This is a genomic window from Nocardia sp. NPDC005366 (assembly GCF_040606855.1).
In the GTDB taxonomy this organism is placed as follows: domain Bacteria; phylum Actinomycetota; class Actinomycetes; order Mycobacteriales; family Mycobacteriaceae; genus Nocardia.
The window spans coordinates 57,672-115,342 of the sequence record NZ_JBEXFQ010000017.1 but is presented as its reverse complement, the minus strand read 5'-3'; the positions used below and the strand labels follow the sequence as shown (position 1 = coordinate 115,342).

The 57,671-nt window shown below is 67.5% G+C and carries 55 protein-coding genes (2 of these 55 cut by a window edge); 33 read left to right on the top strand and 22 right to left on the bottom strand.

What is annotated here, in order from left to right; genetic code table 11:
- The 9 genes from ABZS43_RS20645 to ABZS43_RS20605 all read left to right on the top strand — a co-directional run.
- Positions 1-979, top strand: partial view of a TIGR03842 family LLM class F420-dependent oxidoreductase gene (locus tag ABZS43_RS20645; RefSeq protein ID WP_355037531.1) — the 3' portion only. 59 nt of this gene lie to the left of the window's left edge; 979 of the gene's 1,038 nt are visible here — the last part of the coding sequence; its start codon lies off the left edge, out of view; it ends in the stop codon at positions 977-979.
- A gap of 6 nt (positions 980-985) precedes the next feature.
- Complete coding sequence (locus tag ABZS43_RS20640) at positions 986-1,873, top strand: ABC transporter permease subunit (RefSeq protein ID WP_355037530.1); 888 nt, start codon at positions 986-988, stop codon at positions 1,871-1,873.
- Between the two features lie 100 nt (positions 1,874-1,973).
- Entirely contained in the window at positions 1,974-2,894 is a 921-nt protein-coding gene (locus ABZS43_RS20635) for an ABC transporter ATP-binding protein (RefSeq protein ID WP_355037529.1), read from the top strand.
- Positions 2,891-3,667: an ABC transporter permease subunit gene (locus tag ABZS43_RS20630; RefSeq protein WP_355037528.1), complete on the top strand. Its 777-nt coding sequence runs from the start codon at positions 2,891-2,893 to the stop codon at positions 3,665-3,667. Before ABZS43_RS20635 ends, ABZS43_RS20630 begins: the two co-directional genes overlap by 4 nt.
- Positions 3,664-4,806 (top strand): ABC transporter substrate-binding protein, encoded by a 1,143-nt coding sequence (locus ABZS43_RS20625; RefSeq protein ID WP_355037527.1) that lies wholly within the window; start codon positions 3,664-3,666, stop codon positions 4,804-4,806. The genes ABZS43_RS20630 and ABZS43_RS20625 overlap by 4 nt, the downstream gene beginning before the upstream one ends.
- Positions 4,807-6,126, top strand: a complete 1,320-nt coding sequence (locus ABZS43_RS20620; RefSeq protein WP_355037526.1) for an aspartate aminotransferase family protein — start codon at positions 4,807-4,809, stop codon at positions 6,124-6,126.
- A 124-nt stretch (positions 6,127-6,250) separates the two neighbouring features.
- Entirely contained in the window at positions 6,251-6,619 is a 369-nt protein-coding gene (locus tag ABZS43_RS20615; RefSeq protein WP_355037525.1) for an arsenate reductase family protein, read from the top strand.
- Positions 6,620-6,774: 155 nt separating this feature from the next.
- Complete coding sequence (locus ABZS43_RS20610) at positions 6,775-7,455, top strand: TIGR00266 family protein (protein ID WP_355037524.1); 681 nt, start codon at positions 6,775-6,777, stop codon at positions 7,453-7,455.
- 536 nt (positions 7,456-7,991) lie between these two features.
- Positions 7,992-8,372, top strand: a complete 381-nt coding sequence (locus ABZS43_RS20605; RefSeq protein WP_355037523.1) for a hypothetical protein — start codon at positions 7,992-7,994, stop codon at positions 8,370-8,372.
- Here ABZS43_RS20605 and ABZS43_RS20600 read toward each other — a convergent pair.
- Both ABZS43_RS20600 and ABZS43_RS20595 read right to left on the bottom strand, forming a co-directional pair.
- Positions 8,357-10,372, bottom strand: coding sequence for a caspase family protein (locus ABZS43_RS20600; protein WP_355037522.1), 2,016 nt, complete (start codon positions 10,370-10,372; stop codon positions 8,357-8,359). The two genes, ABZS43_RS20605 and ABZS43_RS20600, sit on opposite strands and share 16 nt — an antisense overlap.
- Before the next feature lie 379 nt (positions 10,373-10,751).
- Positions 10,752-11,060, bottom strand: a complete 309-nt coding sequence (locus ABZS43_RS20595) for a hypothetical protein (RefSeq protein WP_355037521.1) — start codon at positions 11,058-11,060, stop codon at positions 10,752-10,754.
- A gap of 411 nt (positions 11,061-11,471) precedes the next feature.
- Between ABZS43_RS20595 and ABZS43_RS20590 the strand changes: the two genes are divergently transcribed.
- Positions 11,472-13,280 carry a pyruvate kinase gene (locus ABZS43_RS20590; RefSeq protein WP_355037520.1) on the top strand — a complete coding sequence of 603 codons (1,809 nt, stop codon included), beginning with the start codon at positions 11,472-11,474 and terminating at the stop codon, positions 13,278-13,280.
- Positions 13,281-13,328: 48 nt separating this feature from the next.
- Here ABZS43_RS20590 and ABZS43_RS20585 read toward each other — a convergent pair whose 3' ends face one another.
- Positions 13,329-13,739 carry a hypothetical protein gene (locus ABZS43_RS20585; protein WP_355037519.1) on the bottom strand — a complete coding sequence of 137 codons (411 nt, stop codon included), beginning with the start codon at positions 13,737-13,739 and terminating at the stop codon, positions 13,329-13,331.
- A 595-nt stretch (positions 13,740-14,334) separates the two neighbouring features.
- Between ABZS43_RS20585 and ABZS43_RS20580 the strand changes: the two genes are divergently transcribed.
- Positions 14,335-14,682: an alpha/beta hydrolase fold domain-containing protein gene (locus ABZS43_RS20580; RefSeq protein WP_355037518.1), complete on the top strand. Its 348-nt coding sequence runs from the start codon at positions 14,335-14,337 to the stop codon at positions 14,680-14,682.
- A 65-nt stretch (positions 14,683-14,747) separates the two neighbouring features.
- Here ABZS43_RS20580 and ABZS43_RS20575 read toward each other — a convergent pair whose 3' ends face one another.
- The 7 genes from ABZS43_RS20575 to ABZS43_RS20545 form a co-directional block, all read right to left on the bottom strand.
- A complete protein-coding gene (locus ABZS43_RS20575) occupies positions 14,748-15,587 on the bottom strand; it encodes a helix-turn-helix domain-containing protein (protein WP_355037517.1) in 840 nt (279 codons plus the stop codon).
- A 50-nt stretch (positions 15,588-15,637) separates the two neighbouring features.
- The gene (locus tag ABZS43_RS20570; protein WP_355037516.1) at positions 15,638-17,074 is read right to left on the bottom strand and encodes a condensation domain-containing protein; all 1,437 of its coding nucleotides are present in this window, start codon (positions 17,072-17,074) and stop codon (positions 15,638-15,640) included.
- Positions 17,028-18,479 (bottom strand): condensation domain-containing protein, encoded by a 1,452-nt coding sequence (locus ABZS43_RS20565; RefSeq protein ID WP_355037515.1) that lies wholly within the window; start codon positions 18,477-18,479, stop codon positions 17,028-17,030. Before ABZS43_RS20565 ends, ABZS43_RS20570 begins: the two co-directional genes overlap by 47 nt.
- Complete coding sequence (locus tag ABZS43_RS20560) at positions 18,470-19,984, bottom strand: condensation domain-containing protein (protein ID WP_355037514.1); 1,515 nt, start codon at positions 19,982-19,984, stop codon at positions 18,470-18,472. The genes ABZS43_RS20565 and ABZS43_RS20560 overlap by 10 nt, the downstream gene beginning before the upstream one ends.
- 487 nt (positions 19,985-20,471) lie before the next feature.
- The gene (locus ABZS43_RS20555) at positions 20,472-21,005 is read right to left on the bottom strand and encodes an NUDIX domain-containing protein (RefSeq protein WP_355037513.1); all 534 of its coding nucleotides are present in this window, start codon (positions 21,003-21,005) and stop codon (positions 20,472-20,474) included.
- Positions 21,006-21,019: 14 nt separating this feature from the next.
- Entirely contained in the window at positions 21,020-21,766 is a 747-nt protein-coding gene (locus ABZS43_RS20550; protein WP_355037512.1) for a hypothetical protein, read from the bottom strand.
- 99 nt (positions 21,767-21,865) lie between these two features.
- Positions 21,866-21,994: a hypothetical protein gene (locus ABZS43_RS20545; RefSeq protein WP_355037511.1), complete on the bottom strand. Its 129-nt coding sequence runs from the start codon at positions 21,992-21,994 to the stop codon at positions 21,866-21,868.
- 148 nt (positions 21,995-22,142) lie between these two features.
- On the opposite strand from ABZS43_RS20545, the gene dop reads away from it, so the two are divergent.
- From dop to ABZS43_RS20515, 6 genes are all read left to right on the top strand, one after another.
- Positions 22,143-23,642: a depupylase/deamidase Dop gene (dop, locus tag ABZS43_RS20540; protein WP_355037510.1), complete on the top strand. Its 1,500-nt coding sequence runs from the start codon at positions 22,143-22,145 to the stop codon at positions 23,640-23,642.
- Between the two features lie 173 nt (positions 23,643-23,815).
- Positions 23,816-24,010: a ubiquitin-like protein Pup gene (locus ABZS43_RS20535; RefSeq protein ID WP_019047503.1), complete on the top strand. Its 195-nt coding sequence runs from the start codon at positions 23,816-23,818 to the stop codon at positions 24,008-24,010.
- A gap of 14 nt (positions 24,011-24,024) precedes the next feature.
- On the top strand, positions 24,025-24,870 hold the full coding sequence (gene prcB, locus ABZS43_RS20530) for a proteasome subunit beta (protein ID WP_355037509.1): 846 nt from the start codon (positions 24,025-24,027) through the stop codon (positions 24,868-24,870).
- Positions 24,867-25,658: a proteasome subunit alpha gene (prcA, locus tag ABZS43_RS20525; RefSeq protein ID WP_355037508.1), complete on the top strand. Its 792-nt coding sequence runs from the start codon at positions 24,867-24,869 to the stop codon at positions 25,656-25,658. Before prcB ends, prcA begins: the two co-directional genes overlap by 4 nt.
- A gap of 242 nt (positions 25,659-25,900) precedes the next feature.
- On the top strand, positions 25,901-27,259 hold the full coding sequence (gene pafA / locus ABZS43_RS20520) for a Pup--protein ligase (protein ID WP_355037507.1): 1,359 nt from the start codon (positions 25,901-25,903) through the stop codon (positions 27,257-27,259).
- A gap of 75 nt (positions 27,260-27,334) precedes the next feature.
- A complete protein-coding gene (locus ABZS43_RS20515; RefSeq protein ID WP_355037506.1) occupies positions 27,335-27,712 on the top strand; it encodes a nuclear transport factor 2 family protein in 378 nt (125 codons plus the stop codon).
- Between the two features lie 16 nt (positions 27,713-27,728).
- Here ABZS43_RS20515 and ABZS43_RS20510 read toward each other — a convergent pair whose 3' ends face one another.
- Complete coding sequence (locus ABZS43_RS20510; RefSeq protein WP_355037505.1) at positions 27,729-28,025, bottom strand: MTH1187 family thiamine-binding protein; 297 nt, start codon at positions 28,023-28,025, stop codon at positions 27,729-27,731.
- Positions 28,026-28,120: 95 nt separating this feature from the next.
- On the opposite strand from ABZS43_RS20510, the gene ABZS43_RS20505 reads away from it, so the two are divergent.
- From ABZS43_RS20505 to ABZS43_RS20475, 7 genes are all read left to right on the top strand, one after another.
- Positions 28,121-29,116: a YafY family protein gene (locus ABZS43_RS20505; RefSeq protein ID WP_355037504.1), complete on the top strand. Its 996-nt coding sequence runs from the start codon at positions 28,121-28,123 to the stop codon at positions 29,114-29,116.
- Entirely contained in the window at positions 29,113-30,090 is a 978-nt protein-coding gene (locus ABZS43_RS20500; RefSeq protein ID WP_355037503.1) for a YafY family protein, read from the top strand. The genes ABZS43_RS20505 and ABZS43_RS20500 overlap by 4 nt, the downstream gene beginning before the upstream one ends.
- A complete protein-coding gene (locus ABZS43_RS20495; protein ID WP_355037502.1) occupies positions 30,087-31,130 on the top strand; it encodes a 2-dehydropantoate 2-reductase in 1,044 nt (347 codons plus the stop codon). The genes ABZS43_RS20500 and ABZS43_RS20495 overlap by 4 nt, the downstream gene beginning before the upstream one ends.
- Positions 31,131-31,193: 63 nt before the next feature.
- On the top strand, positions 31,194-31,451 hold the full coding sequence (gene tatA, locus ABZS43_RS20490; protein ID WP_355037501.1) for a Sec-independent protein translocase subunit TatA: 258 nt from the start codon (positions 31,194-31,196) through the stop codon (positions 31,449-31,451).
- A gap of 155 nt (positions 31,452-31,606) precedes the next feature.
- Entirely contained in the window at positions 31,607-32,554 is a 948-nt protein-coding gene (gene tatC, locus ABZS43_RS20485; RefSeq protein WP_355037500.1) for a twin-arginine translocase subunit TatC, read from the top strand.
- Between the two features lie 2 nt (positions 32,555-32,556).
- Positions 32,557-35,259 (top strand): DEAD/DEAH box helicase, encoded by a 2,703-nt coding sequence (locus tag ABZS43_RS20480; protein WP_355037499.1) that lies wholly within the window; start codon positions 32,557-32,559, stop codon positions 35,257-35,259.
- Positions 35,260-35,377: 118 nt separating this feature from the next.
- Entirely contained in the window at positions 35,378-36,070 is a 693-nt protein-coding gene (locus ABZS43_RS20475; protein WP_355037498.1) for a DUF4333 domain-containing protein, read from the top strand.
- A gap of 125 nt (positions 36,071-36,195) precedes the next feature.
- On the opposite strand, the gene ABZS43_RS20470 is transcribed toward ABZS43_RS20475, so the two are convergent.
- Positions 36,196-37,167 (bottom strand): 5'-3' exonuclease, encoded by a 972-nt coding sequence (locus tag ABZS43_RS20470; RefSeq protein WP_355037497.1) that lies wholly within the window; start codon positions 37,165-37,167, stop codon positions 36,196-36,198.
- 121 nt (positions 37,168-37,288) lie between these two features.
- Between ABZS43_RS20470 and ABZS43_RS20465 the strand changes: the two genes are divergently transcribed.
- On the top strand, positions 37,289-38,416 hold the full coding sequence (locus ABZS43_RS20465) for a Xaa-Pro peptidase family protein (RefSeq protein ID WP_355037496.1): 1,128 nt from the start codon (positions 37,289-37,291) through the stop codon (positions 38,414-38,416).
- A gap of 55 nt (positions 38,417-38,471) precedes the next feature.
- On the opposite strand, the gene ABZS43_RS20460 is transcribed toward ABZS43_RS20465, so the two are convergent.
- Entirely contained in the window at positions 38,472-38,870 is a 399-nt protein-coding gene (locus ABZS43_RS20460; RefSeq protein ID WP_355037495.1) for a PPOX class F420-dependent oxidoreductase, read from the bottom strand.
- A gap of 82 nt (positions 38,871-38,952) precedes the next feature.
- Between ABZS43_RS20460 and ABZS43_RS20455 the strand changes: the two genes are divergently transcribed.
- The 4 genes from ABZS43_RS20455 to ABZS43_RS20440 all read left to right on the top strand — a co-directional run bounded on the left by ABZS43_RS20455 (position 38,953) and on the right by ABZS43_RS20440 (position 42,503).
- Positions 38,953-39,717, top strand: coding sequence for an SDR family NAD(P)-dependent oxidoreductase (locus tag ABZS43_RS20455; protein WP_355037494.1), 765 nt, complete (start codon positions 38,953-38,955; stop codon positions 39,715-39,717).
- Between the two features lie 85 nt (positions 39,718-39,802).
- Positions 39,803-41,095, top strand: coding sequence for a precorrin-6y C5,15-methyltransferase (decarboxylating) subunit CbiE (gene cbiE, locus ABZS43_RS20450; RefSeq protein ID WP_355037493.1), 1,293 nt, complete (start codon positions 39,803-39,805; stop codon positions 41,093-41,095).
- 56 nt (positions 41,096-41,151) lie between these two features.
- Positions 41,152-41,742, top strand: a complete 591-nt coding sequence (locus ABZS43_RS20445; RefSeq protein WP_355037492.1) for a hypothetical protein — start codon at positions 41,152-41,154, stop codon at positions 41,740-41,742.
- Complete coding sequence (locus ABZS43_RS20440) at positions 41,739-42,503, top strand: cobalt-precorrin-6A reductase (protein ID WP_355037571.1); 765 nt, start codon at positions 41,739-41,741, stop codon at positions 42,501-42,503. The genes ABZS43_RS20445 and ABZS43_RS20440 overlap by 4 nt, the downstream gene beginning before the upstream one ends.
- Here ABZS43_RS20440 and ABZS43_RS20435 read toward each other — a convergent pair.
- The 4 genes from ABZS43_RS20435 to ABZS43_RS20420 all read right to left on the bottom strand — a co-directional run bounded on the left by ABZS43_RS20435 (position 42,476) and on the right by ABZS43_RS20420 (position 45,797).
- Positions 42,476-43,054, bottom strand: a complete 579-nt coding sequence (locus ABZS43_RS20435) for a PadR family transcriptional regulator (RefSeq protein WP_355037491.1) — start codon at positions 43,052-43,054, stop codon at positions 42,476-42,478. The genes ABZS43_RS20440 and ABZS43_RS20435 overlap by 28 nt on opposite strands.
- A gap of 44 nt (positions 43,055-43,098) precedes the next feature.
- Complete coding sequence (locus ABZS43_RS20430) at positions 43,099-44,664, bottom strand: precorrin-2 C(20)-methyltransferase (RefSeq protein WP_355037490.1); 1,566 nt, start codon at positions 44,662-44,664, stop codon at positions 43,099-43,101.
- Positions 44,661-45,296, bottom strand: coding sequence for a precorrin-8X methylmutase (locus tag ABZS43_RS20425; RefSeq protein ID WP_355037489.1), 636 nt, complete (start codon positions 45,294-45,296; stop codon positions 44,661-44,663). The genes ABZS43_RS20430 and ABZS43_RS20425 overlap by 4 nt, the downstream gene beginning before the upstream one ends.
- Before the next feature lie 63 nt (positions 45,297-45,359).
- Positions 45,360-45,797, bottom strand: coding sequence for an Lrp/AsnC family transcriptional regulator (locus ABZS43_RS20420; protein ID WP_355037488.1), 438 nt, complete (start codon positions 45,795-45,797; stop codon positions 45,360-45,362).
- Positions 45,798-45,932: 135 nt separating this feature from the next.
- On the opposite strand from ABZS43_RS20420, the gene ddaH reads away from it, so the two are divergent.
- Complete coding sequence (gene ddaH / locus ABZS43_RS20415; RefSeq protein ID WP_355037487.1) at positions 45,933-46,781, top strand: dimethylargininase; 849 nt, start codon at positions 45,933-45,935, stop codon at positions 46,779-46,781.
- Between the two features lie 10 nt (positions 46,782-46,791).
- Here ddaH and cobG read toward each other — a convergent pair whose 3' ends face one another.
- A complete protein-coding gene (gene cobG / locus ABZS43_RS20410; protein WP_355037486.1) occupies positions 46,792-47,976 on the bottom strand; it encodes a precorrin-3B synthase in 1,185 nt (394 codons plus the stop codon).
- 88 nt (positions 47,977-48,064) lie between these two features.
- Entirely contained in the window at positions 48,065-49,654 is a 1,590-nt protein-coding gene (locus ABZS43_RS20405) for an MFS transporter (RefSeq protein WP_355037485.1), read from the bottom strand.
- Between the two features lie 95 nt (positions 49,655-49,749).
- On the opposite strand from ABZS43_RS20405, the gene ABZS43_RS20400 reads away from it, so the two are divergent.
- From ABZS43_RS20400 to ABZS43_RS20390, 3 genes are all read left to right on the top strand, one after another.
- Positions 49,750-50,361: a TetR/AcrR family transcriptional regulator gene (locus ABZS43_RS20400; RefSeq protein ID WP_355037484.1), complete on the top strand. Its 612-nt coding sequence runs from the start codon at positions 49,750-49,752 to the stop codon at positions 50,359-50,361.
- 176 nt (positions 50,362-50,537) lie between these two features.
- On the top strand, positions 50,538-54,173 hold the full coding sequence (gene cobN / locus ABZS43_RS20395) for a cobaltochelatase subunit CobN (RefSeq protein ID WP_355037483.1): 3,636 nt from the start codon (positions 50,538-50,540) through the stop codon (positions 54,171-54,173).
- Between the two features lie 255 nt (positions 54,174-54,428).
- A complete protein-coding gene (locus ABZS43_RS20390; RefSeq protein WP_355037482.1) occupies positions 54,429-54,947 on the top strand; it encodes a hypothetical protein in 519 nt (172 codons plus the stop codon).
- Positions 54,948-55,078: 131 nt separating this feature from the next.
- Here the strand turns inward: ABZS43_RS20390 and ABZS43_RS20385 are convergent, their stop codons facing one another.
- The 3 genes from ABZS43_RS20385 to ABZS43_RS20375 all read right to left on the bottom strand — a co-directional run.
- Positions 55,079-55,756, bottom strand: coding sequence for a class I SAM-dependent methyltransferase (locus tag ABZS43_RS20385; protein WP_355037481.1), 678 nt, complete (start codon positions 55,754-55,756; stop codon positions 55,079-55,081).
- A gap of 113 nt (positions 55,757-55,869) precedes the next feature.
- Positions 55,870-56,823, bottom strand: a complete 954-nt coding sequence (locus ABZS43_RS20380) for an alpha/beta hydrolase (RefSeq protein WP_355037480.1) — start codon at positions 56,821-56,823, stop codon at positions 55,870-55,872.
- 235 nt (positions 56,824-57,058) lie between these two features.
- Positions 57,059-57,671, bottom strand: partial view of a slipin family protein gene (locus tag ABZS43_RS20375; RefSeq protein ID WP_355037479.1) — the 3' portion only. The gene runs 266 nt beyond the window's last position; 613 of the gene's 879 nt are visible here — the last part of the coding sequence; the start codon falls outside the window, past its right edge; its stop codon occupies positions 57,059-57,061.

Sequence of the window (57,671 nt, the reverse complement as noted above, 5' to 3'; positions counted from 1 at the left end):
GAGACAGGCCGAGACGCACGGGTTCTCGCACGTGTGGACCTTCGATTCGCATCTGCTGTGGCAGGAGCCCTACGTCATCTACAGCCAGATCCTCGCCGCCACCCGCAGGGTCATGGTCGGCCCGATGGTCACCAACCCGGCGACCAGGGACTGGACGGTCACGGCCTCCACCTTCGCGACGCTCAACGATATGTTCGGCAATCGCACCGTCTGCGGGATCGGCCGGGGTGATTCTGCGGTGCGCACCCTCGGAGGCAAACCGACGACCCTCGCGACGATGCGCGCATCGATCGAGGTCATCCGGGAACTCGGCAACGGCCGCAGCGCGCGCATCGGCGATACCGTTGTGCGCTTCCCGTGGGCCGCCGCTTCGCGACTGGAGGTGTGGGTGGCGGGTTACGGTCCGCGCGCGCTGGACCTGACCGGCGAGGTGGCCGACGGATTCATCCTGCAATTGGCCGATCCCGATATCACCGCCTGGACCATCGCCAGGGTGCGCGCGGCGGCCGAACGCGCCGGTCGCGATCCGGGCGCGGTGAAGATCTGCGTCGCCGCACCCGCCTATGTCACCGATGGCTCGGCGACCGGTCTGGCCCACGCGCGCGAGCAATGCCGCTGGTTCGGCGGCATGGTCGGCAATCACGTCGCCGATATCGTCGCGCGCTACGGCGCCGACGGCGATGTTCCCGCGGCGCTCACCGAGTACATCGCGGGCAGGCACGGCTACGACTACAACGAGCACGGTCGCGCGGGCAATACCCACGCCGATTTCGTGCCCGACGAGATCATCGACCGATTCTGCCTGCTCGGTACCCCGGACGATCAGCTGACCCGGCTGCGGGAACTGGAGAAACTCGGAGTCGACCAGTTCGCGGTCTATCTCCAGCACGACGCCAAAACCTCCACCCTCGAGGCCTACGGCGAATCGGTACTGCCCCGGCTGGCCCACCCGGTGACGGCCACCGAGGTCCTCGGATGAGGGGCCATGGCTAGCGCGCGCGGCAGGGGCATACGCGTCGGCTACGCGGTCGCCGCGCTGCTACTCGTCATCGGGATCTGGGAATCGGTGAAGGCGCTGGTGCCCGCACAGGGGGTGAGTCTGGGCGGGCAGCGGATTCTGCCGCGGACAACCGATGCCGCGCTGCCCCACGTGTGGACGGTTGTCACCGTGCTCGGCGAGCGCGACGGCAAGGGCACGGTGGGCGCGACACTGCTGCGCACGGCGGGATTCACCTTCGGTCTGGCATTGCTCGCCTTGCTGATCGGCACCGTGGTCGGGGTGGCGCTGGCGGTGCTGATGCAGCGCTTCGCCTTCGTCGAACGCGGACTGTTGCCGTATATCGTGATATCGCAGACGGTTCCGCTGATCGCCTTGGCTCCGCTCGTCGCGGGGTGGGGCGGCAGGGTCGTCATCGCGGGCGAGCCGTGGCGGCCGTGGATGAGTATCGCGGTGATCGCCTCCTATCTGGCGTTCTTCCCCATCGCGGTCGGCATGTTGCGCGGGCTGCAAGCACCGTCCAAGGCATCGGTCGAACTGTTGCACAGCTATTCGGCGAGCTGGTGGAATACCCTGGTACACCTGCGTTTTCCCGCAGCGGTGCCGCATTTCCTGCCCGCACTGCGGCTGGGCGCCGCCGCATCGGTGATCGGCGCCGTCGTCGCCGAGATCTCCACGGGAACGGCGGGCGGGATCGGCCGCCAGATCATCGTGTTCTCCCAGCAGGCCACCGGTGATTCGGCGCGGCTGTATGCCGCGGTAGCCGCCGCCGCGTTACTCGGTATCGCCGTCACCGGCGTGGTCGGGGTCGCCGAATTGCTGTTGCGCCGCTACACCAATCCCGCCGGGGTCGACGCGTCGAGAGGTGTCGTGTGAGTCCGGATCGGATACGGCTCGGTAGCGCCTCGCGGCAGGTGCGCCGGCTATCAGCATTCGGCCGTCCCATCCGGGTCGGCAGTTCGTCAGGAGGTACCCGTTGACGGCGAAGCGACATCCCGCCACCACGACGTTGGGCGCTATATCGACTGACGGCCCCGCGTCGGTCTCCGCGCCCGATCCGTCGCCCGCCGACGAACGGCCCGCGTCGGCGGAATCGGTTCCCGCCGTGGAACTCGTTCACGTCGGAAAGATCTTCGCGGCGGGTGCGGTGACCGCGCTGTCCGATATCTCGCTCACCGTCGCCGCGGGCGAATTCGTCTCGCTCATCGGTCCTTCCGGCTGCGGCAAGTCGACGCTGCTGCGCATCGTGGCGGATCTGGAGCGGCCGTCGAGCGGATCGGTGACCGTCCACGGGAAATCCGCCCGACAGGCCAGAATCGACCAGGACTACGGCATCGCCTTCCAGCAGGCCGGACTGCTGGACTGGCGCACCGTGCAGGCCAATGTCGAACTTCCGATGGAACTGCACCGGGTGCCCAAGGCCGAAAGACGCTCGCGCAGTGCGGAATTACTCGAGATGGCGGGGCTCACCGATTTCGCGAAGCGATATCCGGCCGAACTCTCGGGCGGGATGCAGCAGCGTGTCGCGATCGCGCGGGCGCTGGCCCGCAAACCCTCCCTGCTGCTGATGGACGAACCCTTCGGCGCGCTGGACGAGATGACGAGGGAACGCATGCAGGGTGAATTGCTGCGGATCGCGGGGGAGACCGGCGCGGCCGTGGTTTTCGTGACCCATTCCATCCCGGAAGCGGTATTCCTCTCCGATCGGGTGGTGGTGATGTCCCCGCGCCCGGGACGCCTCACCGATATCGTGCCGACCGGCGGGTGGGGCCGCGATACCGGGCCGGACGACGACGTACGTGCCAGCACCCCGTTCTTCGACGCTGTCGCCGCCGTACGCGAGGCATTGCGCGGCGGTCACGACGAGTCGGCGGTGGCGGGACGGGATCTGCGATGAGGGCGGCGCCGCTGAGATCTGTTCTGCCCCCGATCGTTTTCGGTGTCGGCGGGCTCGTGCTGTGGCAGGTGCTGACCGTCGCCGCGGACGTCCCGTCGTTCCTGCTGCCTGCGCCGACCGATATCGCCGAGCAGTTCGCCGAGAATTTCGACCGCATCCTCGACGCCGCCACCGCTACCGGCGCCAATGCCCTCATCGGTCTGCTGATCGGCGCCGTCTTCGGCATCGCCGCCGCCATGGTCGCGGTGCGATTCCACATCGTGGACGGTCTGCTCACCCCATTGGCCGCCGCCGCGGCGGCCGTGCCGATCGTGGCGTTGGCGCCGCTGCTGAACTCCATGTACTCGACGACCACCGATACCCCGCGCCGCATGGTCGTCACCGTCGTGGTGTTCTTCCCGATGTTCGTCAGCACCGCCAAAGGCCTGCGCCAGGTACCGAAGGTGCAGCAGGATCTGATGACCTCCTACGCCGCGGGCGGGTGGCAGGTGACCCGCGCCGTGCGGCTGCCCGCCGCGCTGCCCTATCTGTTCACCGGCCTGCGTATCGCGGCGCCGGGCGCGGTGATCGCCGCCGTCATCGCCGAGTATTTCGGCGGACTGCAGAACGGTCTCGGCAGCCGGATCACCTCGGCCGCCGCCAATACCGCCTATCCCCGGGCCTGGGCCTACGTCGTCGGCGCCATGCTCGTCGGCCTGCTCTTCCTCGCCGTCGTCCTACTCCTGGAATTCCTCACCCGTCGACCCCGAACCTCGCTATGGAGATCGATATGACCAAGACCGCCCGGAGATTACGTGCCTGTCTCGCGCTGGTAGCGGTGGCCGCCGCCGCGCTGACCGGTTGCAGTACCACCGACGATTCCTCGGCCACCACCCCGGACGGGCTCACCAAGGTGCGCCTGCAACTGCAATGGTTCAAGCAGGGGCAGTTCGCCGGCTACCTGGCCGCGGTGGACCAGGGCTTCTACAAAGCGCAGGGACTGTCGGTCGAAATCCTCGACGGCGGAACGGATATCGTGCCGCAGACGGTGCTGGCGCAGGGGCAGGCCGATTACGCGATCGCGTGGGTGCCCAAAGCGCTGGCCGCGCGCGAGGCGGGAGCGGGCATCACCGAGGTGGCGCAGATCTTCCAGCGTTCGGGCACCAAACAGGTGTCGTTCAAAGCCGACAATATCGCCGGGCCCGCCGCGCTGCGCGGCAAGTCGGTCGGAAACTGGGGCTACGGCAACGAATTCGAACTCTTCGCGGGGATGACCAAGGCGGGTATCGACCCGGCCAAGGATGTCACCCTGGTCCAGCAGCAGTTCGATATGAACGCGTTCCTCGCCAAGGACATCGCCGCCGCCCAGGCCATGTCCTACAACGAATACGCGCAGCTGCTGGAGACGAAGAATCCGGCCACCGGAAAGCTCTACACCGCAGACGATTTCAGCACGATCGACTGGAATGCCGAGGGCGTCGCCATGTTGCAGGACGCGATCTGGGCCAATTCCGAGAAGTTGAAGGATCCCGAGTATCAGGATCAGACAGTGCGTTTCATCGCCGCGTCGCTGCAGGGCTGGGCCTTCTGCCGCGACAATGTCGACACCTGCCGCGATATCACCGTCGCCGCCGGATCGACACTGGGCGCCACCCATCAGCAGTGGCAGATCAACGAGGTGAACAAACTGATCTGGCCCTCGCCCGCCGGAATCGGCGTGGTCGATCGGACGGCGTGGGATCGGACCGTGAAAATCGCCAAGGAGACCAAGAATCAGGACGGTGCCACCGTGCTGAAACAGGATCCGGACGCGGACGCGTTCACCAACGACTATGTCACGAAGGCACTCGAGATCCTGAAATCCGGCGGCACCGATGTCACCGGAGCGGCATTCACGCCGATTCAGGTGACCCTGACCGAAGGTGGGAAATAGGTGACCGCCGACGATCATGTCTTCTACCCGTGGAGCGCGCAGGGCGGGCCGAATCCGGTGGCGATCACCCGGGCGTCGGGTTCCTGGTTCTGGGACGAGAACGGTAAGCGCTACCTCGACTTCTCGTCCCAGCTGGTGAATGTCAATCTCGGCCATCAACATCCGGATCTGGTCGCGGCGATCCTCGCCCAGGCGCGGGAATTGACGACCATCTCCCCGACCGTCGGCAATCGGGTCCGCAGCGAACTCGCCCGGCTGATCGTGGAACGCGCACCGGGAGACCTGAACCGGGTGCTGTTCACCACCGGCGGCGCGGAGGCGGTGGAGCACGCGGTGCGGTTGGCGCGTAGTTTCACCGGCCGCACCAAGATGCTGTCGGCCTACCGCTCCTACCACGGTGGCACCGGCGTGGCGATCGGGCTGACCGGGGAGCCGCGCCGCTGGGGCGCGGAGCCGACCAATGTGGACGTGGTGCGGTTCTTCGGGCCTTACCCCTACCGATCACCGTGGGGCACAACGACTCCCGAGGAGGAGACGGCCGCGGCGCTGAAACATCTGCGGCAGGTGATCGAATTGGAGGGCCCGGCCGCCATCGCCGGACTCATCCTGGAGACCGTGGTCGGCACCAATGGTGTGCTTGTGCCCCCGCCGGGCTACCTCGCCGGAGTGCGCGCGCTGTGCGACGAATTCGGCATCGTCTACATCGCCGACGAGGTGATGGTCGGATTCGGCCGGGTAGGAGAGTGGTTCGCGGTGGACGCGTTCGACGTCGCACCGGACCTCATCACCTTCGCCAAGGGCGTGAACTCCGGATACGTGCCGCTCGGCGGCGTGCTGATCGCCGAGCGCATCGCCGCGCGCTACGACGAGGCGGTCTATCCCGGCGGGCTCACCTACGCCGGTCATCCGCTGGCCTGTGCGGCCGGGGTGGCCTCCATCGCCATTTTCGAACGCGAGGGAATTCTCGACCATGTGCGTTCGGTCGGCACGGATGTCCTCGGAAAGGGGATGCGGGAGTTGGCCGCCCGTCATCCGAGTGTCGGCGAGGCGCGCGGGCTCGGGTTCTTCTGGGCGCTCGACCTGGTTCGTGATCCGCGCACGAGGCAGCCCTTGATTCCGTTCGCGGCCTCGGGCGCCGCGGCCGAACCCATGGCCGCGGTCACCGCCGCGGCCAAGGAGCGCGGATTATGGCCGTTCAACGCGGGCAATCGTTTCCAGATCGCGCCGCCGCTGACGACGTCCGCCGAGGAGATCCGTACCGGACTCGAGATCATCGACGCGGTGCTCGAGGTGGCCGACGACTACGTCCAGACGAGCTGAGCGCGGGCGCGGGGTCGCGCGGCGGGTGCGGCGTCGACCGTTCGACGCGCCGCCCCCCGGGTGACCGACAGTCCGAGTCGGCCCGCGCTCCCGCGTGGCTGTCGCACACGTCTAAGCTGGCGCTATGACAGCTGGGCAGACCGAGATCTGGCACAACCCGCGGTGCACCAAGAGCCGTAACGCGACGGCATACCTCGATGAGGCCGGAGTCGAGTACACGGTGCGCCGTTACCTCGACGACCCGCCGACGGCCGAGGAATTGCGCGCGGTGCTGGAACGTCTCGGCGCCGAACCCTGGGATATCACCAGGACCGGCGAACAGATCGCGAAAGATCTCGGTATGCCGGAATGGGGCAGGACCGCCGCCGACCGGGATCGCTGGATCGAGGCGCTGGCCGCCAACCCGAAACTGATCCAGCGTCCGATCGTGCTGACCGCGAACGGCGCGGCGGTGGTCGCCCGCACCGACGAGGCGCTGCGCTCGCTGGGCTGACCCGCTCCACCTGCGCGTCCCCCTGCTCGCGGGCGGGACCACCGCGCGGTTCACGGGGCGCGACGTGCGGTCTTGCCTGCGTGTCCCACGGTGCCGCGCGAACGGTCGCGTGGGCGGGAGTGCTCCGGGCGACTGTTTGATCTAGGGTCGGCCGAATGAAGGTACAACTGCGCCACAACCCCGCGTCGACCATCGCGCGGTGTTTCCTCGCGGGCGGCGAGCCGATGAGAGTCGAAAGCGGTGCCATGGTGGCCCATTCGGCGGGAGTCGCGTTGCAGGCCAAGGCCGAGGGCGGCATTCTCGCCGGTCTGAAGCGTTCGGTACTGGCGGGGGAATCATTCTTCGTCTCGACGTTCACCGCGCCGCCGCAGGGCGGATGGGTGGATGTGGCGCCCGCGTTACCCGGCGACATGCTGAACCTTCAGATCAGTCCGGACCGGCCGTACTTCATCAGCCGCGGCGGTTGGATCGCCAATTCGAACGGCGTGCAGGTAGAAAGCAAATGGGGTGGCTTCTCGCATCTATTCGGTGGTGAGGGCGGTTTCGGTCTGCGCGCGCACGGCGAAGGGGAAATCGTTGTCGGTGTTTTCGGCGCGATCGATGTCATCGATTTGCAGCCGGGAGAGCCGGTCACCATCGACACCGGGCACGTGGTCGCCTACGACCTGGCGATGAATTTCACTATCCGGCGAGCGGTTTCGGGGCGTTCGATCCAATCGCTGAAATCCGGTGAGGGTTTCGTCTTCGATTTCGTCGGGCCGGGCCGGGTGCTGCTGCAGACCCGCAATCCCGGCGCATTCGCCGTGTGGGCGAGTTCGATGGCTTCCAACGGCTGACCACCGTGGGGGCCATGTCGCGCGCAGTGCATAACGCAGTGGTCACCTGGTGTTAGTCTGCCCGATACCGGGGTCCTCGATGCTGTGGGCTCCGTCTGAACACCGAAATTGAGGATTGACATCCATGGAGCTTCTCGAAGTACTCGCCCTTATTCTGCAGACCGCGCTCGCCGCCGCATCGGGTAGCGCGGCGTAATCGATCGAATAGGTGGCGGCAACCCATCGGTGAGAAATCCCGGTGGGTTGTTGTATTTGCGGCGGGATCAGGCGATCATGTCGCCGATCAGCACCGGGTGCGAACGGACTGCGGGAACCGCCCGCCGCGTCGGCCGATTTGCCCCCTGACGAAAACATCGTGTGGGCTACCATCCCGCTGATTACGCCGCGGTAGGACTCGGCGGAAAGCACGTCGGACCGCGATATCGAACATCCCGTGTCGCCGACGAAACATTCGCTGTGCTGGTCGGACTAGACTCGGCCGCGGACACAGTCTCGTACTTCACCCACAGCGATCATTCTCTCATCGTGGAGGTTCTATGCCCCGCGTCGTTGATGTGAACGTCACGTTGTTCGGCGAAGATCTCGACATCGAGCAACTCGATGGCAGCGCCCGGCAGCTTCGATCGGAGTTGTTGGATCTCGATGTCGATCACGTCACCCCGGTTACCGGTGGGCCCGCTCCGGAGGGCACCCGTGGCCTCGGTCCGGAACTGGTCGGTCAGCTCGTCGTCGGCATCGGTCCGGGCCTGGTAGCGCTCCGTCAGCTATTGGACACGCTGCGCGGCTGGCGGTCCAACCAGAATAATCTCGCGGTCAGCGTGCAGATCGGCGAGGACCGACTCGAGCTGACGAATACGTCACCGGAGACGGAGCGGCAACTGGTGACCGCCTTCATCGAGCGTCACGCGAGCGCGTGAGCATCGGGAGGCCGTGCCTGATTCGGTTCGGCGTGCACTCCAGACGCCGCGACTATTGCCACGACCGCGACCGCGACCGTCATCGTCAGGAGGAAGATGATGATGACTTCGGGGTTGAGGTTATCGGGCGTGGGCAGCCGAATCGAGTAATAGGCAACGAGCCCGGCCGCGCCGCACCAGCCGGTGAGGAGAGCGACCCCGAACTCGCGCGGTACCGTGACCGCGGCGCAGACCGGTATCGCGAGCGCCATGACCATCAAGGACAGGACTCCCCACCGTTGTGGGGCTTCCGAGCATTCGGTGACGGCATAGTAGAGAATGGGCGCTATCCCGAGGCCGAGACCGCCCATCGTCCGCGAGCCGGTGTCGGTGGGCAGCTGGAACCGGAGTCGCACTCCGGGCGTTCGAATGACCGTCGACGCCGCGAAACCCGCGGCGAGCACCGATACGTGCAGTGCGACGAACCACAGCCACGTCGCCGCTCCCCAATCTGTCCAGGGGCCCCACTGATTCCACAGGAACCACGGCACGGTGGCATTGAACCCCAACGCGATGCCCGCGCCGATCAATCGCTCTCTCCGAGCACCGAGCAGGCATAGTCCGGCGCAACCTGCCAGTGTGGCCATCACGAATGCCGGTGCGACTACGTCGGGACCGAGATCGAGCACCCTCTCGTCGGATTCTCGGCCGTACGGCATGAAAGGGTTGAATGCCATCAGAATGGCGCCGCACACCATCAAAGCACCTGCGACACGCGGCAATACGACTGGATCTGATCGACGCGCGTCGACCGCATGGACCGGCTCTCTGGTCGGCTGCCGAGAATTCCCGAACCGCTCGGGGGAAGGCGGCGGGGTCCGCGTGGTCGGCTGTGGGCGGAGTCGCCGCGGTACAGCGGGGAAGGCGGCGGCTGCGTCGGTCGCGGCGGGGATCGGATGCGGTTGCGGTGGTTCGCCGGATTCGACGGACGCCGGCGACGGCGGTTTCTTCCGGTCGGTGATCGGCGCGGGAAACGGCGGAATGGGAGAGGGGATGTCCTGGTGTAGCGCGGCTTCGGCTGTCGACGATACAGCGCGGCTGTCGTCCTCGGCGAGTGTGCGCAAACTCTGTTGAGCGGCCTCGGCCAGCCCGAGATGCCTACCGTGCAGGAGCTTTTCGAGCTCACGAACGGCGACCGCGCGAACACTCGGCAGTGGATTGTCTATCAACATCTGGAGTTCGACGGGCAAGGGGATGGGTTCGGCCAGCCGCTGGTTGCGTCGGGCGATATGCAGCTCACCCTGCACACCGAACACCCATTTACCGGGTGTCTGGTTCGGCGAGGAAGCCCGCACTTTGCCGTAGACGTAGTCGTACAGCTCATCGAGGGTGATCAAACCATCCTGGTTTCTATCCGCCTCGCCTGTCGAAAGACCGTTGACCAACGCTCCGGTGAACACCGACGGGGCATCATCGGCGATGTCGGTGAGCTCCCCGCTTTCGAACGAATATTCCATCGCGCTCGACGCGGTGATCACCGCACGACCTCGCCCGCTCAATTGCTCCAGGTTCATTCCGGTCCCCGCCCGGTGGGTCATGCCCCTTTCGAAGGCGCCCGCGTAGCAGCAGTCCAATAACAACACGATGCGCCGCGATCGACTTCGGTTCATCCGGCGGTTCACGAACTCCGCTGCCACACCCGTGGCGCCCAGGCGCCCCAGCTTCGTATTGGACGCGGCGAAATACAGCTCTCCGCCCTCATCTTTGACGCCGTGGCAGGAGAAATGCAGCAGCAACAGATCTTCAGGACCTCGGTCAGCGAAGAATCCCTCGACCGCCTCGCATACGACATGCGCGGGCTCGTTCATCGAGGTATGCACGTCGAAGCCCCCGATCAGCGGATCCTGCAGAACCTCGGCGAGCGCCTGCGCGTCACGGGTGGGAGCTCTCAACTTTCGCAGACTCGGATCCAGATAGTTATCGCAAGCAACTATCAGTGCGCTGCGTTGACCAGCAACCATGATTCACCTGCCCGGCATGCCGATTACTGCGGTTGACGACAATCTCTGTTCGGCCGACGACTGTTCGTAGGGTGCGAACAGTCGTCGCGACTCATTTCTTCCTGCGGAACGGCGAACAAATGTCCCCGATCCGACCAATACTGATCGCGTCGCATACCGATCGCATGAGTAGTGCGGTACCCGACCGTCGCAACCAGGCGCTACCTGCATCCTCGGCTGTGCCACGACCGAGTAGTCGACGGCCTCGCTCGCCACCGCCCGACTCGGTGATACACGCCCGACTCGCCTGGAACGGCCGGAGAAACCTCGCCGCGTCAGAAACCCTGCCTGCCAACTGCTTTCAGACCAGGCCGCGCTTCGAGCCAGACCTGGCCCTCGTTCACCGGGTTCGTGGGGCGCACGGATTCGGAAGTGCCGACATCGTGGCCAGGTCGCAGATGCCGGTGGTCAATATCTGAAAGGGGGCAACGACCATGAGCACGAGAATTCCGATGATGTCGCCGCGCTGGACCAAACCCACGCCCGTGCCCGCTGCCGTCGAGCCGGAGTCCGCTGCCGCCGAGCCGGTTCCGGCTGCTATGGCGGTCACCGGGGCGGGGTCGGTCGGTTCGGCCGTCGCGCCGGCGGCGGTGAGGACGAGAGTCGCCGCCGCGGCCGAGGCGACGGCGAGGTGAAGGGACGTACGCATCATTGCGCTCCTCTATTGGTGAATAGTGATTCACATAGTAGCGAAGATGCGCACGGCTGTACGGGGAATCGCGGGGGGATGATCAGTGCCTGTGGCGCGGCGCTCTCCCCATGGATTCGAGGAGCTGTTGCCTGTTAACTGCGTGAACTCATCGGTGGACCGCCCCGTCGAAGCGGGAGGAGGTGAATGCCGGTGCGCGTCGCGTCCGTCGAGTGACGGAGTGGATTCATGACTAGAATCTGCCGTCACTTAATGCTCGAGCGGTAGGAACTCGTCCGGCTCGTGCGCGTGAGCACGAGCTGTGGGAGGCGGTAGGGAGATGCGAGCCCTGGTCGGTATCGGCACCGAGTTGTCGGTTGGCGTGTACGTCGGTGATATCTGTTGGCAACTACGCAGTCCTACCGTGGCGGCGTGAATGAGTCGCTGGCGTGGTCGGGTGGTCTTGCCGACCGCCTCGACGAACTTCGTACCGAGCTCGTTGCCGCCGCCGCGGACGAGCGATTGCCCGAGGTGTATCCAGGCCATCGAGCCAGCGCCGCGAATCTGGCGCAGTATGTCGCTCTGCGCCAACGGGATATTCGTGATTTGCAGGCCGATCTGGCGGTGCTCGGCCTCTCGTCGTTGGGCCGGTCGGAAGCACACGTGTTGGCCTCGGTGGACGCGGTGCGCGCGGTGGTGGCCGCCCTGTCCGGTCGCGCGGTGTCACAGTGCGCGCCGGAACCGGTCGACTTCACTTCCGGCGATCGACTGTTACGGGGCAACGCGAACATGCTGCTCGGGCCCGCTCGCAGTGGCAGGCGTACACGGATCATGGTGACTTTGCCTACCGAGGCGGCCGACGACGCCGGATTGGTCGATCGACTCGTGAGCGCGGGGACGGAACTGGTCCGGGTGAACTGCGCGCACGATGGTCGCGCCGAGTGGGCGAAGATGATTGCCAACGTGCGCGCCGCCGCGCGGGCGCAGGGCCGCCACGTGCAGGTGACGATGGATCTGGGCGGTCCGAAGGTACGCACCGGCCCGATCCGGGCCGGGGCCGCTGTCGTCCATGTCAAGCCGGTCCGTGACGAACTCGGCCGGGCGGTGACGCCCGCCCGGGTCTGGCTGACCGGGCCATCGGGCCCGCCTGCCGTCGAGGGGGTGCGAGTACCGGTATCGGAGGAGTCGTGGCCGCGCCGACGGAAGGTCGGCGAGTCGATCTCCTTCCGGGACGCGCGCGGATCCGCCCGCCGCCTCGTCATCGAGACGACCGCACCCGAGGGATGCCTCGCCGAGTTGGCCGATACCGCGTATCTGGTGCCCGGCACCGAATTGACCGGCTCCCACGATGATGTGACAGTGGTGGACGACCTGCCGCGCCGCGAGCAGAAGCTGACGCTGCACACCGGCGACCTACTGCTTGTGGTCGACGATCCGGAGCCGGTCGACCCGACAGCCACCCCGGCGCGGATCGGTTGCACCCTGCCACAGATCTTCGAGGACGCGCGGGTCGGTCAGCGAGTGTTCTTCGACGACGGCAAGTTCGGTGGTGTGATCGAGTCGCTCCAGCCGGGCGGGCTGGGTGTACGGATCACCGACGCTGCGCCGCGCGGCGTCCGGCTCGGCGCGGGAAAAGGCATGAATCTGCCCGACACCACATTGCGGCTGCCCGCGCTGACCGGTAATGACGTCGAGAACCTGCCGTTCGTGGTCGAGCATGCCGACGCCGTGAGCCTGTCATTCGTCCGCAGCGGTGCTGATGTCGCCCTGCTGCAAAGCCATCTGAGCGACCTCGGGGGCACCGAACTCGGCCTCATCCTCAAGATCGAGACCGTAGCCGGCTTCGAAAATCTCCCGGAGATCTTGTTCACCGCGATGCGATGGCCGCGAGTCGGTGTGATGATCGCGCGCGGGGACTTGGCGGTCGAAGCGGGCTATGCCCGCCTCGCCGAGGTTCAGGAGGAAATTCTCTGGTTGTGCGAAGCGGCGCATGTCCCCGTCATCTGGGCCACCCAGGTGCTGGACACCCTCGCCCGCACCGGCAGACCCTCGCGGGCAGAGGTGACCGATGCGGCGATGTCGGGCCGAGCCGAGTGCGTCATGCTCAACAAAGGTCCGTTCATCGATCACGCCGTGACCTTCCTCGATGACATCCTCACCCGGATGGCCCAGCATCAGAGCAAGAAGAATCCGCTACTGCGCCAACTTCGTTCGTGGGACGACCCGGGTCCCGCGGAGTAGGACCGGCACAGTCGATCCGGGATCACTCCCTTGCGGCAGTCCCTTGACTCAGAGTTGCACACCGACGCGGGCGATGTCATCGCGCCGGTGGGCCAGGACGGGATATCCGGCGTCGATGAACAACCTCATCATCATGGAATTGGTTGGTATCACGTCGGCGACGAATCGCTGCACACCGCGTGCCCGCGCCAAGTCGGTCAGCTGTCGCAGGAGTTCGGCGCCGACCACGACCGTGTTGTCGTGCGCGATGATCAACGCCACTTCCGCTGTGGTGGTGGTCTTTCCCGCGATGAAATTCGCGACCCCGACGAGTTGATCGCCGATGAAGGCCCCGAGGGCGCCGTATGCCGGATCACCTCGACCGATGGCGACCGCGACTGCCCTCAGATCCCTCGGATCCGACGCTGTGAACCGAAAAATACTGCCTGTGCGCGGAATGCGCGCGTCGAAATCGAGCACAGCGTCCGCGTGGTCGGGACCGAGCTGGTGAATGATGACGGCGGCCGGGTCGTCGGCGAGGGTGTCGGCGGTGGTCAGGGTCGCCTCCTATGTCTGTTCCGCAAAGTCCAACAAGACCCGGCCGGTGTGTGTCGCGCTTCGCCCGGGCCCGACGCTTGGCCGGGCGAGGCCCTCCTGCGCCGAGGCACGATAGGTGCTGGTCGAGGCTGGCCGCACATCGATCGGTTGTTACAGCCTAGGTCGGCGTTCGACCGCCAATCGGTACAGTAGGTGACGAATCCGAGAACGGTCCGCGACGATACCGAACGTTGAAGCTATTGTTGTGCAGGGTATTTCGATGACGGCCGGTCCGCCTCGACGGTCGTGGCGGCTGTGTCCGTAGCCGGTAGGCCCGTTACCCGCTTGCCGGGGCAGGAGCTGTCATGTTCGAACGTCACGACCCGATGACCCTGATGCGCGACGCCTGCGCGGCCGCTGATCGGGACGACCGAGCCCAGGTGCGGGTGGTTACGCGTGAACGGACACTTCCGGGGAGGCGGGGCTCGATACCGATCCGTGACTACCTCCCCGCGCGATCTCGTGAAGGCGCGACAGCGTGCGCGGGCTCGCCGGATACCGGCAGTTGACCCCGCCCGCTGTCCACCGGATGAACCTCAACTACGTCGGCCACGAGGACCTGCTCAACAGCGGCGCCTTTCCCGGCGGCGGCGACCTCACCGGACTGCCGCCCGCTCTGCTGCTCGACGCCGACCACGACACCCTTCGCGCCTCGGGCGATACCTTCGCCGCCGAACTCGCCGCCGCCGGAGTCCCGGTGCGATACACGGTGGTGCCGCATTCCTGGCACGGATACCTGAATCGATACCGGCTCAATGGAATCCGCTTCGCGTTGGCCGCGATGACCGGTTGGCTGGACGAGAAAACCGCGAGCGCGGTCAGTTGAGCCCGCGAGAACCTGCCCAGCGCCTACGAGCCGCGCGAGTAGCCCGACCGGGTGTCCGCGGACCGTCAGGTCGCGCTGTCGGCCGTCCAGGATCCATCGCCGAGATCCCAGAGATCGTCGCGGTCCAACGCCGCGGGGAACAACCCGAAGGTCCGGCGGCAGGTTCGGGTCAGGTGCGCGCTGTTGTCGAAACCGGCCGCGTCCGCGGCGGCGGCGAGATCGTCACCGGAACGCACCCGGATGATGGCGACGCGCAACCGCAGCCAGAGGATATAGGGGCGCAGCGGAATCCCGACCTGGTCGGTGAACAGGTGGGACAGCCTGGCCGGTGAAAGTCCCACGCGCCGAGCGATATCCGCGCCGCGGATGGACCTGTCGTGTACCAGGGAGGGCAGCACCCGCAGGGCTTCGGTCACCGCGTTGTGCCGCGCGATCGGCGGTGGCGTCTCGCGATCGCAGCGCAGATCCGCGACGATCGCGGTGACCTGGTCGAGGAGTGCGGTCCGGGCCGGGTCGACGACGGATGCGTGGACGCCGCTGGTCCAGCCCCTGGTATGGGCGCGGCGGTCGGCGGCGGCCCCGGCGATCGTCTCCGGATCGAGGTAGAGCGCCGCGCCGTGCGTCGCGCCCCCGTCGATGCGGTGGGGCGCGTCGGCGGGCACGATGACCACGGTGCCGTGATGGTGCACACCACTGGCGTCCATCACGGTCAGGGGGGTGTTCGCGGCCAGAATCTGCACGGTGTGATGGGCGTGCAGATCGGTTTCGGTGATCGTGCCGCCGAAGGCCAGAATTCCTGGCCTCAGTAAGGCCGTGGCCCGGTGTGCTGTCTCGTCGGGCGCGCGAACGCCGCCCAGGCTTCGGGGTGTCGCGGACACCCCGTCGGTGACCAGAGCCTTCTCCATCGGACGCTCCCGGCAGGTGACGCGAATCCAGGTGCGGATTCCATGCCAATCTATCCGGGCGGCACCGCCGCGGTGATGGTTTCGGCCACCTGATCCAGGAATTCGCCGACGATCTTTCGGCCCGAGGGTGTAGCGGGGAACCGAGTGCGCAGGGCCAGCCCTTCCTCGGTGCGGGTGAACCACAGCTGGACATCGTCCGCCGGTGCGCCGCGGCTGAACTGTGCCGCGTTGCGCGGCCCGGTGCGGCTCGTCCCGCCGGGCAGCCGCCGGTAGTCGACATACGACACGGTGAACAGGTCCCGGCGGGTGCGGCGCAGACTCGGGCCCATGGCCGCGATCACCCGGGAGGCGGGAACCCGCGCCAATCGTCGTCCGGCCCGGATGGCAGCCTCGGCCGCGAGCGCGGTGGTGGTGAAGTCGCGCAGCGCGGGTATCCGGGCGGGCGCGTTGGCCACCAGCCACCCGAAGGTGTTGTGGTGGAGTGGTTCTCGCCGCGTGTGCACCGGGAACACCAGGTCGGTCATGGTGCGCCCGCCCGACTCCGCCGCGGCGAGCGCGACCGGGGCGAGCAGCGCCGCGAACAGTGAATGGCCGTTGGCGCGGGCCCCGCGATGCAGCGCGTCGGTGGCGACGGGTCCGAGCAGCGGACGCACATCGCCGCCGAACGGCGCGCGCTCGGTGAGTCCGAGGTCGATCGGGAAACGCGGCAGGTCACCGTACTTCGGCATATCGCCGTGGTTCGGTGTGTCACGGCACCGCGGCAGGTCAGCGCCCGCCGCGTACAGGAAGTCCCGCCAGCCGCGAAGCAGCGGTTCGGTGGCGGCGGAGGGCAGCGCGGCCTCTCCGGCGGCGTAGGACAGGAAACTTCCCGGTTCGGGCAGTCGCCGCGCGAGGGCCGCCACACCGTCGTGTCCGCGTCGACGGGCGGCCCGGTACAGCGCGTCGAGTTCGGTGACGGCGATGGCGATGGACCAGGCATCGCAGATGGCGTGGTCGAATCCGACCACCACCGAGGAGGTTTCCCGACGACTCACCGCGCCGAGGAAGTACGGGGGAAAGCGCGACGGTGAGCATGCCCGGTCGAGCCGGGCGGCGAGCAGCGCGCGCAATCGCTCGGCGTCGGACACCGGAATGGGCGCCCGTGCGGTGAGCCGGATATCGGTGTCGGCCACCAATCGGAGCGAGACCGGTGTCTGCGCGTCCGCCGGGCCGAAACAACAGTGCAGGGCGTCGTGGCGGGGGATCCACGCGCCGAAGGCGGCACCGAGGGCGGTCGCATCGATCGCGCCGGGCACCTCGAAATATGCGCCGAGCCAGGTGGTCGGACCGCGGTTCGCGAGGTGGATGGACTGGTTGGAGGTCGGCGGCGTGGCCGTCGGCCGCGGCTCGGAACCGGCGACAGCGCTCCATTCCAGGAGCAGACCGGGTTCGGCGTCGAGGTTATCCAGGAAGAGCAGGCGCATCAGCTGTGGCGGTGCGGTATTCACCGGTGCGGGCGACCGAGCGCAGAATATCTCGGAGGTGATGGAGATAGCGGGTCGCCGACGCGAGCGCGGCGTCGGTATCCGGGAACAGCACCGTGACGTGCAGGCGGTCGAGCTCCCGGCTGAACCACAACGGTGAGACCTGCCCGATTCTGCTGCGCGAACCCAGCCCGTGAATACCGCTCACCCGGGGTAGCGCATTCTCCAGCGCGGTACCGGACATGGCGCGGAGGTCCAGGTAAGAGACCCACGGGAAATCCGTGGTGGCGGGCATCGGCACTCCGGTGAGATCGGTGGCTCGGCCGAGCGCGGCGTGGATCGGGACCGCGGCCAGGGGTTTGACCGTATCCGCCGCCGTCGCGGCGCGCGCGATGAGGTCGGTGAACAGTCCGGCGCGGCCCACCTCGAAGGAGATCGGCAGCAGGTTGACGAACCAGCCCTGTGCGAGCCGGTATTTCGGTTCGTCGCGGGTGCCGACCACATTGAGGGCCAGGTAGTCGGTGCGCCCGGCGAGTTCGAGTTCGGCGAGGGCGATGACCGCGAAGAGGCCGGAGGAGAAGGTGTGGCCGAGGCTCTTGCAGAGATCGGAGAAGGCGTCGCATTCGGCGCAATCGAGCAGGTCGACGTCGTAGCCTCGGCTTTCGGCGAGTTCGCCGGACCGAAGTCCGAGCTCCCACGGCAGCGGCCGCACCCGGTGCGCGTTGTCGGCGAGCAGGGCCGCCATCGCGTCCAGTTCCGCCGACCCGGCCTCGGCGGCCGAGCGTTCGGCCGTGGCGAATTCGACATAGCTGCCCACCGGGAGCAGCGCGGGCTGCTCGCCACGGGCATAGGCCGTGTAGCAGCTGTGCAATTCGAAGACCGCGGACACCAGCGAAAGCCCGTCGCTGAAGGCGTGATCAGTGCTGTAGAGCAGGGTGAAACCGTCCGCGCCGTGGTCGATCGCGGCGCACACCACCGCGGGCCAGCGGGTGGGATCGGCGGCGGCACGGAATTCGGCCACGAGAATGTCGCGCAGGTGTTCGCCGTCGGTGAAGTGGCCCTTGTCCACGGTTTCGAGGTCGAGATCGGCGGCGTCGATCAGATAGCGGGCGGACACGAGCGCGTCCTCGGAAGCGTCGAACCAGCTGCGCAGTGTTTCGTGGCGGCGCAGGAATGTGGTGAAAGCGCGGCACAGCGCTTCACGGTCGAGTGGCATCGCGACGGTGAAGCACAGCGAGATTTCCGAGGCCAGCGGATTGTCGGTGCCGCGGCGTTCGGCCCAGCGACGGATATGGGACTCCTGCAGGAAGGTCGGCGGCGCGGGGGAGACAGTGGCGTCGATGACGGCTCTGCGGGTCGTCGCGGTGGGTGTGAACTCCACGAGCACACCGGGTTCGGGCAGCCAGTCTTCGGTGAGGGTCATTTCCATGTCAGCGGCGCTCCTCGGGCAGGTCGGATGGTGGCATCCCCATAGGCGGCGAATTCGGTGAGCAGCTCGCGCAGGCGCAGCACGTGGGTGTGGACATCGTGGGTCGCCCGCTCGTTACCCGGATAGCGGATGTTGAGGGAGACGCCGGCGGGCGTCCGCAGGAACCAGAAGTAGTATTCGTCGTCCGAGGCGGCGCGCCCGCGCAGCCATCTGGTGTCGGTATCGAGCCAGGTACCGGAGGCGGGCGCGAAGCGACAATCCATGTAGGACACCATGAAGGAGATGCGCGGCCGGATTTCCAGCAGTTCGCACACCCGCGCGAAGGGCACCGTCGCCGCCACCCTGACCCGGCGAATCTCGGTGCCCGCCGGGCCGATCAGATCCGAGATCCGCTGGGCCGCCGTACAGTTCAGTGCGAACGGGGCGAGTCCGACGAACCAGCCGAGGGTATTCGCCCAGCGCGGCTCACTGCGGGTGTGCAGCGGCACTACGGTGCGAAAATCCTGTCCAGCGCCGTTTTCGGCGGCGGTGGCCGCGAATGCCGCCAGCAGCACCGCGAACAGTCCCTGCCGCTGTCGTCCGGCATGGGCGGCCGCGGCGTCGGCGCCCGCCGAACCCAGGACCTCGATGGCAAGGGCGCGCTGGGCGCTCGGCCGCGGTGCTTCGGTCCGGTATCCGGAGACGACCGGGGTGGCGGTGACGTGGTGCAGGGTCGGTGCGTGCGTGCAAGCCGGCGCGTCCCAGGAAGGGGCGTCCCACGGCCAATTGTCCCGCCGGGAATCCTCGCGCGGCGAGCCCGGCGCCGGCGTGGCGCCGGTGAGGAAAGCGTCCCAGATCGCGACGGCCGGATCGGCGGTGGTGACCACCGCGGCAACGGCTCGCTCCCGGTCGCAGAAGTCGAGGTAGCTACCCGGATCGTCGGGGGCGGAGGGTATTCCGGCGCGGACTTCGTCGTAGATGGCGCGCAGTTCGCCGCCGGTCGCGATGGTGGAATAGCCGTCCATGATGGAGTGGTCGGCGGCGAGTAGGACGGTGAAGCCCGCGTCGGTGCCGATGGTGACGCAGACGTAGGCTGGCCAGCGCAGCGGCGAGGTGGCTTCGTCGACGAGTCGCTGGACCAGGTGGTGGGTCGCCACCGTCGACGCGGGGGAGCCCGCGGCGACGGGGTGCACGCCGATCGTGCCGGGTGGCGCCGTGTAGCGCGCCGGTCGTCCGTTCTCGATGGCGACATGGGTGCGCAATCCCTCGTGGCGGTCGATCCAGCGGTCGAGTGCGACCCGCCATGCCGTGACGTCGAGCGTGCCGTCCACCCGGAACGCGTGTCCGAGCCAGCACTGCCGGGGATCCGCACTGCGCGCCAGCGCGTCACGCAGATGCTGTTCGTGATTGTGGGACGCCGCGCGCTGGTCGCGCGGCCAGTCGGTCCACTGTGTCGTGGCCGTCGGCAGCCATTCGATGACGTGCCCGCCCGGAAGCGGGTAGTCGGCCAGTTCGATGAATTCCATCCCATACCTTCAGCTGTCGTCGCGAATTCTCGCGAGCACCGGTAATTCGCGATCGAAAACATGACCAGAATTACTGTCTCCGTAGGTCGGACTGGTTTGGCCTACTTTAGCGTCGACCCGTCGACCGTCGGATGGGAAAACGATAGGAGATACTTCTGCGGAATGTGACCATGAGTTGTGTCACGGTTATTGCCGCTATGGCCTCGGTAAATGCCTCGGGATGGTGCCGTATGGAATATATCGTGGCATCTTACCGGGGGCACGCAAGACATGCGGACTTCAAGTATCGGAAATATTGCCCGGCGTCCGGGTCGAGGGATGTCCGGTATTCATCTCGGGTTGGTGCGGCTTTCATGGCGGCAGTGGCGCACGACACCCCGCGGTGAGGCGGGGAAAGCCCGTGTTGGAACGAATGCGCCGCTTCGCCCGCGCTCGACCCGGGGGCGCCGCTCGACCGTTGGTGGTCGGCCTCGCACCCGGCCGACGATTATCCGCGGTGCGATTCGACGGCGAGCGACACCAACTCCGACATGTAGTCACCGTTGGTGGCGGCCAGCCGGATCGCCTCGGCGGGCGCGAAGGCGCGGACCTCCTGAATCTGCTCCGCGTCATCGGGATTCGTCGGGGCGGAGTCGAGGACGACATCGGCCGTGCACCAGAGAAAGGCTTTGCGCGGATGCGGCTGCCAATCCCGGTACGGTCGGGGATGATCGCTGATGCCGTGGTGCGCCCCGATCCATCGGACCGGTCCGACGGTCCGCGCGCCCGCTTCCTCCAGGAGTTCGCGGCGCACGCATTCGTCGATCGTCTCGTTCGCCTCGCGTGTGCCGCCAGGCACCAACCAGATATCGCGATCGTCGCGGCACAGCACGATCTCGTCGCCGAGGAAACAGACCACGTGGATATTGGTGACGAGTTCATCCGGCGGCAATTCGGTGGAGAACCGGACGTCGAGTCCGCCCCATTCCCAGCGGGCGGGAGTGTGCAGCAACGGATACCGTTCGGCGAGCGTCACATCCACCACGGTAACCGGGATCAGGGCAGGGCGAACAGCAACTGCTCCGGATCGGATCCGTCGCACTCGGCGCGGAAGGCGTTGCGGAACAACTCCTGATTGCGTTCGTTGCGACGCGCGGCGGTGCCGATTTCAGGATATACGCGGCATTCGGCGGCGCAGCGCAGCCAGTCGCGGGTGAACGCCGCCTCCTGGAATCGGGGGAAGTCGAAGGAGGGGCCGGTGGTCCAGCACATGCTGAGCATGCCGAGTTGCGCGTCGGCGGGCCAGGAATCGAAGGACGTGAACGGCATGATCACCGCCCCGTTGCTGTGGCGCGCCAAGCGTCCGCGGATCAGGGTCTCCAACTCGTCGAGGCGTTCGAAGACGAGCCGGTCGATCGCGCCGTTGGTCAGCCGCAGGTCGGTCAGTCGCTCGAAGCGACGCCAGCCCCCGCGGATGAGGTCGGTGCGACGTTTCACGGTGTCCCATGCCGCGTCGATATCGGTGTCGGAGGCGTAGGGTCCGCGCATACCGCGGCGCCACGGCAGTCGCCGGGACGCGGCCAGCGCCGTCGCTCGCTCGGTCGCGGTGGGGGAGCCGAGCTCATGCGTCGCATCGTCGAGTGTGATGCCGACGGCGGTGCTGACGCGTCCCCGGACATCCAGGTACATCCATGGCACCCGACCCTCCAGCGGCACATTGAACGGCAGCCAGACCTCGCGGACCGAGGCTTTCATCGGTATTTCTCCGTATTCCGGTGCGTAACGAACGAATTCGGGATTCACCTCCGATCCGACGCACCCCGACCGGGTAGTGGCCGCCCGCACGGTGGCCGGCGCCGTATCAGAATCGCCGCGCCGAACGGGGCGGACACGAGTAGCGGACTACTCGTGTTCGGTCACCGAGGCCGCCGAGTATCCGGGGAATCCTTCCGGATAGGTCATGATCCAGATGTAGGTGCCGAGGATCGCGATCCCGCCAAGGGCATACAGGTCGACCGGTCGCGGGGGCAAGCGGGCTGTGCCCCGCGGATCTGCCGGACGACGTGTCGGCGATCGATTCGGTCGTGCACCGAATATCGCGGGGTGGGGGGCGCATTCGAGTCCTCCGGAAATGCCACCCTCGGTATGACGACGGTATCGGTCGCCTAGGCTCGATGGCATGCAGCGCATCATCGGCATCGAGGTCGAATACGGCATCTCGACACCCACCGAGCCGTCGGCCAACCCGATCCTCACCTCCACCCAGGCGGTGCTCGCGTACGCCGCGGCCGAAGGCGTTCCCCGCGCCAAGCGGACCCGATGGGATTACGAAGTGGAATCACCGCTGCGGGACGCGCGCGGATTCGACCTCAGCCGAATGAACGGCCCCGCGCCGGTCATCGACGCCGACGAGGTCGGTGCGGCCAATATGATCCTCACCAACGGCGCACGGCTCTACGTCGATCACGCGCACCCGGAATACTCCGCCCCCGAGGTCACCGACCCGATGGACGCGGTGATCTGGGACAAGGCCGGTGAGCGGGTGATGGAGGCCGCCGCCCGCCACGCCTCCAGCGTGCCCGGCGCGCCTCGCCTGCAGCTGTACAAGAACAACGTCGACGGCAAGGGCGCCTCCTACGGCACCCACGAGAACTACCTCATGAGCCGCGACACCCCGTTCAACCAGATCATCGTCGGCCTCACCCCGTTCTTCGTCTCGCGGCAGGTGATCACGGGCTCGGGCCGGGTCGGCGTCGGGCAATCCGGCGACCACGCGGGTTTCCAGCTGTCGCAGCGCTCGGATTACATCGAGGTCGAGGTCGGACTGGAGACCACCCTCAAGCGCGGCATCATCAACACCCGCGACGAACCGCACGCCGACGCGGACAAGTACCGCAGGCTGCACGTCATCATCGGCGACGCCAATCTCGCCGAGATGTCGACCTATCTGAAGGTCGGCACCACCGCCCTCGTGCTCGATCTGATCGAGGCGGGCGAGGATCTGTCCGATCTGCAACTGGCCCGCCCGGTCACGGCCGTGCACCAGATCAGCCACGACCCGACGCTGCGCGCCGCGGTCGCGCTGGCTGATGGCCGCGAACTCACCGGCCTCGCGCTTCAGCGGCTCTACCACGAGCGGGTCGCGAAATTCATGGACCGAGACGGCAACGACGACCCGCGCGCCCGCGACATCCTCGAGAACTGGGCCATGGTGCTCGACCTGCTGGAACGCGATCCGATGGAAACCGCGAACCTGCTCGACTGGACCGCGAAACTACGGCTGCTCGAGGGCATGCGCAACCGCGAGGGCCTGGGCTGGGCCGCCCCCAAACTGCACCTGATGGATCTGCAGTATTCCGACGTGCGACTCGACAAGGGCCTCTACAACCGCCTGGTCGCCCGCGGCTCGATGAAACGCCTCGTCACCGAACAGCAGGTGCTCGACGCGATGACCAAACCCCCGACCGATACCCGCGCCTACTTCCGCGGTGAATGCCTGCGCCGCTTCGGCGCGGATATCGCCGCCGCGAGCTGGGATTCGGTGATCTTCGATCTCGGCGGCGATTCCCTGGTCCGCATCCCCACCCTGGAACCGCGACGCGGCACCAAATCGCACGTCGGCAAATTGCTCGACGGTGTGAATACGGCGGCCGAACTCGTGGAACAGCTCACGCAGTAGCAGTCGGCCGACCCGCCGCGCCGCAGCCGCGGCACAGTGTCACAGGCGGCAAACCAACACAGCCTCGGCTCGGCTGGGTAGGGTTGTTCGTACGAGCACGAACATTGCTCATGATCGGATCCGTGCTCATACTTGGGCTCCGGTCATGATGAGGACAGAGGAGGTCGGCTGCGATGGCACAAGAGCAGACCAAGCGCGCCGGGGGCGGCGACGAGGACGAGGGGCCGGAGGGCGTCGACGCGGCCGGTCAGGAACGCCGCGAAAAGCTGGCGGAGGAGACCGACGACCTGCTCGACGAGATCGATGATGTGCTCGAGGAGAACGCTGAGGACTTCGTCCGCGCGTACGTGCAGAAGGGCGGCCAGTGACAGCAGGTGATCCGATGCGTCTCCAACCGGGGCACGCACTCTCTTCCTTCACCGAACACCTGCGCACATACGCACCGGAATTGTTGCCTGGCAACAGATTCGCCGCGATAGACGGCGCCACCGGATCCACCGGCGGCGCCGCCAAGGATGTGGCCCCGCACGGGACCACCATCGTCGCGGTCAGTTTCCGTGGCGGCGTGCTGATCGCGGGCGATCGTCGCGCGACCCAGGGAAACCTGCTGGCCAGCAGGGATATGGAGAAGGTGTACATCACCGACTCCTATTCGGCGGCGGGTATCGCTGGCACCGCGGGCATGGCCGTGGAGATGGTGCGGTTGTTCGCCGTGGAGTTGGAACACTACGAGAAGATCGAGGGCATTTCGCTCACCTTCGACGGCAAGGCCAACAAGCTGTCGAAGATGGTGCGCGACAACCTTCCCGCCGCCCTGCAGGGTCTGGCGGTGGTGCCGGTGCTGGTCGGCTACGACCAGCACGCCACCGACCCGGATCGGGTCGGCCGCATCATCTCCTACGACGTGGTCGGTGGACGCAGCGAGGAGCGATTCGGCTACGCCGCGGTCGGCTCGGGTTCGATGTTCGCCAAGACGTCGCTGAAGAAGTTGTACGCCAAGGGAATCGACGAGGCACGCGCGTTGCGTATCGCCGTCGAGGCACTGTTCGACGCCGCCGATGACGACACCGCCACCGGCGGCCCGGATCTGGTACGCGGCATCTATCCGACCGCGATCCTCATCACCGAGGAGGGCGCCGAAGAGGTGGCCGCAACGCGACTGGAAGAGATCGCGCGCGGCATCGTCGCCGCCCGCGAGGCCGCGCAAGAAGGGAGTGCCCCCGCATGACGCTGCCGTACTACGCGTCGGCCGAGCAGATCATGCGCGACAAGACCGAACTCGCGCGCAAAGGTATCGCTCGTGGTCGCAGCGTCATCGTGATGGTGTACGACAAGGGTGTGCTGTTCCTCGCGGAGAATCCGTCCGCGACGTTGCACAAGGTGAGTGAGCTGTACGACCGCGTCGGGTTCGCGGCCGTCGGCAAGTACAACGAGTTCGAGAATCTGCGTCGCGGCGGCATCCTCCAGGCCGATCTGCGTGGATACCAGTACGACCGGCGTGACGTCTCCGGGCGTGCGCTGGCCAACGCCTACGCGCAGACCCTCGGTTCGATCTTCACCGATCAGCTCAAGCCGTACGAGGTCGAGATCTGCATCGCCGAGGTCGGATATCCGGAGCAGGAGCCGCAGTCGGTGCTCTACCGGATCACCTTCGACGGGTCGATCGTCGACGAACGCGAATACGTGGTGATGGGCGGAACGACCGAACCGATCCTCACGGCGTTGAAGGGTTCCTATCGACCCGGTCTCGATCTGAGCGCCGCCATCGGGATCGCGGTGAAGGCATTGCAGGCCGGGATTCCGGAGGGCACCGACAAGGACAAGCGGTCCCTCGGGGTCACCTCCCTCGAGGTGGCGACGATGGAGCAGTCGCGCCAGCGCCGCGCCTTCCGGCGGGTTCCCAACACCCAGCTCGAGCAGTTGCTGAGCGCGGGAAGCGGCACACCGGCCGCCGCGGCCGGCGCGGAGGAATCCGCGCCGGAGACGGCCGAGGGCGACACCCCGAAGCCGGAATAGGGCGGTCGCGCGAAACCCGCTCGGGCCCGCGCCCGGAATACCGCACGGCGGTTGTTCCGGACGCGGGCCCGAGTTTTTTCGGGCCCGTCGACGCGCCCGACCCCGGGGTGAATTCCGGCCGGAAATCCGCCGGTCCGGGTCTGTCGAAACGGACAAACCGACCCAAATCGTTGTGAAGACGTATGCGTCGGTGTTGTCCGCAGCCCCACGCAAGTGCTGGATATGGCTGTAATGTCGATGGTGTGCAGCGACGAATTATGGGGATCGAGACCGAGTTCGGTGTGACATGCACCTTCCACGGTCACCGTCGGCTGTCCCCCGACGAGGTAGCCCGGTACCTGTTCCGCCGGGTGGTGTCCTGGGGCCGAAGCTCTAACGTGTTCCTTCGCAATGGGGCTCGGCTGTACCTCGACGTCGGCTCGCATCCCGAGTACGCGACGGCGGAGTGCGACAGCTTGCACCAACTGGTCACCCACGATCGTGCGGGTGAGCGGGTGCTGGAGGAATTGCTGATCGACGCCGAACAGCGACTGGCCGAGGAAGGTATCGGCGGCGATATCTATCTGTTCAAGAACAACACCGATTCCGCGGGAAACTCCTACGGATGCCACGAGAATTTCCTGGTGGTGCGTGCGGGCGAGTTCTCCCGGATCTCGGATGTACTCCTGCCGTTCCTGGTCACCCGCCAATTGATCTGCGGTGCCGGCAAAGTGTTGCAGACCCCGAAAGCGGCCACCTTCTGCCTGTCGCAGCGTGCCGAGCACATTTGGGAGGGCGTCTCCTCCGCGACCACCCGCTCGCGGCCGATCATCAATACCAGGGATGAGCCGCACGCCGACGCGGAGAAATACCGCCGCCTGCATGTGATCGTCGGCGATTCGAATATGGCCGAGCCGACGACCATGCTCAAGGTGGGCACGGCGGCGCTGGTCCTGGAGATGATCGAGGCGGGCGTCTCCTTCCGCGATTTCGCCCTGGACAACCCGATCCGGGCCATCCGCGAGGTCAGTCACGACCTGAGCGGCAAGAAGCCCGTGCGGCTGGCGGGCGGACGTCAGGCCAGCGCGCTCGATATCCAGCGCGAGTACTACGCCCGCGCCGTCGAACATCTGCGCAATCGTGATCGCGATCCGCAGATCGACCAGGTCGTCGACCTGTGGGGACGCACCCTCGACGCCGTCGAGGCGCAAGATTTCGCCAAGGTCGACACCGAGATCGACTGGGTGATCAAGCGCAAGCTGTTCCAGCGGTACCAGGATCGCTACAGCATGGAACTGTCCGATCCCAAGATCGCCCAGCTGGATCTGGCCTACCACGACATCAAGCGCGGTCGCGGTGTGTTCGATCTGCTGCAACGCAAGGGTCTGGCCAAGCGGATCACCGAGGACGAGGCCGTCGACGCCGCGGTGGACACCCCGCCGCAGACCACGCGGGCCAAGCTGCGCGGTGATTTCATCACGGCCGCGCAGGAGGCGGGCCGCGATTTCACCGTCGACTGGGTGCATCTGAAGTTGAACGATCAGGCGCAGCGCACGGTGCTCTGCAAAGATCCGTTCCGATCGGTCGACGAGCGCGTCGATCGGCTGATCGCCTCGATGTAGGCGTCCGAGAAATACTCGACCGCCCGCCGTGTCACGGCGGGCGGTTTTTCGTGTGCTGTCGCTAGCGTGGGAATCATGACCGATGACGAACTCCTCAACGAATTGCTCGAGGTCGAGCGTCGTGGCTGGGACGCGCTGTGCTCGAGCACCGGCGCCGAGTTCTACGGCGCGCTCATGACAGCCGATGCGGTGATGGTGCTGGCCAACGGCATGATCCTGGATCGCGATGCGGTGGTCGCGGCGCTGCGGGACGCGCCGCCGTGGCGCACCTTCGACATCGAGGACCCGCGGGTGGTCGATGTGGGCGGTGCGGGCAAGGTTCTCGTCTACATCGGGGTCGCCTACCGCGACGGCGACGAGCCCGCTTTTCGCGGCGTGATGTCGACGACCTATGTCCGTCACGGGGATCGATGGCGGCTGGCCTGCTATCAGCAGACCGTCATTCAGGGCTGATCCGCCTACACGCGACCTATTCTTCGGCCAGGTAGCGCTCGACGGTGTCGACCTTCGTGGTCATCGCGTCGGTGACACCCGGCCTGATATCGGCCTTGAGCACCAGACTGCACCGGGGCGCGGCCGCCATCACGGCGTCGGTCGCGGCCTTGACCACCGCCATGACCTGGTCCCATTCACCTTCCAGTGTGGTGAACATCGCGTCGGTGCGGTTGGGCAGTCCGCTGGCCCTGACTACCCGCACCGCCTCGGCCACCGCGCGGCCGACGTCGACTCCGGTGCCGAGCGGAGTCACGGAAAAGGCGACGATCATTGGCTACTCCTCGATGTCGGGGGAATCAGCGTCCGTGCCGAGCGAATCGCGCGCCGCCGCGCACGGAGCGCGGAGCGCAGATTACCCTCTATCGGGTGGCGATATCCAAGGTCGAGCGGCTGATGAATCTGGTCATCGCGCTGCTGTCGACCCGGCAGTTCTTGACCGCGGAGCGGATTCGGGACAGCGTCGCGGGGTACGAGGAGTCCGCGAGCGACGAGGCGTTCAGCCGGATGTTCGAGCGGGACAAGAACGAGCTACGCGACCTGGGCATTCCGCTGGAAGTCGGTCAGGTGAGCCGATACTCGACGGTGGAGGGTTACCGGATCAACCGGGACGCCTACGAACTGCCCGATATCGATCTGTCCGATGAGGAAGCGGCCGCGGTCGCGGTCGCGGTGCAGATGTGGGAATCCCCCGAACTGGCGGCCGCGGCGGAGGGCGCACTGCTGAAATTGCGGGCGGCGGGGGTGCACGTCGAGACCGACGCGGCGGTGGCCTCGGTGCCCGCTGTTCCGGCGCGGACCCGCGGTTCGGAACCGGTGCTCGGCAAACTGCTCGCGGCGATCGACGCGGGTCGGGCGGTGCGTTTCGAACATCGCGGCGCTGTCAACGCGCCGTATCTGATGCGCGATGTGGAGCCGTGGGGTGTGGTGACCCATCACGGGCGCTGGTACCTGGTCGGACACGATCGGGACCGCGACGCCGTGCGCAGTTTCCGGCTCTCGCGTATCGGCGACGACATCACCGCCCACGGCCCGGTGAACGCGGTGCGCAAACCCGATGGTGTCGATCTGCGGTCGATCGTGGATCGCGTCACCGGCAGCGCTCCGGTCAGCGGCGCCGCGACGGTGTGGGTCGCCGAAGGGCGCGGGCGCGAGATCCGCAGACTCGGCCGGGTACTCGGGGAACGCGCCGTCGGCGACCGAGCGGGGGTGGAGGTGGAGATCCCGATTCGTTCCCGCGATTGGCTGGCGCGGCTGATCACCGGCCTCGGCCCGGATGCCCTGGTCCTCGCGCCGGCGGAGTTGCGGTCCGACGTGGTCGCCCGCCTCCGATCGGTTCTCGATCGTACGGAGGTGGCGTTGTGAGCAATACCCGGCTGTCCGTGCGACTGTCGCGACTGCTCAACATGATCCCGTACTTCATCGCCAATCCGGGGATCAGCGCCGCCGAGGCCGCCGCCGACCTCGGCGTGACGACCAAACAGCTGATGAGCGATCTCAATCAGCTGTGGATGTGCGGACTGCCCGGCTATGGTCCCGGCGATCTTATCGATCTGTCGTTCTCCGAGGAGAGTATCGAGGTCACCTTCTCGGCGGGTATCGACCGGCCGTTGCGACTGACCTCGACCGAGGCGACGGCGCTGCTGGTGGCCTTGCGCTCGATCGTCGAGATGCCGGGCATGGTGGATCCCACCGCGGCGTACGCCGCCATCGCCAAGATCGAATCGGCCATCGTGGGCGGCGGCGCGGACGCCACCGAGCCGGACGATTCCCGGATGCCGGTGGAGGCCCCCGCGGTGGCGACCGTGCGGTCCGCCCTCGCCCGCCAGCGCGCGTTGCACCTGGTCTACTACTCGGCCAGCCGCGACGTGGTCTCCGAACGGATCGTCGATCCGATCCGGATCGTGCTGGTGGACAACAACAGCTATCTGCAGGCATGGTGCAGGCAGGCCGAGGGCGTCCGGCTGTTCCGGTTCGACCGGATCGAGGCGGCCGACGAGCTCGACGAGCCCGCGTATCCGCCGAGTCATGCCGCCGAGGCGGCCGCGGCCCTCGACCTCTTCCAGGACGATCCCTCGGTGCCCTTGGCACGCCTGCGGATTCACCCCGATTACGGGTGGGTGCTCGACCAGTACCCGATGCATCGGCTGGCCGTTCATCCCGATGGCAGCCTGGAGGCCACCATGCGTTTCGCCACCCTCGACTGGATGGCGCGGCTGCTGCTCGGATTCGGTGCGGGGGTGACCGTGCTCGGCCCGCCGGAACTGATCGCCGCGGTGCGGGAACGATCCGATGCCGCGCTGGCGGTCTACGCGGAGGCCGGGTTCGAGGTCCGATGAATGTCGTGGTGCTCGGCGCCGGCAGTATCGGAATCTACGTCGGCGGGAAACTGGCCGCGGCCGGTGCGAAGGTGACGTTCGTCGGCAGGCCGAGAATGCTCGACGAGATCACCGCCTCCGGGCTGCGCCTCACCGACCTCGACGGCGGTGAGGTCACTGTCGGGCCGGGGGACTTCGAGGTGTCCACCACGCCCGAGGACCTCACGTCGGCGGATCTGGTGCTGGTCACGGTGAAATCGGCGGCGACCGCTGACGCGGTGCGGGACCTGGCACCCACGATCCGGCCGGGGACCCTTGTGCTGAGTCTGCAGAACGGGATCGGCAACGACGCCGTGATCAGGGAGATCCTGCCCACCTGCGTTGTGCTCGCGGGCATGGTGATGTTCAATGTCGTGCATCATCCCGGCGGCCGGTTCCATCGCGGCACCGAAGGCGGTATCGCGGCGCAGGACGACCCGGGATTGCGGGAGGTCGCGGAGTTCTTCGACCGCGCGGGACTCGGATTGCGCCGATATCAGGATCTGCTGCCGGTGCAGTGGGCCAAACTGTTGCTGAATCTGAACAACCCGATCAACGCGCTGTCCGGGCGTTCGCTGCGCGAGGAACTCGCCGACCGGAATTATCGCCGCTGCCTGTCGCTGGCCCAGCGTGAGGCGCTGGCCGTGATGAACAGGGCGCGAATTCATCCGGCCCGATTGACGCCGCTGCCGCCGGAGCTGATGACGCGCCTGCTGACCGTGCCGGACGGCGTCTTCCGTCGCGTCGCGGGCCGGGTGCTCGCCATCGACCCGATGGCGCGCTCGTCCATGTCCGATGATCTGGCGCTCGGGCGCAGAACCGAAATCTCTTGGCTCTGTGGCGAAATCGTCGGACTCGGCGAAATGGTCGGTATGCCGACCCCGGTCAATCAACGGCTGATCGAATTGATCGTCGCGGCCGAACAGGGCGACCGGCGCACCTGGACCGGGGCGGAATTGCTGGCCCAGCTACGGACAGCGGCCGACGCCGCGTCGACTGAATCGCAGGCCAACAGGGACTGACCGGGCCTGTGCGGGATCGGTAGTCCGGTAGCATCGGGATTACCACTTTTTTGGGAGGTATTGATGTCAGGCACGTTCAGCTGGACGCACCTGCTGATCATCGCGTTGCTGTTCGTGGTGCTCTTCGGTGCCAAGCGGCTGCCGGATGCGGCTCGTGGCCTCGGCCGGTCACTGCGCATCTTCAAGAGCGAGGTCAGCCAGATGCAGAAGGAGGACAACCCCTCCGCCGCCACGCCGACCCAGCCGCCCGCGCAGCCGCTGCCGCCCGGTCAGTCCGCGGCCGATCCCGTGCCGCCGCAGCCGCAGCAGAAGTCGGCCTGAGCGGTTCGTTTCCCTCGGGGTGAGTCCGGCTCACCCCGATCAGTGCTGTTCGGCGGACCGCGCCGCGGCACTCGATCCAGCGGCACTCGATCCAGCGGCACTCGATCCAGCGGCTTTCGACTCAGCGGCTTTCGACTCAGGGACACATCACACCCATGCGAATCCCATTCGATCCTCGGCGCAGCAGACGCAGGACGAATCCCGACGGCACCATGTCGTTGGTCGAGCATCTGCAGGAGTTACGCAGCAGGCTGCTGAAATCGCTGGCCGCCATCCTGGTGACGACCGTGATCGGGTTCCTCTGGTATTCGCATTCGTTCTTCGGTCTCGAAAGCCTCGGTGACCTGCTGACCGGGCCCTACTGTTCGCTGCCCCCGGAAGCGCGCGCCGCGCTGACCGCCGACGGGTCGTGCCGACTGCTCGCCACCGCGCCGTTCGAGCAGTTCATGCTGCGACTCAAGGTCGGCTTCACCGCCGGTGTCGTGCTTGCCGCGCCGATCTGGCTGTACCAACTGTGGGCGTTCATCACCCCCGGCCTCTACGCCAAGGAGCGCCGGTACGCCGTCGGCTTCGTCACCTCCGGTTCGGCGCTTTTCGCCACGGGCGCTGTGCTCGCCTACGTCGTCGTCGCCCACGCGCTCAGCTTCCTGCTGACCATCGGCGACAACGTCCAGATCACCGCGTTGAGCGGTTCGCAATATTTCGGATTCATCATCCAGTTGCTGATCATCTTCGGCGTCAGCTTCGAAACTCCGCTGATCATCATCGGTCTGAACCTGACCGGGGTGCTGACCTACGTCAGGCTCAAGGCGTGGCGCCGTGGCATCATCTTCGGGCTCTTCGTCTTCGCGGCGATCGTCACCCCGCAGGACCCGTTCTCGATGCTGGCGCTGTCCCTCGCGCTGACCGTGCTGTTCGAGGTCGCGGTGCAATTCGCCCGCGTCAACGACAAGCGTCGGGCTCGCAAGGACGCCGAAGCGGCACTGGACGACGAGGAGGCGTCGGTGCTCTCCGAGCCCGAGCCGATCCGGCCCGCCGAGTCGATGACCGAACCCGCGGGAAAATCCACACGACCGCTGTCGGACTACTCCGATACCCTCTGACGGTGACAGATCACCGGTCGCGGACAGGCGAGCTGGCGAAGTTCTCCGCCGAACTGAATTTCAGCCTCGACCCTTTCCAGCGCGATGCCTGTGCGGCGCTCGAGGACGGGCACGGGGTACTGGTATGCGCGCCCACCGGCGCCGGTAAGACCGTCGTCGGCGAATTCGCCGTGCATCTGGCCCTGGCGGCCGGGGGGAAATGTTTCTACACGACGCCGATCAAGGCGCTGTCGAACCAGAAGTTCGCCGATCTCACCGAACGCTACGGTCGGGCCAGCGTCGGTCTGCTCACCGGTGACCAGTCGATCAACCCGGACGCCTCCGTTGTCGTCATGACCACCGAAGTGCTGCGCAACATGCTGTACGCGTCATCGGAGGCGCTGCGCGGACTGTCCTTCGTGGTGATGGACGAGGTGCACTATCTGGCGGATCGGTTCCGCGGCGCGGTGTGGGAAGAGGTGATCCTGCATCTGCCCGCCGACGTGCGGTTGGTCAGTCTGTCCGCCACGGTGAGCAACGCCGAGGAATTCGGCGCGTGGATGGAAACCGTGCGCGGCGACACCACCGTGGTGGTGGACGAGACGCGGCCGGTGCCGCTGTGGCAGCACGTCATGGTCGGGCGGCGCATGTTCGATCTGTTCGACACCGAGTCCAGCGAGCAGAAGGTCCTCGTCGACGAGGATCTCGTGCGCTACATCAAACAGCGCGAGGCCGCCGACCGGATGAACGGCTGGAGCGGCGGCCCGCGCGGCCGAGGTGGCGGCAGGCGCGATTTCCGTCCGCTGCCGCGCCCCGAGGTGCTGGCGAAACTGGACGAGGAAGGGCTGCTGCCCGCCATCACCTTCATCTTCAGCCGGGCGGGCTGTGACGGGGCGCTGGCGCAGTGCCTGCGGTCGCGGCTCGATCTGAGCCGTGACGCCGACACCGTCGAGGTCGACGCGATCATCGATAAGCACACGGGAGATCTGCCCAAGGGCGATCTCGAGGTGCTCGGTTACTGGGAATGGCGCGAGGCGCTGCACCGCGGGCTGGCCGCGCATCACGCGGGGATGCTGCCCGCGTTCCGTCACACGGTCGAGGAACTGTTCGTGCGCGGATTGGTTCGCGCCGTCTTCGCCACCGAAACCCTCGCCCTCGGCATCAACATGCCCGCGCGCACGGTGGTGCTCGAACGCCTGGTCAAATTCAACGGCGAAACGCATGCCGAACTGACGCCGGGGGAGTACACCCAGCTCACCGGTCGCGCCGGACGGCGCGGCATCGATGTCGAAGGGCACGCGGTGGTGCTCTGGCAGCCCGAGGTCGACACGAGCGCGGTCGCGGGTCTTGCCTCCACCCGGACGTATCCGCTGCGCAGTTCCTTCAAGCCCGGCTACAACATGTCCATCAACCTGATCGACCGCATGGGCGCCGACGAGTCGCGCGCGCTGCTCGAGCGGTCCTTCGCGCAGTTCCAGGCCGACCGTTCGGTGGTCGGGCTCGTGCGCGGCATCGAACGCAACGAGATGCAGTTGCGTAAACTGCGCGGCCAGCTCGGCGACACCGAAGGCGGTTTCCTGGAATACATCTCGCTGCGCGAACGGATCAAACAGCGCGAAAGACAGCTCGAACAGCAGACCCGCTCGGATCGGCGCGGCGCGGCGGTGACCGCGCTGACGTCCTTGCGCCGCGGCGATGTCGTCGCGATTCCCTCCGGCAGGCGGGCCGGGCTCGCGGTGATCCTCGAGCCGGACGCGACACCGGGCGATCCCCGTCCGCTGGTGCTCACCGAGGACAAGTGGGCAGGACGGGTCTCGGTCGCCGACTTCCCCGTGCCCGCCGAGGCACTCGGACATATGCGGCTCCCGCGTCGCGTCGACCACAGGACCGCGCGCACCAGGCGCGATCTCGCCTCGGCGCTGCGCGACACCGGTATCTCGATCCCGGGGAGACAGCGCAGGAATAAGCGCTCCGGCGCGGCCGACGACAGGGAACTGTCCACGTTGCGTCGCAGTCTTCGTTCCCATCCAGCGCACACCCGCGCCGATCGCGAGCAGATGAGCCGGGTCGGCGAGCGCTACAACCGGCTGGCTCGCGAAACCGAAGCCATGCGCCAGAAGGTTGCCGCCACGACGAACTCCCTGGCTCGCACCTTCGATCGCATTCTCGGGCTGCTGGAGGAACGCGGTTTCGTGCACGCGGGCGAAGTGACCGCGGACGGGCGCAGGCTCGCGCGCGTCTATGCCGAGAGCGATCTGCTGGTGGCCGAATGCCTGCGACAGGGCCTGTGGCGTGGGCTCGGACCCGCCGAACTGGCGGGCGTGGTCTCCGCGCTGGTGTACGAATCGCGCCAAGAGGGCGGATACCTCGGGGCGACCGGACCGACCGAACCGATTCGGCGCGCGCTCGGCGCGACCATCGGCGTCTGGAGCCAGCTGCGCACCGACGAGGCGCGACATAAACTCGCGCCGACCAGGGAACCCGATCTGGGATTCGTCGCCGGTGTCTACAAGTGGGCCAAGGGCGATGGGTTGGCCGAGTCGTTGCTGGCCAGCGGCGACCAGGGCTCGCCGCTGTCGGCGGGCGATTTCGTCCGGTGGTGCAGGCAGGTGATCGATCTGCTCGATCAGATCCAGGGCACCGCCGATGACGTGGAAGTGGCCGCGACGGCGGCGAAGGCGGTTCGCGCCATTCGGCGGGGTGTCGTTGCGGTGGACGCCGCGTAGGCGATTCACTTGTGATTTGATTTCTTCGCGTACCGACCGTGGCGGAGGAGTTGTGCTATGCGACTACTCGCCGTCGGGGGGCTACCGTATGTATACCGATGCGAGTGGAGGCAAGCAGATGAGCGGCCCGTACGGACCGAACGACCCTGGGGAGGGACGTAACGATCCCACCCAGGTGTGGGGTGCACAGCAGCCGCAAAGCGGCGCCGCGCCGACCCAGCACTGGGGCGGTCAGAATCCAGCGCAGGCGCAGCCGACGCAGCAGTGGGGCGAGCAGCCCCAGCCGCAGCAGTGGGGGCAGCCGCAGACCGGTGCCCAGCCTCAGCAACAGTGGGGCCAGACCGGCGGTCAGCCGCAACAGCAGTGGGGACAGTCCCAGCCGCAGTGGGGTCAGCAGCCGCAGCCGCAGGATTGGAGCCAGCAGCCCCAGCAGCAATGGGGGCAGTCCCAGCCGCAGCAGCAGTGGCATCCGGGCCAGCCCACCCCGCCGTCGAGCGGCGGCAAGGGTAAAGGTCTGCTGATCGGTCTCGGCATCCTCGGTGTGCTGGTGATCGGCGCCATCGTCGCGCTGGTGGTCGTGCTGACCTCGAAGGACAAACTGGATCAGGCCGCGGTGCAGGAGGGTGTGAAGAAAGTTCTCACCGATTCCTACGGCATCCAGGATGTCGACGGCGTGTCCTGCCCGTCCGGCCAGGAGGTCAAGGTCGACGCGACCTTCGAATGCACCCTCCAGGTGAGCGGCGAGCAGAAGAAGGTCAACGTCAAGATCACCAACGAGAACGGGACCTACGAAGTCGGTCGCCCGAGCTGAGACCGACCGCTTCGCCGGATGCTCACGCGAGCAGCCGTGTCGTCGTCCCACCGAGGTGTGGCCGGGCCCGGCCGTGGTGAATTCCGCTGGGGGCGGGGGAGTTCACCCGGTCGGGCCTGTTCGCGTCATACGGACCTCGGTGCGCCCATGGCGGTGACCAGACGTGCGACCGGGCTTTCCGCGTTGTATTCGGCGGCCAACTCGCGCAGCCGATCCGGATCGGCCGGTGTCGTCGCCAAGGTGTCGGCGCGAGAGAGTTCGACGTCGGCATCGCGGACGACGCGCACCACCGGGGCCGCGGCCTTCAGATAATCGTCCGCGGCGCGCAGTTTGGCGCGTACGCCAGCGGCGAGATCGGATTCCGGATCGTCGACCGCGGCGACCAATGCCTCCAATGACCCGAAGCGGGTGATGAGCGTCGACGCGGATTTCTCGCCGATGCCCGCGACGCCGGGTAGACCGTCGGACGCGTCACCGCGCAGCGTCGCCAGGTCGGCATACGCCGGGCCCGCATTCCGCACGGGCACACCGTATTTCACGGAGACTTCGGCCGGGCCGAAGAGTTCGGCCTTGGCGAGGCCGCGTCCGGCGTACAAGACTCGCACCGGCGGCGCGGGTTCGTCGCGGACCAACTGCAACAGGTCGCGGTCACCGCTGACGACCACCACCGGATCGGTGCGTTCCCTGCTGGCGAGGGTGCCGAGCACGTCGTCGGCCTCCAGCCCCGCCGCGCCGCCGGTCGCGATGCCCGCCGCGGCGAGAACGTCGAGGATCATCTCGACCTGCGGGGTGAGCTTGTCGGGTACGTCCTCGGCGCCCTCCGCCGCCCCGGCCGAGGTGTCGAGGCGATGGGCTTTGTAGGAGGGCACCAGATCCACCCGGAACCGCGGCCGCCAATTCAGGTCGAGGCAGACCACCAGGCGGCTCGGCGAATGTCTGGTGATGAGTGCGGCGACCATATCGGTGAAACCGCGCACGGCGTTCACCGAACGCCCGTCCGGGGCGGTGATCTTGTCCGGGATGGCGTAGAACGCCCGGAACCACAGACTGGCCCCGTCGAGCAGCAACAGGGGCGCACCGGAAGTCGCAGAGGTCACGCGCCAGAGGCTACCTGCCCGCGCCGACAAGCCCGCGACATCACCGCGTCGCGCGCTGGATTCCCGGCGGGCCCGATATTCGGGTTCGCCGGGTCGCGGTGGACGGGTAACGTCGGACGGTATGAGTTCGCACACGGAGTCCAGGTTCGCGGCGGATGTCTACGGAGAGCGGCTGGAGCGCGCGGTGGAACTGATGCGGGTCGCGCATCTCGACGCCCTGCTCATCACCCCCGGCCCCGATCTGCGATATCTGATCGGCTCGGCGGCCGAATCCTTCGAGCGACTGACCTGCCTGGTGATCCCGGCCGACGGCGCGACGCCGTCGGTGGTGATCCCGAAATTGGAATTGGCCGCGCTGTCGGGCTCGGCGGCGGGTGAACTCGGTCTGCAGGTGCTGGACTGGGTGGACGGCGTCGACCCCTACCAGGTGGTGAAGTCCACGCTGCACGCCGGTTCGCGGGTGGCGGTCGCCGACGCGATGCCGGCGCTGCACCTGATTCCGCTGGCCCAATCCTGCACCGGGCTGCCCGCGTCGGCCACCCCGGTGCTGCGCGAACTGCGCATGATCAAGGGCGCGGCCGAGGTCGACGCGCTGCGCCGGGCGGGCGCCGCGATCGACCGGGTGCACGCGCGCATGGGGGAATTCCTGCGGGTCGGGCGCACGGAAGCGGAGGTCGGGGCCGATATCGAGGCCGCCATCATCGAGGAAGGTCATCTCGAGGCGGCGTTCGTCATCGTCGGCAGCGGCCCGCACGGCGCCGATCCGCATCACGGCGTCTCCGACCGCCGGATCGAGCCCGGCGACGTGGTTGTCATCGATATCGGCGGACCCGTCGAGCCGGGCTACTTCTCCGATTCGACGCGGACCTACGTCCTCGGTGAACCCGCCCCCGAGATCGCCGCGAAATTCGCCGCCCTGGAACAGGCGCAGGCCGCGGCGGTCGCCGCCGCGCGTCCGGGTGTCACCGCCGCGTCGGTCGACGCCGCGGCGCGAGAGGTGTTGACCGAGGCCGGTTTCGGCGACGCCTTCGTCCACCGCACCGGTCACGGAATCGGGCTGTCCGTGCACGAGGAGCCCTATATCGTCGCGGGTAACGACCTGATCCTGCGGCCGGGAATGGCCTTCAGCATCGAACCGGGCATCTATTTCCGCGGTCAGTGGGGCGCCCGCATCGAGGACATCGTCGTCATCACCGAAGACGGTTGCGAATCGATGAACCACCGCCCGCACGGGCTGACGGTGCTGTAGTCCCCGGCGAGACAGTCCCCGGCGAGACAATCCACGGCGAGACGCCGCGGCGGATTCAGCGCAGGTTGGAGCTCGACAGCACCCTGCCGACCTGGATCGCGAGCACGACGCGGGTCGGGTTCTCGCGCGGCACCCGGTAGCGGCCCGCGTAGCGCTCGACCGCGTCGGCGACGTCGTCCGGGTCGTCCAGGACGGTGGCGGGTCCCTCCAAGGTGAGCCATCGGATGCCGTCCACCTGGCTCACCGCCGCGTACCCGGAGCGGCGCACATTGCGCACCTTCACCGAGCCGTCGTTGGTGATCACTCGCGCGATTCCGGCCTCGGGATCCCAGGTGAATCCGACCGCGACCACATGCGGCGTACCGTCGGCCCGCAGGGTGGTCAGCGTGGCCAGATGCCGTTCGGTCACGAATTCGAGGGCGGTCGGCGTCAGTTGCGCGGTACTCGTCGGCATCCCCAGACCGTAGCCGTCCCGGTCGGCGCGGGCCGCAAGGGGACCGGTGAGGGAATACCGGCGGCAATGACAGACTGGGCGCATGGGATTGCGAGGTGGGCGTGGAATCGCCGACGGACCTGTGCTGGTACTCGGCGGGCGCAGCGAGATGGGAATCGAGGTCGCACGGCGGTTGGCGCCGGGGCGGGCGGTGATCCTCGCGGCGCGGCGCGGCGCCGAACTCGACGGTGAGATCGCGACCCTGCGAACGGCCGGGGCGACGCAGGTGCACACCGCCGAATTCGATGCCGACGATACCGCGAGCCATCCGGCGCTGCTGGAGAAGATAGACGCCGAATACGGCGGGATCGGGGTCGCCGTAATCGCCTTCGGCATCCTCGGCGATCAGGCGCGGGCGGAACAGGATCCGGCGCACGCGCTGGCGGTGGTGCACACCGATTACCTCGCCCAGATCAGCGTGCTGACCACCCTGGCGAATCTCATGCGCGCCCGCGGCGCCGGTCAGCTCGTGGTCTTCAGCTCGGTGGCGGGCGCGCGCGTGCGCCGCGCCAATTACGTCTACGGATCGGCGAAGGCGGGGCTGGACGGTTTCGCCACGGGACTGGCGGACGCGTTGCACGGCACCGGCGTTCAACTGCTGCTGATGCGTCCCGGTTTCGTCATCGGGCGGATGACCGATGGCATGGATCCGGCACCGCTGTCGAGCACCCCCGATCAGGTCGCCGACGCGGTGGTGCGCGGGCTGCGCAGGGGCGCGAGCCGAGTCTGGGTGCCTCGGATTCTCCAGCCGATCTATGCCGTCGTGCGTTTCGTTCCGCAGGCGGTCTGGCGGCGGATGCCGAGGTGAACGCCCATATCCGGGCGACCGGCGAGGATCGCGTCGACGCCGGGGCGGCCGTACGCCCCTCGGCGACCGGGCGGGGCGGAACGCGATGAGCCTCGCATGGTCGGGACCACCCATCGTGGTTGCCGGCATCGGCGCCGACGGCTGGGACGGGCTCGGGCGGGCGGCCAAACGCGAAATCGCCGGGTGCGAGGTGCTTTTCGGATCAGCGCGGCAGTTGGCGCTGATTCCCGAAGGGGTGTCGGGGCGGCGCGAGCGCTGGCCGTCGCCGCTGGTGCCCGCGCTGCCGGGGCTGCTCGAGGGTAATGCCGGGTCGCGGATAGGAGTGCTCGCCAGCGGTGATCCGATGTACTACGGGATCGGCGTCACCCTGGCGCGAATCCTCGGTGCGGGCGCGCTGCGGGTGTTCCCGCAGCCGTCGTCGGCCTCGCTGGCGTGCGCGCGCCTCGGTTGGCCGCTGGCCGAGATCCCGGTGGTGAGCGTGGTGGGCAGGCCGCTGGAGACGGTTCTGCCCGAACTGTTCGACGGTCGCCGGATGCTGGTACTCAGCGCCGACGAGACGACGCCCGCCTCGATCGCCGCACTGCTGCGGGATAACGGTTTCGGCGCGTCCACGATGACGGTGCTGGAACAGCTCGGCGGTCCGGCCGAACGCGTCGAAGCCGGTGTCGCGGGCCGGTGGCGGCGCGCCGAAGGCGACCCCCTGAATATCGTCGCCGTCGAATGTGTCGGTGATCCCGGCCGGTTACGCGCGACCCGGCTGCCCGGACTACCCGACGAGATATACAGCGGCGATGGACAACTCACCAAATCCGAGGTACGCGCGCTGACGCTGGCCGCGCTCGCGCCAGCGCCGGGTGAACTGCTGTGGGATATCGGCGGCGGATCGGGCACCATCGCGATCGAATGGTGCCGAACGCATCCGGCCTGCCGAGCGGTGACCTTCGAACGGCACGAGGCGCGGCGGCGACAGATCGCCGGCAATGCCGTGGCGCTCGGTGTCCCGCAGATCGTCGTGCGCGGCGCGGCCCCGGCGGAATTGGACGCCATGCCGGCCGAATCCGCGTCGCCCGACGCGATTTTCGTCGGCGGTGGTCTCACACAGGATGGCCTACTCGAGACATGTTGGTCACAGTTGCGACACGGGGGCAGGCTGGTGGCGAACGCGGTGACCGCGGAATCGGAATCGCTACTGCTGACCTGGGCGAACGCGTACGGAGGTGAGTTGCGAAAGTTTCAGATTTACCGCGCCGAGCCACTCGGCGGCTTCACGACGTGGCGTCCACAGTTGCCGGTCACTCAGTGGTCGGTACGGAAAATACTGTCGCCGCGGACCGGAAATACCGGAACTCCAGGTGAAACAGCGGGATCTGAGCGGTAGGGTCGGTGGCCGAGATCCGATAGTTATCGGAACTCAGATTCCTGATGGGGAGATTGATGAAGTACAAGAAGTTCGCAGCCACCGCGATCATCGCGGTCGCCGCCACCGGTATCGCCGCCGGAACCTCCGGCGCCGCGCCTTCCGCACCGGCTCCCGCCGTGCAGAACCAGGGCGCACCCGCCGTACAGGGTGCGGACCAGGGCGTCAACTACGCGGTCCAGGTGCTCGACAAGTCGATCGTCGCCGCCGTCACCGGCGGGTCGTTCGCGTTCGACGCCGACAAGAAGTACGTCACGGTCACGAACGCCGAGGGCGCTGTCGTCACCTCGATCCCGCTGCAGGCGAAGGTGGGCGAGCAGCTCATCAACATCGCGGCGACCATCGACCCGTCGACGCAGCAGCTGACGCTGACCCCGGACGCCAAGCCCACCGCCGACGCGGTGGCCGCCCACGCCAAGGCCATCTCGTCGCAGGAGTGGTTCTTCAGCGAACTGCAGCACGCCGCTCTCGGCGCTGTCATCGGCGGAATCATCGGATTCTTCTTCTTCGGCATCGGCCTGCCGGTCGGCGCGCTGATCGGCCTGCTGATCGCGGGTGGCCCGAACCTGATCAACGCGGGTATCGCGTACTTCAGCGGGCAGCCCTGAGGGTTCTGATTCTGGGCGGCTCCCGGGAAGCCAGGGAACTCGCCCACGCGACCGCCGGTGAGCGAGGATTGGAGATCGTCTCCTCGCTCGCCGGTCGCGTGCGTGATCCGCACCTGCCCGTCGGGCAGGTGCGGATCGGCGGTTTCGGTGGCGCCGACGCGCTCAGGGACTGGTTGGCGGCCGAGGATATCGCCGCCGTGGTCAACGCGACCCATCCCTTCGCCGCCAGGATCGGCGCGAATACCGCCGTCGCCACCGCGGCGCTGGGAATTCCGCTGCTGCGGGTCCTGCGGCCCGCGTGGTCCGAGCAGCCCGGCGACCGATGGATCAGGGTCGCCGATCTGGATGCCGCCGCCCGTACGCTGTCCGAATTCGGTGACCGCGTCTTCCTCACCATCGGCCGCCAGGGCGTCGGCGCCTTCGCCGCTCTGTCGCGTCAGTGGTTCCTGATCCGCGCCATCGACCCGCCGGACGGCGCGCTCCCGCCGCACCACGAATTACTGCTGGCCCGTGGGCCTTTCGCCCTCGAGGACGAGATCGCGCTGCTGTCCGAGTATCGCGTCGACGTGGTGGTGACCAAGGACAGCGGCGGCGATCAGACCGAGGCGAAACTCGTGGCCGCCCGCGCCGCAGGGCTCCCCGTCATCGTCATCGATCGGCCGGCGCTCCCGCCCGGCGTGACGGCGGTCGACACCGTCGAGCAGGCCAGGGACTGGTTGCTGCGCATGGTTGTTCACTCCGATCCGGAATCCGCCCGCTGACCCGACAGCAGCTCGGGAAGCCGTTCGAACCATTCGAGCACGGCGGTTTCGTAACCGATGCCGAATTCCAGGGTGGCCCGCTGGTGCGGGGTCAACTCGTCGCGATCCTCGGCCAGATATCCGTCGAGACGCGTGTGATGGATGGTGCGATTGGCGGCGATGATCCGGTCGAGGTGGTCGGGATCGAGATGTTCGCCGAAGGACAGGGTCAACAGCAGTGGGACGCGGATGGTCTCGCCGCCGGGATCGCGGGCGATCCATTCGCGGAAGGCCTCGCGGCCCGCGTCGGTGATGCGATACGGGGTGCGGTCGCGCGCGCCCGCCTGGCCCTTCTCGACCAGGCCGCAGGCGTCCATGGCGGCGAGTTCGCGGTAGACCTGGCTCTGGGTGATGGTCCAGAAGTCGCCGATGCGCTCCTGGGCGATCGTCACCAGATCCCATCCGGACATCGGGCCCTCGTGCAGGAACCCGAGTAGCGACGCCGCCGTGGAATTCAGCGGTTTGCGGCGCTCGTTCGACGGGGTTCCGGTCGCTCCACTCTCACGTTCCATAGTGGAATGTTAGCCGATCGAGTGAATGGCGGAGGGCGCGCCCGTCAGCGTGTATACCTGCGCGAGGTGTAGACCCGCGGCCCGGCGTCGGTGTCGAAGAACGCGGTGGTCGACGCGCCGATGATGAGCAGTGTACGCATATCCACCTCGGCGGGATCGAGCTCGTCGAGGGTGACCACCCGCACCGACTCGGTCGGCCCGCCGACATCGCGTCCGATCACCACCGGTGTATCGGGTTTGCGATGCTCGAGCAGCAATTCGCGCATGGCCGCGACCTGCCAGGTGCGCTGCGACGAGGCGGGGTTGTAGATCGCGATCGCCATATCGGCCGCCGCGACTGCCGAAAGGCGTTGGGCGACAACCTCCCACGGCTTGAGGCGGTCGGACAGCGAGATCATGGCGTAATCGTGTCCGAGCGGTGCGCCGACCCGGCTGGCGACCGCGTTCGCGGCGGTGAGACCGGGCAGTACCCGCACCGGCACCCCCCTCCACTGCGGATCCGCCGATTCCTCGAGGACGGCGGCCGCCATCGCGAAAACCCCGGGATCGCCGGAGGACACCACCGCGACCTTCGCGCCCTGCCGGGCGAGATCCAGTGCCATGGCGGCTCTTTCGGATTCCACGCGGTTATCGCTCGAGTGCCTGCGCTGTCCACGGCGGACCGGCACCCGATCGATATAGGTGGTGTAGCCGACGAGATCGGTCGCGTCCTCGAGCGCGCGCCGCACCTCCGGGGTGGTCCAGTCGGCGGACCCGGGACCGAGTCCGACGACCACGACCTCGCCCGGCGCGGAATCCGCGGTATCGAGCGCGGTGGTGGCGACCGCGCGGTGTTCTCCGGTCCGCGTGCCCGCCGCGGCGCGCGGCAGCGGTGTGGTGGGACGGGGGCCGGGAACCAGGGTGATGGAGAAGTAGGGCACGTCGGCGTCGTCCACGTCGGCGGCGCGCAGCACGCGCTGACGGGTGCTGCTCGCGCGTTCCACGTAGTAGGCGTCGTCGAGACGTCCCGATTCCGCCAGCGCCTTGCGCACACCGGGATAGGTGCGCCCGAGTTTCATGATGGCCGCGGCCTCGGTATCGCGGAGCCTGCGGGCCAGTTCGTCGGTCGGCATGGTCCCCGGCAGCACCGTGAGAACCTGCTCCCCCTCCACGAGCGGCGTGCCGAGCGCGGCCGAGGCCGCGCTGACCGAGGTGATCCCCGGAATGATCTCGGCCTCGAACCGGTCGGCGAGCCTGCGATGCATATGCATATACGAGCTGTAGAACAGCGGGTCTCCCGCGGCGAGCAACGCGACGGAGCGGCCCGCGGACAGGTGCGCGGCCAGTCGCTCGGCGGCCTGTTCGTAGAACTCGTCGATCGCGCCCTGATAACCGCCGGGGTGGTCGGTCGTCTCGGTGGTCACCGGATAGACCAGGTGTTCCTCCAGTTGGCCCGCGCGCATGTACGGCGCGGCGATTCCGCGCGAGATGCTGCGGCCGTGCCTGGCGCTGTGGAAGGCGATCACGTCGGCGGCCTCGATCACCCTGGCGGCCTTCACGGTCACCAATTCCGGATCGCCCGGCCCGAGCCCGACGCCCCAGAGTTTGCCCGACGTGCTGATTTCGGTCATTCCTGTTCGCTCGCAATCGCATTCAGCGCAGAGGCGGTGATGGCACTGCCACCGCGCCGACCTCGTACGGTCAGATACTCGATACCGCCGAAGTCGATCAGCGCGTCCTTGGACTCGGCGGCGCCGATGAAGCCGACGGGGATGCCGAGCACCGCGGCCGGGCGGGGCGCGCCCGCGTCCAGCATGTCCAGCAGGTGGAACAGGGCCGTCGGTGCGTTGCCGATGGCCACCACCGCGCCGTCGAGTCGCTCGCCCCACAGTTCCAGCGCCGCCGCCGAGCGCGTATTCCCCATATTCGCGGCGAGTTCGGGCACCCGAGGGTCGGCGAGGGTGCAGATGACCGCGTTATCGGCGGGCAGGCGTTTGCGGGTCACACCGGAGGCGACCATATTCGCGTCGCACAGGATCGGAGCCCCGGCGCGCAACGCGGCCCGCGCCGCGGCGACGACACCGGGGGAGAAGGCGATGTCCTCGGCCAGATCCACCTGTCCGCACCCGTGGATCATCCGCACCACGACCTGTGACACGTCCGAGGGAAAGCGGGCCAGATCCGCTTCGTCGCGGATCGTCGCGAAGGAGCGCCGATAGATCTCGGCCCCGTCGGTGAGGTAATCGGCACGCACGTCGGACATGGGCACCACACTAGGAGGGCGATGCGAGCACGATCACGCCCGGGTGCCGGGCGCGGGTCGAATTCAGGTGCGCGGGCGTTCGAGGATGCGCGACATGACGATGGAACTGCGGGTGCGCCCGACCCGGGTGTTCTCCCGGATCCGCTCGACGGTGGACTCGATATCGGCCATATCGGTGGCCATCACGTGCACGAGCGCGTCCGCCTCACCCGCGATCGTCCACACACCGACCACTTGGGGGATCGGTTCCAGGCTGCGGCGCAATTCGGCCGGGGTGATGTTGTCGCGGTAGTACACCTCGACATAGGCCTCGGTGGTCCAGCCGAGCGCGGCCGGATTCACCGACGCGGTGAATCCGGTGATCTGCCCGCTGGCGACCATGCGATCGACGCGGCGCTTGACCGCGGGCGCGGACAGTCCGACCCCGGACCCGATCTCCTGGAACGACGCGCGCGCCGACCGCAGTGGGTGGCCGAGAATTCGGCGGTCGATGTCGTCCACGTCACTCTCACCTCTCGACGCACAATAATTCGCCGAATTCACGCCGATCTGCGCAACGAATAGATATTTCTGACGCAATGGTAGGCCACTTACCGTCGTAGAAGGGGAAAAATTCGCAATACCTCGGGAGCCACGTTGACCTCTGTAGCCACTCCGTCCACGTCCGAGTCCGATCCCGTCCGGCGGCAGCCGACACCGCGCCGCTTCGTGATGTGCCGCCCGGATCATTTCGGCGTCTCCTACTCGATCAACCCATGGATGGATCCGGCCGAACCGGTCGACCGGCTGCTGGCGCTGGCCCAATGGGAAACGCTGCGTAAGGAGTTCGAGCGCCGCGGTCACCACATCGAGGTCGTGCCCGGCATTCCGGGACTGCCCGATATGGTCTTCGCCGCGAACAGCGGCGTGGTGATCGGCGGGCGGGCCATGTCCGCGCGGTTCACCCATCCCGAACGCGCGGCCGAGGGCCCCGCCTATCACGAGTGGTTCGCGCGGCGGGGTTTCGCTGAACTCGTCGCCGCGCACGAGGTGAACGAGGGGGAGGGAGATTTCCTGCGGGTCGGCCCCCGGATTCTCGCCGCGACCGGATTCCGCAGTTCGCCCGCCTCGCATCGCGAGGTCGAGCGCTACTTCGGCCGCCCCGTGGTCTCACTCGAACTGGTCGACCCCCGCTTCTACCACCTGGACACCGCCCTGATGGTGCTCGGCGAGGACAATATCGCCTACTTCCCGGCAGCCTTCAGCGCCGACAGTCGCGCCATCCTGGCCGCCCTCTACCCCCACGCCGTCATCGCCACCGATGCCGACGCCGAGGTACTCGGCCTGAACGGGGTCTCGGATGGTTTCAATGTCTTCATCGCCGCCCGCGCGCACGGGCTCGGCGCCGCCCTGCGCGCCGAGGGCTACAACCCCGTCGGCATCGATATGTCGGAACTGCTGAAGGCCGGTGGCGGCGTGAAATGCTGCACCCTGGAACTGCATTGATCCGACGGATCTACCGGTCGATCAGGTAACCCTGCGGTGTCGCGATGATATCGGTGACCGCGCCGGGTGGGCGTCCGCAGCGGCGTTCGCAGCCCGACCAGTGCTGGCGGCCACCGACCGTCACCTCCGCGGCAGCCACCGGGGCGGCCGGTGGTCGGCCCGCGTCGTCGCGGGTGGGCGGGACACGTCCCGATTCGACCGCCGCGGCGGCGTCGGCGCGGACATCCGTACGGGATTTCGCGCATCCGGGCCGTCCGGCGCAGGCGCTGACCTGCAACCAGGGCGAGCCCGCGTCGAAGATCAGGCCCATCGGGGCCAGCACTCGCACGACCTGTTCGGCGGGCCCTTCCTCGAGGTCGACGACGAGCAGACTGCGCCAGGGCGTGACGAAGATCGGATGTTCCACCGCCGCGAGGAATTCCGCGACGCGCGCGGTGAGCGTGCCCAACCGGACGCCGGCGCCGAGGCTGACCGATCCGTTCTCCTGATCCAGCCAGCCGATCGGAATATCTTGGGAGGCAGCGAATTCCACGCGTTCGGCGTCCGGTGTGCGGCCGAGGCGATCGATGACGCGGGCCGCGCCGTTCTCGATGTCGCGCAGCCGCCACTGCCCGGAATCCAGGTCGAGGAAACTTTCGGCGGCGGCGAGGAGGAGGTCCACCGCATTCGCCGCACCCACCCTGATGCCGGTATCGCCGCCCGCGAGGACCAGTGCGAATTCCTCGGCGTGCAGAGCGTGCAGGCCGATATCGCCCGCGAGTCCACTCACATCGCCGCGCCCGTCGTCGAGGGCGAACAGCACCCGTCCCGGCAGCTCGGCCAGCCGCGGCGTCGCGCGTATCCCTTCGTCGAGCGCGGTGACCAGGCCGTGCACATCGGCCAGACCGCCGAGACGGCCCGACAGCGGCGAGGCGACGATATTGCGCACCCGCTCGTGGGTGCGGCTCGGCAGCAGTCCGGCGGCGGCGAGCCGATCGGTCAGCGCGCCCGCGTCACGCACCCGCCGCAGTTGCAGATTGCCGCGCGAGGTCAGTTCGATAGTGCCGTCGGCCAAGTCGACGCTGATCGCGGCGAGCGCGCGCAACTGGTCCGGCTCCAGCCTGCCGCCGGGCAGCCTGATCCGCGCCAGGGGTCCGTCGGCGGCCTGATGGAGTCGGAGCACGCCGGGGCAGGAATCGGGAGCACGTCGAGTCATAGCCCCGCCAGCCTACGACCGGTGAGGGTGCTCGCGCCGCACGGCCCGGTCTGATCCGCCGTTCCCCCGATGCGCCGGTTCGATTCGGTCAGCTGGGTGTCGCTGCTTGTTCGGGCTTTCCGGATGTCGCCGTGTGCCGCGGTTCGGCCGGTGTCACCGCGGCAGGCGGGGGCATGCGACGGCGGCCCGGCGTCCAGAATGCGATGAGAAGCGCGCCGCCCACCGTCAGGAATCCCAGGGCGGCGGAGGATTGGTGCATGCCGTGGATGAATGCCGACTTGGCGAATTCGGCCAGCGGCTGCCCGGTGGGACCCGCGCGTTCGGCGATCTGCATGGCCGCGGCGAGCGAGTCCCCGACGGGTTCACGCGCGGGTTCGGGCAGGCTCGGGAGTGCGGGGGCGATGCGCTGGCTGTATCCGGCGGCCAGCACACTTCCGCCGATCGCGATGCCGATCGCCGCGCCGACCTCCCTGGCGGCATCGTTGACCGCCGCGGCGACGCCGTATTTCTCGACCGGTGTTCCGGCGATGATCGCCGCGGTCGCGGGAGCGGTGCAGAGTCCGACCCCGGTACTCATCAGCAACAGCGGCCAGAGCATGAACATGTAGCCGCTGTCGACCTCGACGCGCGTGATGACGAGCAGCGTCGCACCGATCATCAGCAGTCCGGTGCAGGTGATCCAGCGCAGGCCGAAACGCGCCGCCAACCACGGCGATACCGCCGACACGGCCATCATCGGCACGACCATCGGCGCGAACGCGACCGCCGACATCAGTGGCCGATACCCGAGAATCAGCTGGAAGAACTGCGTGATCAACATGAACATGCCGAAGGTGACCAGGAATTGCACGGTCACGATCGCCGTGCCGCTCGCGAAACCGCGGTCGGCGAACAGGCGCAGGTCCAACAGCGGATGCGCGACCCGGTTCTCGATCACGACGAATGCCGCGGCGGCCACGACGCCGCCTATCGCGGGGCCGAGCACCAGGGGGTCGAGCCATCCGCGCGCGGGCGCTTCGGTGGCGGCGACGACGACGAGTCCGACAGCGAGGGCGCTGGTCAGTGCGCCGAGGGGATCGAGCGGCGGCCGGGTCTGATCCATCGATTCCGGCACGGTGAAAGCCGCCAGTGAAAGCAGCGCACCGGTGATGGTCAGGCCGACGAAGATCGATATCCACGACCAGTACTCCAACAGCACACCCGAACCCAGAATGCCCAGAATCGCACCCGCGCCGGCGACTCCGGCCCACAGGCCGACCGCGCTACCACGGCGCTCCTCGGGAAATCCCGCGCTGATCAGCGAAAGCGTGGATGGCATCACCAGAGCCGCGCCGACGCCCGCCGCCGCTCGCGCGATGATCAACCACGTCGGTGAATCCTGGAGCAGGGGCAACGCGGAGGCCAGCGAGAAGATGACCATTCCCGCGATGAATGTCACGCGTCGTCCGAAGCGATCGCCGAGCGCGCCTCCGAGCAGTACCAGGCAGGCCAGTGCCAGGGTGTAGCCGTCTACTATCCAGGTCAGCTGGGCCTGGCTGGCGCCGGTGTCGGCCGCGATCTCCGGCAGCGCTGTGTACAGCGCCGCCATCGAGGCGATGACGACCGCCACCCCGAGACTGGACAGCGTCAGCAGCCAGCGTTGGGCAGCCGACAGTCCGGCGTGTTCGGTGGAATCCATCGGACCTCCGCTACTACTCGTATCGCTACGCTACCATTGGTAGCATAAGTTTTCTCGGTAGTGGTAGGCGGCGACAAGAAGGAATGCTGTGCGGTATGAGCGGTGCGGATGACATCGAAGTCGATCCCCGCAGAGTCCGATCCCGGACCCGGTTACTCGACGCGGCCACCGCGCTGCTGAAATCCGGCGGACTCGAGGCGGTGACGGTCGAGAGTGTGACCAGGCTGTCGAAGGTCGCCAAAACCACGCTGTATCGGCATTTCGACAACGCCCTGCAACTGCGGGCCGCCGCCATCGAACGGCTGTTGCCGCCGGTGGTGGCGACCCCGGAGCCGGGACCACTGCGCGAGCGCCTGATCTGCCTGCTCGAACGCCAGGCCGATGCGATTCGCGATGCGCCCATGCAGGTCTCGACTCTGGCCTGGTTGGCCACCGGATCCGATCGGGTCGACGCCCAGACCCCGGCACTCACCTCCCTGAGCCAGCGCCTCATCGAGCAATATCGGGTGCCGTTCGACCTCGTGCTCGACACCCCCGAGGCGCGCGCGCAACTCGGCGACTTCGACATCATGTTCGTACTGTCCCAGCTGGTCGGTCCGCTGGTGTTCACCAAACTCATCGGACTCGGCGCGCCGACCCCGGAGTATTGCGCCCGCATCGTCGACGACTTCCTGGCCGCGCGCGCGGTGTCCCACCCGGTGTCCTGACCGCCCGCGCGGATGCCAGGTCAGCAGGCCGTCGGAGGACGGGTAGCATCCTGGATGCTCGGCGGGCGTCGAGGAAACCGGTGCAATTCCGGTGCGGTCGCGCCACTGTGAACAGCCAGACCCTCCCCGGCGAGCACCCGAAACCCGATGGGCGCGTCACCCGAGGAAGGTCACCCGTGATCCTGCTGCTGTCCACGTCAGACACCGATCTGCTGAGTGCGCGTGCCAGCGGCGCCGACTACCGGTGGGGGAATCCGGCCCGGCTGCTCGTGGACGATCTGCCCGCGCTGCTCGACGGCGCCGATCTGGTGATCGTGCGGATCCTCGGCGGTAAGCGGGCCTGGGAAGCGGGCCTGGACGCGGTGCGTGCCAGTGGCGTTCCGATGGTGGCGCTGGGCGGGGAGATCGCGCCGGACGCCGAGCTGATGGAATGTTCGACCGTGCCCGGTGGTGTCGCCGCGGACGCCCACAACTACCTGGCCGCGGGCGGCGCGGAGAATCTGCGCCAACTGCACGGTTTCCTGTCCGACACGGTGCTGCTCACCGGTCACGGTTTCGAACCGCCGGTGCAGCTGCCGACCTGGGGCGAACTCGAACGGTCCGCGCGCGATCTCGACCGCGACGCGCCCACCGTCGCGGTGATCTACTACCGCGCCCAGCATCTCGCGGGCAATACCGGCTACATCGATGCGCTGTGCACCGCGATCGAGGACGCGGGCGCCCGTCCGCTGCCGCTGTACTGCGCCTCGCTGCGCACCGCCGAACCCGAATTGCTCGATACCCTGCGCCGGGCCGACGCGCTCGTCGTCACCGTACTGGCCGCGGGCGGTTCCAAACCCGCGACCGCCTCGGCGGGCGGCGACGACGAGGCGTGGGACGTGGCCGCGCTGGCCGGACTCGACGTGCCGATCCTGCAGGGCCTGTGCCTGACCAGCGGTCGCGCCCAGTGGGAAGCCAATGACGACGGACTGTCCCCGCTGGATGTCGCGACCCAGGTGGCGGTACCCGAATTCGACGGCCGCATCATCACGGTGCCCTTCTCGTTCAAGGAATTCGACGCCGACGGCCTTTCCACCTATCTGCCCGATGCCGAGCGCGCCGCGCGGGTGGCCGGGATCGCCGTGCGGTACGCGCGGCTGCGCCACATTCCCGCCGCGGACAAGCGGATCGCGATCATGCTGTCGGCCTACCCGACCAAACATGCCCGCATCGGTAACGCGGTCGGCCTCGACACCCCGGCGAGCGCCATCCGGCTTCTGACCGAATTGCGTTCGGCGGGATACGATCTCGGCGCACCGGGGGAGGTTCCCGGCCTGGAGGAACGCGACGGCGACGCGCTGATCCACGCGCTCATCGCGGCGGGCGGCCAGGATCCGGACTGGCTGACCGCCGAACAGTTGGAGGGCAACCCGATCAGGATCGGCGCCCCCACCTACACCGCCTGGTTCGACACCCTGCCGCAGGATCTGCGCGAGGCAGTCGTCCAGGCGTGGGGTCCGCCCCCCGGCGAGATGTATGTGGACCGTTCCGCCGACGCGCGCGGCGAAATCGTCATCGCGGCATTGCGTTTCGGCAATGTGGTACTGATGGTGCAGCCGCCGCGCGGTTTCGGCGAGAATCCCGTCGCCATCTATCACGATCCGGATCTGCCCCCGAGTCACCATTACCTGGCCGCGTACCGCTGGGTCGGCGCCCCCGACGGTTTCGCCGCGGACGCGATGGTGCACCTCGGCAAGCACGGCAACCTGGAGTGGTTGCCCGGCAAAACACTCGGTATGTCCGCGTCCTGCGGCACCGATGCCGCGCTCGGCGATCTGCCGCTGATCTATCCGTTCCTCGTCAACGATCCCGGCGAGGGCACCCAGGCCAAACGCCGGGCCCACGCGACCCTGGTCGATCACCTCATTCCGCCGATGGCGCGTGCCGAAAGCTACGGCGACATCTCGCGTCTGGAGCAGTTGCTCGACGAACACGCCAACATCTCCACCCTCGACCCGGCCAAACTGCCCGCCATCCGCCAGCAGATCTGGACGCTGATGCGCGCGGCCGAGATGGATCACGATCTCGGGCTGGCCGAACGCCCGGATGAGGATTCCTTCGACGATATGCTGCTGCACGTCGACGGCTGGCTGTGCGAGATCAAGGACGTGCAGATCAGGGACGGACTGCACATCCTCGGTCAGGCGCCCGTGGGGGAGACGGAACTCGACCTGGTGCTGGCCATGCTGCGCGCGCGCCAGTTGTGGGGCGGTGAGCGCAATGTGCCCGGCCTGCGGGAGGCACTCGGCCTCGATGAATCCGGCGAGGAGACTCGCGGACGCGTCGACGTGGTCGAACGCAAGGCCAGGGATCTGGTCGGGGCCTTGCAGGCCGCCGACTGGTCGGTGGACGCGGTGGACGACGTGGTCGCCGAATTCGCTGCCACCATCGTGGAATCCACCCTGAGCGAACAGGATTCGGCGACGCGGCTGGACGCGGTGCGTTCGGTGCTGCGTTTCGCCGCCGCGGAGGTCGCGCCGCGTCTGCGCCAGACCGGCATCGAGATCGAGCGGGTGCTGCACGCACTGAACGGCGGCTTCATTCCGGCCGGTCCGAGCGGTTCGCCGTTGCGCGGGCTGATCAATGTGCTGCCGACCGGTCGCAACTTCTATTCGGTCGATCCCAAGGCCGTGCCGTCGCGCTTGGCCTGGGAAACCGGTCAGGCCATGGCCGAGTCACTCCTCGACCGATACCGCGCCGACCACGGCGAATATCCGCGCTCGGTCGGGTTGTCGGTGTGGGGCACCTCGGCCATGCGCACCTCGGGCGACGATATCGCCGAAGTGCTCGCGCTGCTCGGCGTCCGGCCGGTGTGGGACGAGGCCAGTCGACGCGTGACGACCCTCGAGGTGATCTCACTCGAGGAACTCGGCCGTCCGCGCGTCGACGTCACGGTGCGCATCAGCGGATTCTTCCGCGACGCCTTCCCGCACGTCCTCGCGCTGCTCGACGACGCGGTACGCCTCGTCGCCGCACTCGATGAACCGGCCGAATCGAATTACGTACGCGCGCACAGTGAATCGGATCTGGCCGAGCACGGCGACCGGCGTCGCGCCACGACCAGGATCTTCGGGTCGAAGCCGGGCACCTACGGCGCGGGCCTGCTGCAGCTGATCGACTCCAAGAGTTGGCGCACCGACGACGATCTGGCGCAGGTCTACACCGCCTGGGGCGGATTCGCCTACGGCCGCGATCTCGACGGCGCACCCGCGGCCGACGATATGCGCACCGCCTACCGGCGAATCGCGGTGGCCGCCAAGAACACCGACACCCGCGAACACGATATCGCCGACTCCGACGACTACTTCCAGTACCACGGCGGCATGGTCGCCACCGTGCGCGCGCTGACGGGCAGGAACCCGGAGGCCTACATCGGTGACAGCACCCGCCCCGACGCGGTACGCACCCGCACCCTCTCCGAGGAGACCGCGCGGGTATTCCGCGCGAGGGTGGTGAATCCGCGCTGGCTCGATGCGATGCGCAGGCACGGTTACAAGGGCGCGTTCGAAATGGCCGCCACCGTCGACTATCTGTTCGGCTACGACGCGACCACCGATGTCGTCGCCGACTGGATGTACGAAAAGCTCACCGAGAGTTATGTTTTCGATGAGGTGAATCGCAAATTCATGGAGCAGTCGAATCCGTGGGCGCTGCACGGCATCACCGAGCGGCTACTCGAGGCCGCCGAACGCGGCATGTGGTCCGCACCGGAGCGGGAAACACTGGACCGGCTGCGTCAGGTGTACCTGGAGACCGAGGGCGAACTCGAGTAGCGCACACGCCCGGACCGGTTTCGTGACACGTCGGTTTGCTGCGCCGGGCCATGCGAACGCGGTGGGTCTCCCGTGGGGAAAATTACCGACGACATGATCGCAAGCCCCAAGAATTCGGGCCGATCATTCGATCTTGCAAGGCTTTTCGGTTTCGTCGAAACGCTCCCGTGATTGATGCCGGGAGCGCATCATTGTTGATGTCCCAGGTCCGTTTCTCGGGGAAACGTCAATCGATTCGGCTGGATTGGAATGCTCATGAAAATCAGAAAATTGGTAGCGGCAACGGTTTTGACGGTCGCCGCCACCGGTGTCACCGCCGCGACCGCGTACGGATCGCCCGCGATCACGGATCCGGTGATCGCGGGTAACGACCGCGGTGTCGAATACACCGCCGCGGTCGCTCCCGACCACTCCACCGCCACCATGACCTTGGCCTCCGGCCGCTTCGTGGTGACACCGGAGGCCGGGATCTCCGTGGTCGCGCCCGACGGCACGGTAGTGGCGACCGTGCCGACCACACTGAACACCGTAGCGGGTCAACAGGTGCGGGTGGCGCCGGAAGTCGACGCCGCGGCAACCACATTGACGCTCACGCCGGTCGGGGGAGCGCCGGCGCGGGCCGAATTCATCGGGGACGCGGGAACAACGGTGGCGGGCGTACTGATCGGCTGCGCGGTCGGCGCGTTGATCGGGGTGTTGTTCTTCGTCGCCGGATTCGTTCCCGGATGTCTGGTCGGCGGTCTCATCGGTGGCGTGATCGGTGCCAATCAGTGACGTGACCGAATAGGGCATCGATAAATATCGGAAATCCCGGTCGCGCTCGCCGAGTAATTGTCGACGCGGCCGGGGAATTCGTGTGTCCGAATGAACTCGGTGAATCCCGATTCATCCGCGGCACGGTGGAATCAGCCGGCGACGGCATTTCGATGACGGCGAAATATCGCGCGCCACCGGCACTGGTTCGACAGTTCGGCGGCCGACACCTGTTCGACCTCGACGGCGCGCAAGCCGTCGACGGCGAAAGCCTCGACCTCCGAGCGCGTGAGCGGCCACGGCGGCCCGTCGACCTGCTCGTCCTCGGCGCGGATACCCGAAATCACGACGAGTTCGCCAGCGGGCGCGACCATGCGCGCGATATACCCGGTTGCCTCCGCCCGTACCGACAGCGGCATCGACTGCACGGTGATCGACTCGACCACCAAATCGAACGCGCCGGTCCACCCGGCGGGCGGATTCAGTAGATCGGCGACTATGTATTCCACCGAGGATTCCGGAAACCGTTGCCGCGCGGTGCTGATCGCCGTCTCCGAGATGTCGAATGCGACCACCCGAAACCCCAGGCTCGCAATATATTCGGCATCCCGACCGAGTCCGCACCCGACCACGAGCGCGCTCCGGCCCGCTCCCGATATACCCTCCGACCAGCTGACCAGGACAGGATTGGCTTCCGGGACATCCCACGGCACGATCGCCGTACCGTCGGCCGCCGCGGCGTAGAGCGGTTCGAACCATCCTGTCGGATCATCCTGTGCGAGGGCTTCGGCGGCGAAACGGGACGCGTCGATGTCACGGGGGCTGCTCACCCGACGAGTCTGCCGCAGCGACGGGCGGCCGATGCCGTCGGCCCGTCGTCACGCAGACAGCGCTGCCGATGCCGTTGCCCCCGGCCGTGTCCTCGACAGCGCGATATCGGTGATCATTCTGCCGCGGGTCGGGCGTCGATGTCGTCGGGGCCGGTAACCGGTTCGCGGATCACATTGGTGATGAGCTCGCCGAAGGCGTAGGGGTCATGGATGAGCCAGGTGTGCCCGCCGGACACAGTGATGCTCTGCGGGGCGCCGAGGGCGGTCTGCAACGACAACGAGGTGGATTCGGGGATGACCGTGTCTCGATTGCTCCACACCACGAAGATGGGGAGTCTGCGTTCGGCGAGCGCGGCGAGTTCGGAGGCCAGGTTGGCGGTGCGGGCGAGATGGGCGACTTCCCGGACCGCGGTCGGGTTCCGCAGCAGGTTCGGCACCGCGTCGCGCAAGATCACGGGCAGGACCCGGCTCGCTTGGCGGCCGGGGAGCAGGTCCGCCTGCAGGTGCAGGCCCCAGTCCCAGAGCGGGCGTTCGCGCAGCGCCCGCACCACGCCACGGCCGTCGGTCCACGCCGAGCCGCCGATGGAGTTCACGAGTACGAGCCGCTCGGCGAGGTCGGGGAGGTCGTGGGCGGCCTCGATCGCGACGCCGCCGCCGAAGGAGTGCCCGACCAGGGTCACCGGTCGGGGTAGGTCGATCGCGTCGGCGAAGTGGCCGACCCATCGGGCGTATCCGGCGAGGGTTCGGTGCTCGACCGGCAGGCTTGCGGTACCGCCGAACCCGGGAAGCGCCGGGCTGTACACGCGTATTCCCATGTCGATGAGCTGTTCGAGCGGGCGGGTATAGGCCTGTCCGCCGAGTCCCCAGCCGTGTAGGAAGAGCACGTGAGGTCCGAGCCCGCCGACCGCGTAGCGGGCGGGGCGGCCCTCGACCAGAATCGACCGCCAACGTAGCGGCGCCGGTTCGCCCGCGGCGTCGGCGATTCGATCGGCAGGCACGTCCGGGGCCGCCGCGTCGGGAGCTCTGACAGGCCGGAAGCGCTGGAGCAAGTCTCGCCACTGGGGCATCTGAACTCCTGACGTCGTCTCGACTATGTCGCGTTTCCGTTCGAGGCTGGTTCTGCCTTTCCGCCCACACCACAGAAAGCGAGCTGGTCCATATCAAGAATGGCCGGTAGCTCCATCCAGCCGGAAGGACGCAACGTCCACCATGTCCGGGTCGCCGGTCTCTCGATCCAGGGACTTTCGGCATCCTCCGATCGAGACGCACCACGCGGCCCGCCGCTGGGCGATCCGCGGCGCGTCAGTCCGGCGTGTGCGCTGTGACCGTGGTGCTCGCCGTCCCGTTGTTCATCGGTGTCGACACCGGTGGGGTCGTCGGCAGTGTCTCGGCGGTGCGGGGCAGGGTCGCGGAGGCGGTGGTTTCGCGCGCGAAGAAGGCGCCGATGTCGCCGATCGCGCTCATCAGTGGTGCCGGGAACACGACGGTGGTGTTCTTGTCGACGCCCAGTTCGAGGAGGGTCTGCAGGTTGCGCAGTTGCAGGGCGAGGGGGTGAGCCATCATGGTGTCGGAGGCCTCGCCCAGCGCTGCGGCGGCCATGGATTCGCCCTCGGCGGCAATGATCTTGGCGCGCTTCTCCCGTTCGGCTTCGGCTTGGCGTGCCATGGCCCGCTTCATGGTGTCGGGCAGTTGGATGTCCTTCAGTTCGACCAGGGTGACTTCGACACCCCACTCCAGAGTGGTGGTGTCGAGGATCTGTCGGATGTCGGCGTTGATGGTGTCGGTTTCGGCGAGCGCTTGGTCGAGGGTGTGCTGTCCGACGACTTTGCGGAGCGTGGTCTGCGCGATCTGGTCGATGGCGGCGTAGACGTTCTCGATGGCGACGACCGATTTCTCGGCGTCGACGACGCGGAAG

Bases quoted from the DNA above. Each gene is read 5' to 3' on its own strand.
- ABZS43_RS20640 (WP_355037530.1), top strand. From the start codon at position 986: ATGGCTAGCGCGCGCGGCAGGGGCATACGCGTCGGCTACGCGGTCGCC.
- ABZS43_RS20630 (WP_355037528.1), top strand. From the start codon at position 2,891: ATGAGGGCGGCGCCGCTGAGATCTGTTCTGCCCCCGATCGTTTTCGGT.
- ABZS43_RS20625 (WP_355037527.1), top strand. From the start codon at position 3,664: ATGACCAAGACCGCCCGGAGATTACGTGCCTGTCTCGCGCTGGTAGCG.
- ABZS43_RS20615 (WP_355037525.1), top strand. From the start codon at position 6,251: ATGACAGCTGGGCAGACCGAGATCTGGCACAACCCGCGGTGCACCAAG.
- ABZS43_RS20610 (WP_355037524.1), top strand. From the start codon at position 6,775: ATGAAGGTACAACTGCGCCACAACCCCGCGTCGACCATCGCGCGGTGT.
- ABZS43_RS20605 (WP_355037523.1), top strand. From the start codon at position 7,992: ATGCCCCGCGTCGTTGATGTGAACGTCACGTTGTTCGGCGAAGATCTC.
- ABZS43_RS20600 (WP_355037522.1), bottom strand. From the start codon at position 10,372: ATGGTTGCTGGTCAACGCAGCGCACTGATAGTTGCTTGCGATAACTAT.
- ABZS43_RS20595 (WP_355037521.1), bottom strand. From the start codon at position 11,060: ATGCGTACGTCCCTTCACCTCGCCGTCGCCTCGGCCGCGGCGGCGACT.
- ABZS43_RS20575 (WP_355037517.1), bottom strand. From the start codon at position 15,587: ATGGAGAAGGCTCTGGTCACCGACGGGGTGTCCGCGACACCCCGAAGC.
- ABZS43_RS20565 (WP_355037515.1), bottom strand. From the start codon at position 18,479: ATGGAAATGACCCTCACCGAAGACTGGCTGCCCGAACCCGGTGTGCTC.
- ABZS43_RS20560 (WP_355037514.1), bottom strand. From the start codon at position 19,984: ATGGAATTCATCGAACTGGCCGACTACCCGCTTCCGGGCGGGCACGTC.
- dop (WP_355037510.1), top strand. From the start codon at position 22,143: ATGCAGCGCATCATCGGCATCGAGGTCGAATACGGCATCTCGACACCC.
- ABZS43_RS20535 (WP_019047503.1), top strand. From the start codon at position 23,816: ATGGCACAAGAGCAGACCAAGCGCGCCGGGGGCGGCGACGAGGACGAG.
- prcB (WP_355037509.1), top strand. From the start codon at position 24,025: ATGCGTCTCCAACCGGGGCACGCACTCTCTTCCTTCACCGAACACCTG.
- prcA (WP_355037508.1), top strand. From the start codon at position 24,867: ATGACGCTGCCGTACTACGCGTCGGCCGAGCAGATCATGCGCGACAAG.
- ABZS43_RS20515 (WP_355037506.1), top strand. From the start codon at position 27,335: ATGACCGATGACGAACTCCTCAACGAATTGCTCGAGGTCGAGCGTCGT.
- ABZS43_RS20510 (WP_355037505.1), bottom strand. From the start codon at position 28,025: ATGATCGTCGCCTTTTCCGTGACTCCGCTCGGCACCGGAGTCGACGTC.
- ABZS43_RS20495 (WP_355037502.1), top strand. From the start codon at position 30,087: ATGAATGTCGTGGTGCTCGGCGCCGGCAGTATCGGAATCTACGTCGGC.
- tatA (WP_355037501.1), top strand. From the start codon at position 31,194: ATGTCAGGCACGTTCAGCTGGACGCACCTGCTGATCATCGCGTTGCTG.
- tatC (WP_355037500.1), top strand. From the start codon at position 31,607: ATGCGAATCCCATTCGATCCTCGGCGCAGCAGACGCAGGACGAATCCC.
- ABZS43_RS20475 (WP_355037498.1), top strand. From the start codon at position 35,378: ATGAGCGGCCCGTACGGACCGAACGACCCTGGGGAGGGACGTAACGAT.
- ABZS43_RS20465 (WP_355037496.1), top strand. From the start codon at position 37,289: ATGAGTTCGCACACGGAGTCCAGGTTCGCGGCGGATGTCTACGGAGAG.
- ABZS43_RS20460 (WP_355037495.1), bottom strand. From the start codon at position 38,870: ATGCCGACGAGTACCGCGCAACTGACGCCGACCGCCCTCGAATTCGTG.
- ABZS43_RS20455 (WP_355037494.1), top strand. From the start codon at position 38,953: ATGGGATTGCGAGGTGGGCGTGGAATCGCCGACGGACCTGTGCTGGTA.
- cbiE (WP_355037493.1), top strand. From the start codon at position 39,803: ATGAGCCTCGCATGGTCGGGACCACCCATCGTGGTTGCCGGCATCGGC.
- ABZS43_RS20445 (WP_355037492.1), top strand. From the start codon at position 41,152: ATGAAGTACAAGAAGTTCGCAGCCACCGCGATCATCGCGGTCGCCGCC.
- ABZS43_RS20435 (WP_355037491.1), bottom strand. From the start codon at position 43,054: ATGGAACGTGAGAGTGGAGCGACCGGAACCCCGTCGAACGAGCGCCGC.
- ABZS43_RS20430 (WP_355037490.1), bottom strand. From the start codon at position 44,664: ATGACCGAAATCAGCACGTCGGGCAAACTCTGGGGCGTCGGGCTCGGG.
- ABZS43_RS20425 (WP_355037489.1), bottom strand. From the start codon at position 45,296: ATGTCCGACGTGCGTGCCGATTACCTCACCGACGGGGCCGAGATCTAT.
- cobG (WP_355037486.1), bottom strand. From the start codon at position 47,976: ATGACTCGACGTGCTCCCGATTCCTGCCCCGGCGTGCTCCGACTCCAT.
- ABZS43_RS20405 (WP_355037485.1), bottom strand. From the start codon at position 49,654: ATGGATTCCACCGAACACGCCGGACTGTCGGCTGCCCAACGCTGGCTG.
- ABZS43_RS20400 (WP_355037484.1), top strand. From the start codon at position 49,750: ATGAGCGGTGCGGATGACATCGAAGTCGATCCCCGCAGAGTCCGATCC.
- ABZS43_RS20390 (WP_355037482.1), top strand. From the start codon at position 54,429: ATGAAAATCAGAAAATTGGTAGCGGCAACGGTTTTGACGGTCGCCGCC.
- ABZS43_RS20380 (WP_355037480.1), bottom strand. From the start codon at position 56,823: ATGCCCCAGTGGCGAGACTTGCTCCAGCGCTTCCGGCCTGTCAGAGCT.